Annotated in this window: 61 protein-coding genes, 1 pseudogene and 2 riboswitches (2 of these 64 running past the window's edge); of the genes and pseudogenes, 51 read left to right on the top strand and 11 right to left on the bottom strand. The window is 36.5% G+C overall.

Annotated elements, in window-relative coordinates:
* The 6 genes from comGD to gcvPB all read left to right on the top strand — a co-directional run.
* Positions 1 to 55: the 3' end of a competence type IV pilus minor pilin ComGD gene (comGD, locus tag MUA51_RS05585; protein ID WP_262558264.1), read on the top strand. The gene continues 377 nt to the left of window position 1, outside the view; only the last 55 of its 432 coding nucleotides appear in the window; the start codon falls outside the window, past its left edge; the stop codon is at positions 53 to 55.
* Between the two features lie 282 nt (positions 56 to 337).
* Positions 338 to 736 (top strand): competence type IV pilus minor pilin ComGF, encoded by a 399-nt coding sequence (locus MUA51_RS05580; protein WP_262558263.1) that lies wholly within the window; start codon positions 338 to 340, stop codon positions 734 to 736.
* A 165-nt stretch (positions 737 to 901) separates the two neighbouring features.
* A complete protein-coding gene (locus MUA51_RS05575) occupies positions 902 to 1,426 on the top strand; it encodes a shikimate kinase (RefSeq protein ID WP_262558261.1) in 525 nt (174 codons plus the stop codon).
* A riboswitch (glycine riboswitch) is annotated at positions 1,413 to 1,507 on the top strand. Its footprint overlaps the gene before it by 14 nt.
* A 77-nt stretch (positions 1,508 to 1,584) precedes the next feature.
* Positions 1,585 to 2,676, top strand: coding sequence for a glycine cleavage system aminomethyltransferase GcvT (gene gcvT, locus MUA51_RS05570; RefSeq protein WP_262558260.1), 1,092 nt, complete (start codon positions 1,585 to 1,587; stop codon positions 2,674 to 2,676).
* A gap of 12 nt (positions 2,677 to 2,688) precedes the next feature.
* Complete coding sequence (gcvPA, locus tag MUA51_RS05565) at positions 2,689 to 4,038, top strand: aminomethyl-transferring glycine dehydrogenase subunit GcvPA (RefSeq protein WP_262558259.1); 1,350 nt, start codon at positions 2,689 to 2,691, stop codon at positions 4,036 to 4,038.
* A complete protein-coding gene (gene gcvPB, locus MUA51_RS05560) occupies positions 4,028 to 5,503 on the top strand; it encodes an aminomethyl-transferring glycine dehydrogenase subunit GcvPB (protein WP_262558258.1) in 1,476 nt (491 codons plus the stop codon). Before gcvPA ends, gcvPB begins: the two co-directional genes overlap by 11 nt.
* Before the next feature lie 44 nt (positions 5,504 to 5,547).
* Here the strand turns inward: gcvPB and MUA51_RS05555 are convergent, their stop codons facing one another.
* A complete protein-coding gene (locus MUA51_RS05555) occupies positions 5,548 to 5,880 on the bottom strand; it encodes a rhodanese-like domain-containing protein (RefSeq protein ID WP_481906526.1) in 333 nt (110 codons plus the stop codon).
* Between the two features lie 180 nt (positions 5,881 to 6,060).
* On the opposite strand from MUA51_RS05555, the gene MUA51_RS05550 reads away from it, so the two are divergent.
* On the top strand, positions 6,061 to 6,891 hold the full coding sequence (locus MUA51_RS05550; RefSeq protein ID WP_262558256.1) for a lipoate--protein ligase family protein: 831 nt from the start codon (positions 6,061 to 6,063) through the stop codon (positions 6,889 to 6,891).
* A gap of 42 nt (positions 6,892 to 6,933) precedes the next feature.
* Here the strand turns inward: MUA51_RS05550 and MUA51_RS05545 are convergent, their stop codons facing one another.
* Positions 6,934 to 7,164, bottom strand: coding sequence for an SA1362 family protein (locus tag MUA51_RS05545; protein ID WP_262558254.1), 231 nt, complete (start codon positions 7,162 to 7,164; stop codon positions 6,934 to 6,936).
* Positions 7,165 to 7,181: 17 nt separating this feature from the next.
* Positions 7,182 to 7,784: a hypothetical protein gene (locus tag MUA51_RS05540; protein WP_262558252.1), complete on the bottom strand. Its 603-nt coding sequence runs from the start codon at positions 7,782 to 7,784 to the stop codon at positions 7,182 to 7,184.
* Positions 7,785 to 7,875: 91 nt separating this feature from the next.
* Between MUA51_RS05540 and MUA51_RS05535 the strand changes: the two genes are divergently transcribed.
* The 19 genes and pseudogenes from MUA51_RS05535 to MUA51_RS05450 all read left to right on the top strand — a co-directional run bounded on the left by MUA51_RS05535 (position 7,876) and on the right by MUA51_RS05450 (position 25,814).
* Complete coding sequence (locus MUA51_RS05535) at positions 7,876 to 8,946, top strand: M24 family metallopeptidase (RefSeq protein WP_262558250.1); 1,071 nt, start codon at positions 7,876 to 7,878, stop codon at positions 8,944 to 8,946.
* 18 nt (positions 8,947 to 8,964) lie between these two features.
* Entirely contained in the window at positions 8,965 to 9,522 is a 558-nt protein-coding gene (efp, locus tag MUA51_RS05530; protein ID WP_095116835.1) for an elongation factor P, read from the top strand.
* A gap of 148 nt (positions 9,523 to 9,670) precedes the next feature.
* The gene (accB, locus tag MUA51_RS05525; RefSeq protein WP_262558247.1) at positions 9,671 to 10,120 is read left to right on the top strand and encodes an acetyl-CoA carboxylase biotin carboxyl carrier protein; all 450 of its coding nucleotides are present in this window, start codon (positions 9,671 to 9,673) and stop codon (positions 10,118 to 10,120) included.
* A 1-nt stretch (position 10,121) separates the two neighbouring features.
* Positions 10,122 to 11,474, top strand: a complete 1,353-nt coding sequence (accC, locus tag MUA51_RS05520) for an acetyl-CoA carboxylase biotin carboxylase subunit (protein WP_262558245.1) — start codon at positions 10,122 to 10,124, stop codon at positions 11,472 to 11,474.
* A gap of 23 nt (positions 11,475 to 11,497) precedes the next feature.
* Positions 11,498 to 11,869: an Asp23/Gls24 family envelope stress response protein gene (locus tag MUA51_RS05515; RefSeq protein WP_262558243.1), complete on the top strand. Its 372-nt coding sequence runs from the start codon at positions 11,498 to 11,500 to the stop codon at positions 11,867 to 11,869.
* Positions 11,870 to 11,892: 23 nt separating this feature from the next.
* A complete protein-coding gene (gene nusB, locus MUA51_RS05510; RefSeq protein ID WP_262558236.1) occupies positions 11,893 to 12,279 on the top strand; it encodes a transcription antitermination factor NusB in 387 nt (128 codons plus the stop codon).
* Positions 12,280 to 12,293: 14 nt separating this feature from the next.
* On the top strand, positions 12,294 to 13,637 hold the full coding sequence (gene xseA, locus MUA51_RS05505; RefSeq protein WP_262558235.1) for an exodeoxyribonuclease VII large subunit: 1,344 nt from the start codon (positions 12,294 to 12,296) through the stop codon (positions 13,635 to 13,637).
* Entirely contained in the window at positions 13,624 to 13,848 is a 225-nt protein-coding gene (locus MUA51_RS05500; RefSeq protein WP_262558233.1) for an exodeoxyribonuclease VII small subunit, read from the top strand. Before xseA ends, MUA51_RS05500 begins: the two co-directional genes overlap by 14 nt.
* A complete protein-coding gene (locus MUA51_RS05495; RefSeq protein WP_262558232.1) occupies positions 13,829 to 14,710 on the top strand; it encodes a polyprenyl synthetase family protein in 882 nt (293 codons plus the stop codon). Before MUA51_RS05500 ends, MUA51_RS05495 begins: the two co-directional genes overlap by 20 nt.
* A 69-nt stretch (positions 14,711 to 14,779) precedes the next feature.
* Positions 14,780 to 16,651, top strand: coding sequence for a 1-deoxy-D-xylulose-5-phosphate synthase (dxs, locus tag MUA51_RS05490; protein WP_262558231.1), 1,872 nt, complete (start codon positions 14,780 to 14,782; stop codon positions 16,649 to 16,651).
* Between the two features lie 446 nt (positions 16,652 to 17,097).
* Complete coding sequence (gene ahrC / locus MUA51_RS05485) at positions 17,098 to 17,550, top strand: transcriptional regulator AhrC/ArgR (RefSeq protein ID WP_262558230.1); 453 nt, start codon at positions 17,098 to 17,100, stop codon at positions 17,548 to 17,550.
* A 13-nt stretch (positions 17,551 to 17,563) separates the two neighbouring features.
* Positions 17,564 to 19,240, top strand: coding sequence for a DNA repair protein RecN (recN, locus tag MUA51_RS05480; protein WP_262558229.1), 1,677 nt, complete (start codon positions 17,564 to 17,566; stop codon positions 19,238 to 19,240).
* Positions 19,241 to 19,632: 392 nt separating this feature from the next.
* Positions 19,633 to 21,051: a dihydrolipoyl dehydrogenase gene (gene lpdA / locus MUA51_RS05475; protein WP_262558228.1), complete on the top strand. Its 1,419-nt coding sequence runs from the start codon at positions 19,633 to 19,635 to the stop codon at positions 21,049 to 21,051.
* 19 nt (positions 21,052 to 21,070) lie between these two features.
* Entirely contained in the window at positions 21,071 to 22,069 is a 999-nt protein-coding gene (locus tag MUA51_RS05470; RefSeq protein WP_262558227.1) for a thiamine pyrophosphate-dependent dehydrogenase E1 component subunit alpha, read from the top strand.
* Positions 22,062 to 23,045 (top strand): alpha-ketoacid dehydrogenase subunit beta, encoded by a 984-nt coding sequence (locus tag MUA51_RS05465; protein ID WP_262558226.1) that lies wholly within the window; start codon positions 22,062 to 22,064, stop codon positions 23,043 to 23,045. The genes MUA51_RS05470 and MUA51_RS05465 overlap by 8 nt, the downstream gene beginning before the upstream one ends.
* 14 nt (positions 23,046 to 23,059) lie before the next feature.
* Positions 23,060 to 23,513, top strand: a pseudogene (locus tag MUA51_RS10875) (biotin/lipoyl-containing protein); the annotation flags it as partial.
* Complete coding sequence (locus MUA51_RS10870) at positions 23,504 to 24,292, top strand: dihydrolipoamide acetyltransferase family protein (protein ID WP_481906525.1); 789 nt, start codon at positions 23,504 to 23,506, stop codon at positions 24,290 to 24,292. The pseudogene MUA51_RS10875 and the gene MUA51_RS10870, both read left to right, overlap by 10 nt.
* 91 nt (positions 24,293 to 24,383) lie before the next feature.
* On the top strand, positions 24,384 to 24,821 hold the full coding sequence (gene brxB, locus MUA51_RS05455) for a bacilliredoxin BrxB (protein ID WP_095116875.1): 438 nt from the start codon (positions 24,384 to 24,386) through the stop codon (positions 24,819 to 24,821).
* Positions 24,822 to 24,833: 12 nt separating this feature from the next.
* Entirely contained in the window at positions 24,834 to 25,814 is a 981-nt protein-coding gene (locus tag MUA51_RS05450; protein WP_262558224.1) for an aromatic acid exporter family protein, read from the top strand.
* Between the two features lie 65 nt (positions 25,815 to 25,879).
* Here MUA51_RS05450 and prli42 read toward each other — a convergent pair whose 3' ends face one another.
* The gene (gene prli42 / locus MUA51_RS05445) at positions 25,880 to 25,981 is read right to left on the bottom strand and encodes a stressosome-associated protein Prli42 (protein WP_157728689.1); all 102 of its coding nucleotides are present in this window, start codon (positions 25,979 to 25,981) and stop codon (positions 25,880 to 25,882) included.
* A gap of 163 nt (positions 25,982 to 26,144) precedes the next feature.
* On the opposite strand from prli42, the gene MUA51_RS05440 reads away from it, so the two are divergent.
* Positions 26,145 to 27,254 (top strand): M20/M25/M40 family metallo-hydrolase, encoded by a 1,110-nt coding sequence (locus MUA51_RS05440; protein ID WP_262558216.1) that lies wholly within the window; start codon positions 26,145 to 26,147, stop codon positions 27,252 to 27,254.
* An 80-nt stretch (positions 27,255 to 27,334) separates the two neighbouring features.
* Positions 27,335 to 28,738, top strand: coding sequence for an NADP-dependent phosphogluconate dehydrogenase (gene gndA, locus MUA51_RS05435; RefSeq protein WP_262558215.1), 1,404 nt, complete (start codon positions 27,335 to 27,337; stop codon positions 28,736 to 28,738).
* 55 nt (positions 28,739 to 28,793) lie between these two features.
* Here the strand turns inward: gndA and MUA51_RS05430 are convergent, their stop codons facing one another.
* Together MUA51_RS05430 and zwf are read right to left on the bottom strand one after the other, a co-directional pair.
* Positions 28,794 to 29,651: an AraC family transcriptional regulator gene (locus tag MUA51_RS05430; RefSeq protein ID WP_262558213.1), complete on the bottom strand. Its 858-nt coding sequence runs from the start codon at positions 29,649 to 29,651 to the stop codon at positions 28,794 to 28,796.
* A 315-nt stretch (positions 29,652 to 29,966) separates the two neighbouring features.
* A complete protein-coding gene (gene zwf, locus MUA51_RS05425) occupies positions 29,967 to 31,451 on the bottom strand; it encodes a glucose-6-phosphate dehydrogenase (RefSeq protein ID WP_262558212.1) in 1,485 nt (494 codons plus the stop codon).
* 155 nt (positions 31,452 to 31,606) lie between these two features.
* Between zwf and rnz the strand changes: the two genes are divergently transcribed.
* On the top strand, positions 31,607 to 32,524 hold the full coding sequence (gene rnz / locus MUA51_RS05420; RefSeq protein ID WP_262558211.1) for a ribonuclease Z: 918 nt from the start codon (positions 31,607 to 31,609) through the stop codon (positions 32,522 to 32,524).
* 46 nt (positions 32,525 to 32,570) lie between these two features.
* On the opposite strand, the gene proC is transcribed toward rnz, so the two are convergent.
* The gene (gene proC, locus MUA51_RS05415; RefSeq protein WP_262558210.1) at positions 32,571 to 33,392 is read right to left on the bottom strand and encodes a pyrroline-5-carboxylate reductase; all 822 of its coding nucleotides are present in this window, start codon (positions 33,390 to 33,392) and stop codon (positions 32,571 to 32,573) included.
* A gap of 78 nt (positions 33,393 to 33,470) precedes the next feature.
* Between proC and MUA51_RS05410 the strand changes: the two genes are divergently transcribed.
* Positions 33,471 to 34,238 (top strand): SDR family NAD(P)-dependent oxidoreductase, encoded by a 768-nt coding sequence (locus tag MUA51_RS05410; protein ID WP_262558209.1) that lies wholly within the window; start codon positions 33,471 to 33,473, stop codon positions 34,236 to 34,238.
* Positions 34,239 to 34,313: 75 nt separating this feature from the next.
* Here MUA51_RS05410 and MUA51_RS05405 read toward each other — a convergent pair whose 3' ends face one another.
* Entirely contained in the window at positions 34,314 to 35,222 is a 909-nt protein-coding gene (locus tag MUA51_RS05405; protein WP_262558208.1) for an aldo/keto reductase, read from the bottom strand.
* Between the two features lie 76 nt (positions 35,223 to 35,298).
* On the opposite strand from MUA51_RS05405, the gene MUA51_RS05400 reads away from it, so the two are divergent.
* The 3 genes from MUA51_RS05400 (at position 35,299) to xerD (ending at position 37,310) form a co-directional block, all read left to right on the top strand.
* A complete protein-coding gene (locus tag MUA51_RS05400) occupies positions 35,299 to 35,841 on the top strand; it encodes an NUDIX domain-containing protein (protein ID WP_262558207.1) in 543 nt (180 codons plus the stop codon).
* Positions 35,842 to 35,937: 96 nt separating this feature from the next.
* The gene (fur, locus tag MUA51_RS05395; RefSeq protein ID WP_262558206.1) at positions 35,938 to 36,396 is read left to right on the top strand and encodes a ferric iron uptake transcriptional regulator; all 459 of its coding nucleotides are present in this window, start codon (positions 35,938 to 35,940) and stop codon (positions 36,394 to 36,396) included.
* A gap of 26 nt (positions 36,397 to 36,422) precedes the next feature.
* A complete protein-coding gene (xerD, locus tag MUA51_RS05390) occupies positions 36,423 to 37,310 on the top strand; it encodes a site-specific tyrosine recombinase XerD (RefSeq protein WP_262558205.1) in 888 nt (295 codons plus the stop codon).
* 61 nt (positions 37,311 to 37,371) lie between these two features.
* On the opposite strand, the gene MUA51_RS05385 is transcribed toward xerD, so the two are convergent.
* On the bottom strand, positions 37,372 to 37,896 hold the full coding sequence (locus MUA51_RS05385) for a DUF309 domain-containing protein (RefSeq protein WP_262558204.1): 525 nt from the start codon (positions 37,894 to 37,896) through the stop codon (positions 37,372 to 37,374).
* Between the two features lie 94 nt (positions 37,897 to 37,990).
* Here MUA51_RS05385 and MUA51_RS05380 point away from each other — a divergent pair, with 94 nt between their 5' ends.
* The 6 genes from MUA51_RS05380 (at position 37,991) to MUA51_RS05355 (ending at position 43,573) form a co-directional block, all read left to right on the top strand.
* A complete protein-coding gene (locus MUA51_RS05380) occupies positions 37,991 to 38,725 on the top strand; it encodes a segregation and condensation protein A (protein WP_262558203.1) in 735 nt (244 codons plus the stop codon).
* A complete protein-coding gene (scpB, locus tag MUA51_RS05375; protein ID WP_262558202.1) occupies positions 38,709 to 39,257 on the top strand; it encodes an SMC-Scp complex subunit ScpB in 549 nt (182 codons plus the stop codon). The genes MUA51_RS05380 and scpB overlap by 17 nt, the downstream gene beginning before the upstream one ends.
* The gene (locus MUA51_RS05370) at positions 39,254 to 39,994 is read left to right on the top strand and encodes a pseudouridine synthase (RefSeq protein ID WP_262558201.1); all 741 of its coding nucleotides are present in this window, start codon (positions 39,254 to 39,256) and stop codon (positions 39,992 to 39,994) included. The genes scpB and MUA51_RS05370 overlap by 4 nt, the downstream gene beginning before the upstream one ends.
* Positions 39,995 to 40,208: 214 nt before the next feature.
* On the top strand, positions 40,209 to 40,934 hold the full coding sequence (locus tag MUA51_RS05365; RefSeq protein ID WP_262558200.1) for a response regulator: 726 nt from the start codon (positions 40,209 to 40,211) through the stop codon (positions 40,932 to 40,934).
* Positions 40,918 to 42,663 carry an ATP-binding protein gene (locus MUA51_RS05360; protein WP_262558199.1) on the top strand — a complete coding sequence of 582 codons (1,746 nt, stop codon included), beginning with the start codon at positions 40,918 to 40,920 and terminating at the stop codon, positions 42,661 to 42,663. Before MUA51_RS05365 ends, MUA51_RS05360 begins: the two co-directional genes overlap by 17 nt.
* Positions 42,664 to 42,819: 156 nt before the next feature.
* A riboswitch (FMN riboswitch) is annotated at positions 42,820 to 42,952 on the top strand.
* A gap of 69 nt (positions 42,953 to 43,021) precedes the next feature.
* The gene (locus MUA51_RS05355) at positions 43,022 to 43,573 is read left to right on the top strand and encodes an ECF transporter S component (protein ID WP_262558198.1); all 552 of its coding nucleotides are present in this window, start codon (positions 43,022 to 43,024) and stop codon (positions 43,571 to 43,573) included.
* A gap of 97 nt (positions 43,574 to 43,670) precedes the next feature.
* On the opposite strand, the gene MUA51_RS05350 is transcribed toward MUA51_RS05355, so the two are convergent.
* Positions 43,671 to 43,919 carry a ferredoxin gene (locus tag MUA51_RS05350; protein ID WP_044358884.1) on the bottom strand — a complete coding sequence of 83 codons (249 nt, stop codon included), beginning with the start codon at positions 43,917 to 43,919 and terminating at the stop codon, positions 43,671 to 43,673.
* A gap of 105 nt (positions 43,920 to 44,024) precedes the next feature.
* Between MUA51_RS05350 and MUA51_RS05345 the strand changes: the two genes are divergently transcribed.
* The 4 genes from MUA51_RS05345 (at position 44,025) to MUA51_RS05330 (ending at position 49,295) form a co-directional block, all read left to right on the top strand.
* Entirely contained in the window at positions 44,025 to 44,972 is a 948-nt protein-coding gene (locus MUA51_RS05345; protein ID WP_262558191.1) for a helix-turn-helix domain-containing protein, read from the top strand.
* Positions 44,965 to 46,338: a RecQ family ATP-dependent DNA helicase gene (locus tag MUA51_RS05340; RefSeq protein WP_262558189.1), complete on the top strand. Its 1,374-nt coding sequence runs from the start codon at positions 44,965 to 44,967 to the stop codon at positions 46,336 to 46,338. Before MUA51_RS05345 ends, MUA51_RS05340 begins: the two co-directional genes overlap by 8 nt.
* Positions 46,339 to 46,490: 152 nt before the next feature.
* Positions 46,491 to 48,059 carry a LysM peptidoglycan-binding domain-containing protein gene (locus tag MUA51_RS05335; protein ID WP_262558188.1) on the top strand — a complete coding sequence of 523 codons (1,569 nt, stop codon included), beginning with the start codon at positions 46,491 to 46,493 and terminating at the stop codon, positions 48,057 to 48,059.
* A 249-nt stretch (positions 48,060 to 48,308) separates the two neighbouring features.
* Entirely contained in the window at positions 48,309 to 49,295 is a 987-nt protein-coding gene (locus tag MUA51_RS05330; RefSeq protein ID WP_262560873.1) for a YpdA family putative bacillithiol disulfide reductase, read from the top strand.
* A 259-nt stretch (positions 49,296 to 49,554) separates the two neighbouring features.
* Here the strand turns inward: MUA51_RS05330 and MUA51_RS05325 are convergent, their stop codons facing one another.
* The gene (locus tag MUA51_RS05325; protein ID WP_262558187.1) at positions 49,555 to 50,517 is read right to left on the bottom strand and encodes an asparaginase; all 963 of its coding nucleotides are present in this window, start codon (positions 50,515 to 50,517) and stop codon (positions 49,555 to 49,557) included.
* A 76-nt stretch (positions 50,518 to 50,593) separates the two neighbouring features.
* Between MUA51_RS05325 and cmk the strand changes: the two genes are divergently transcribed.
* The 8 genes from cmk to MUA51_RS05285 all read left to right on the top strand — a co-directional run.
* Positions 50,594 to 51,262, top strand: coding sequence for a (d)CMP kinase (cmk, locus tag MUA51_RS05320; RefSeq protein WP_262558186.1), 669 nt, complete (start codon positions 50,594 to 50,596; stop codon positions 51,260 to 51,262).
* An 82-nt stretch (positions 51,263 to 51,344) separates the two neighbouring features.
* A complete protein-coding gene (gene rpsA, locus MUA51_RS05315) occupies positions 51,345 to 52,526 on the top strand; it encodes a 30S ribosomal protein S1 (protein ID WP_262558185.1) in 1,182 nt (393 codons plus the stop codon).
* A 335-nt stretch (positions 52,527 to 52,861) separates the two neighbouring features.
* Positions 52,862 to 54,172, top strand: a complete 1,311-nt coding sequence (der, locus tag MUA51_RS05310) for a ribosome biogenesis GTPase Der (RefSeq protein ID WP_262558183.1) — start codon at positions 52,862 to 52,864, stop codon at positions 54,170 to 54,172.
* 21 nt (positions 54,173 to 54,193) lie between these two features.
* Positions 54,194 to 55,192, top strand: coding sequence for an NAD(P)H-dependent glycerol-3-phosphate dehydrogenase (locus tag MUA51_RS05305; protein WP_262558181.1), 999 nt, complete (start codon positions 54,194 to 54,196; stop codon positions 55,190 to 55,192).
* A gap of 176 nt (positions 55,193 to 55,368) precedes the next feature.
* Positions 55,369 to 55,641 carry an HU family DNA-binding protein gene (locus MUA51_RS05300; RefSeq protein ID WP_095118132.1) on the top strand — a complete coding sequence of 91 codons (273 nt, stop codon included), beginning with the start codon at positions 55,369 to 55,371 and terminating at the stop codon, positions 55,639 to 55,641.
* A 144-nt stretch (positions 55,642 to 55,785) separates the two neighbouring features.
* Positions 55,786 to 56,352 (top strand): heptaprenyl diphosphate synthase component 1, encoded by a 567-nt coding sequence (locus MUA51_RS05295; RefSeq protein ID WP_262558180.1) that lies wholly within the window; start codon positions 55,786 to 55,788, stop codon positions 56,350 to 56,352.
* A gap of 13 nt (positions 56,353 to 56,365) precedes the next feature.
* A complete protein-coding gene (locus tag MUA51_RS05290; RefSeq protein ID WP_262558178.1) occupies positions 56,366 to 57,082 on the top strand; it encodes a demethylmenaquinone methyltransferase in 717 nt (238 codons plus the stop codon).
* A gap of 12 nt (positions 57,083 to 57,094) precedes the next feature.
* Positions 57,095 to 57,671 carry the 5' portion of a polyprenyl synthetase family protein gene (locus tag MUA51_RS05285; protein WP_262560834.1) on the top strand. It continues 380 nt past the right edge of the window, so only the first 577 of its 957 coding nucleotides appear in the window; the start codon lies at positions 57,095 to 57,097; its stop codon lies off the right edge, out of view.

The raw sequence follows: 57,671 nt of genomic DNA, 5'->3' as shown, positions 1-57,671 counted from the left end.
TTTTTCTATTGTTTTCCATATCGAACAAGGGAGGTATCGCGTCATCAAAGCATGAATCGTTATGGTTATACACTTATCGAAGCACTTTTTGCATTTTTCCTATTTTCAATCATCTGCTTGTCTCTCATTCCACTCTTACACCAATTAGAAAACAAATACGTAGAAGTACAGCAAACGCTCGAACTACAACGGACATTATATTTCTATCTCAAAGAAAACCCTCTAGAAAGGCAAAAAGAATATGGACACTTCAATATTGTTACAACACATGAAAGAGTATGTATTACACACATGCAAACAAAAGCGACTTATTGTTACAAGTTCAAAAGGATTCACAATGATTGAGTCGCTTTTTTCGCTATTTGTACAAATGCTAATTGTCGTTTTACTTCCTGCTTTAGTCTTAGCACTTATCAACTTTAGAACAAGCTTTATAGATGATACATCATTTTTACAAGAATTGATGGCTAAGGAAATTGCATACCACTTACATGAGCCACAGGCAAAGATCATTGGTACGAATCATCAAGTTTTAAAAATTAAAAGTGGTTTAACAACGTATCGTTATTACATTCAAAACCACAAGTTAATCAAACAAGTAGATTCAAAAGGGAACATAACAGTTCTCAATGGTGTAAAGCATATTAAATTTATTCGAATCAGCACGAAAAATCTTAAAATCATTATCACATTTTTAGAAGGGAATTCCTGGATTGAAAAAACATTTATTATCTAATGATGCTTTTACGCTCCCGTTATTATGCTTATTATTTAGTGCGTATATCCTATTTATTTCTTTTATTATTGTCATCTATACATTAAAATTAAATGCATTAGATGCATTGTCTGATTATTATAAAAACGAAATCAATCATACCTTAAAAACTAAAGAGGTGAAAATATGAGCTTACTGAAACGTCCAATTATTTTGATTGGCTTTATGGGCGCAGGAAAAACATCTGTTGCTCAAGCACTAGCTCAAAATTATCAATGTCGTTTTGTCGACTTAGATGAACATATCGCTTCGTCTGAAAATATGTCAATTCCTGAAATATTCAATCAATATGGTGAAGATACTTTTCGTGCCCTTGAACACCAATACTTACAACAAGTAATTGATGAGTATGAGATTGTCTCAACAGGTGGAGGTATTATATCCTCAGATGAAACATTTGAATTTTTAAAAACGGTAAATGCCGATATCATTTGGTTAGATGCGCCATTCTCCGTATTATACACAAGAATTAAGGATGATCAGAATCGACCAAAAGCAAAGAACACCCCGAAGGAAACACTAAAAAACTTGTACTCGTCACGTGTTTCACGATATAATGAAATCGCATTCATGAAGGTGTCAACGAATAGCACTTTCAATGAAACAATTGCTACAATCGAAAAAAATATTTCTGCGAATGATCAGTATTAGAGAGAATGGCTTTTGCCATCGCCGAAGGAGCAAATGATGAGGCATCATGAAACTCTCAGGCAAAAGGATAATATTGTGACGCATTCCTGAAGATATTTCAACAGGGCGTATTTTCTTCTTAAATACGTCCTGTTTTATTTATTATAGGAGGGTATGTTATGGCACAAGAGTTGAAACAAACACCGCTGTATCAAGAATATGTTGCTGCGGGGGCAAAAATTGTAGAGTTTGGTGGCTGGGCGATGCCTGTTCAATTTTCTAGTATCAAAGAGGAACATAATGCAGTCCGCTCAAAAGTCGGCTTGTTTGATGTCAGCCACATGGGAGAGATTTTAGTCGAGGGAGAACAAGCACTTGATTTAGTGCAATATGTCCTCTCAAATGATACAGATTTATTAACAGAACAGAAAGCACAGTACACATGTTTATGTAATGAACGTGGTGGTGTCATCGATGACCTCGTTGTATATAAATTAAATAATCAAAAATTATTACTTGTTGTTAACGCAGCAAACACTGAAAAAGACTACAACTGGATTGTAGAGCATACTAGCCAATTTAACGCTAAAGTCACAAATGTGTCAGATGACTATGGACAACTTGCTATTCAAGGACCAGAAGCACGACAACTGGTACAAGATAATACAGATGTGGATGTCAGTGAACTCGGTATGTTCGAATTTTATCAAAATGCTGCATTCTTCGGTAAAAACGTCATATTATCACAATCTGGTTACACAGGTGAGGATGGCTTTGAAGTTTACTGTTCAAGTGAAGATGTCGTTGATCTTTGGAAATCTTTACTTGATAAAGGTGTTACACCATGTGGTCTAGGCGCACGTGATACATTGCGATTAGAGGCTGGTCTTCCACTACACGGGCAAGACTTATCTGAAGAGATCACACCTTATGAAGGCGGTGTTGCTTTCGCTGCAAAACCATTAATTGAAGCAGACTTCATTGGTAAAGCAGCACTTAAAGAACATAAAGAGAATGGCGCACCAAGACGTACAATTGGTATTCAAATGATTGAAAAAGGTATTCCTCGTACAGGCTATGAGATTCTAGATTTAGATGGCAATGAAATCGGCGTTGTAACTTCTGGTACTCAATCACCATCAACAGGTCATTCGATTGGTTTAGGTCTGATTCAACGAGATGCTTTTGAAATGGGTAAAGAAATTGTAATTCAAGTAAGAAAACGACAAGTTAGAGCAAAAATCGTTAAGAAAAATCAAATTGAAAAATAAGGGGTGAAGGCATTGAGTCATCGTTATATTCCATTAACTGAAAAAGATGAAAGACAAATGCTAGATACAATTGGTGTTAATTCAATTCAAGATTTATTTGGTGATGTACCTGAAAATGTTTTATTAGACAGAAATTTAGACATTGCAGATGCAGAATCTGAAACGCAACTCTTAAAAAGATTAAATCGTGTCGCAAGTAAAAATATTACCAAAGAAACACACACAAGTTTCTTAGGTGCTGGGGTTTATGATCACTATGCACCTTCTGTTGTTGATGCGATGATTTCTCGCTCAGAGTTTTATACAGCTTACACACCATACCAACCTGAAATTTCTCAAGGTGAATTACAAGCAATTTTCGAATTCCAAACAATGATTTGTGAATTAACAGGCATGGATGTTGCAAACTCATCAATGTATGATGGTATGACAAGTTTTGCTGAAGCTTGCTTATTAGCATGGGGCAAAACTAAGAAAACAAAATTAGTCGTGTCAAAAGGTTTACACTATCAAGCTTTACAAGTATTACACACATACTCAAATATCAGAGATCAATATGAAGTTGTAGAAGTTGATTTGGATGGTACAATTACTGACCTAGAAAAGTTACAAGCAGCAATTGATGATGATACAGCTGCTGTTGCAGTACAATATCCAAACTTCTATGGTTCAATTGAAGACCTAGAAAAAATCAAATCATTTGTCGAAGGTACAAAAGCTTTATTTATAGTTTATGCGAATCCATTAGCACTTGGTTTATTAACGCCACCGGGAGAATTTGGTGCAGATATCGTTGTCGGTGATACACAAGTATTTGGTATCCCATCACAATTCGGTGGTCCTCATTGTGGTTACTTTGCAACTACGAAGAAATTAATGAGAAAAGTTCCGGGTCGTCTTGTTGGACAAACACAAGATGATGAAGGTAATCGTGGTTTTGTATTAACATTACAAGCACGTGAACAACATATTCGTCGTGAAACAGCTACTTCTAACATTTGTTCAAACCAAGCATTAAATGCACTTGCTTCTTCTATTGCCATGTCAGCTTTAGGTAAGCAAGGTCTACAAAATATTGCTGAACAAAATATGGAAAATGCCAATTATGCAAAAGATGCATTTAAAGAAAAAGGATTCGATGTATTAGAAGGTATCTCATATAACGAGTTCGTAGTGAAGTTTAATCATCCAATATCAGAGATCAATAAACAATTATTAGAATACGATATCATTGGCGGCTTTGATTTAAGTGTTGTGGATACATCATTTGAAAATCATATGCTTGTAGCTGTAACAGAACTGCGCACAAAAGCCGAAATTGATTATTTTGTAGAGAAAGCTGGTGAGCTCAATGACAAGTAAATCAAGTCCATTAATTTTCGAACGTTCTAAAGAAGGTCGTTATGCGTATTCATTACCACCAAAAGAAATTGATAACGGTGTAGCAAAAAAATTACTCGATGATAAATTTATTCGTAAAAATAAAGCAGAGTTTCCAGAAGTATCAGAATTAGATCTTATTAGACATTATACTGAGCTTTCTAATAAAAACTTCGGTGTTGATTCAGGCTTTTATCCATTAGGCTCTTGTACAATGAAGTATAACCCTAAAATTAATGAAAAAGTTGCACGTATTCCAGGATTTACAGAATCGCATCCATTACAAGAAGTTGACCAAGCACAGGGGTCATTAGAGATTATCTATTCATTACAAGAAGAATTGAAAGAGATTACTGGTATGGATGAAATCTCATTGCAACCTGCTGCTGGTGCGCATGGTGAGTGGACAGCATTAATGATTTTCAAAGCGTATCATATCAAAAATGGTGATACACAACGTGATGAAGTCATTGTACCTGACTCTGCACATGGCACAAACCCAGCTTCTGCTGTATTTGCCGGTTTCAATGTGGTCACAGTTAAGTCCAATGAAAAAGGCGAAGTTGACATCGATCACTTGAAAGAATTAGTGAGTGAGAAAACAGCTGCTATTATGTTAACAAACCCAAATACACTTGGAATCTTTGAAACAAATATTATGGAAATCCGCGATATCGTACATGAAGCAGGCGGGTTATTATACTACGATGGTGCAAACCTGAATGCCATTATGGACAAAGTACGTCCTGGTGATATGGGCTTTGATGCGGTTCACTTGAACTTACACAAAACATTCACAGGCCCACACGGTGGTGGTGGCCCTGGTTCAGGTCCAATCGGTGTTAAAAAAGCATTGCGTGAATTTTTACCAAAACCACTTGTCATCAAAAACAATGATAAGTTTGAATTCGACAACTCAATGGAACATTCTATCGGTCGAGTAAAACCATTCTACGGTAACTTTGGCATTTATCTTCGTGCTTATACGTATATCCGCACAATGGGTTATCAAGGTCTGAAAGAAGTTTCTGAAGTAGCAGTTCTAAATGCCAACTATATGAAAGCACGCTTAAAAGATGCTTTTGTTATTCCGTTTGATCAATACTGCAAGCATGAGTTTGTATTAAGTGGAACAAAACAAAAGAAATTAGGTGTACGAACTCTTGATATGGCGAAACGTCTCCTAGACTTCGGTGTACATCCACCAACAGTTTACTTCCCATTAATTGTGGAAGAGGGCATGATGATTGAGCCAACTGAAACAGAGTCTAAAGAGACACTTGATCATTTCTGTGATGTATTAATTCAAATTGCAAAAGAAGCTGAAGAGAATCCAGATATCGTTCTTGAAGCACCACATACAACTGTGATTGACCGATTAGATGAAACAACAGCAGCGAGAAAACCAATTTTAAAATTTGAAGGATTAAAAGCTGAAAAAGAATAACATAAAAAAACTAGGGACGAGTCAGTGACTCATCCCTAGTTTTTCTATTTTTTGGACTTGACTTTGCCTGTCCATTTTTTATAGCCACCTTTTAACATGTAAAGCTCTTGATAGCCTTTTCTTTTAAGGGTTCTTGCTGCTCTATAACTCCCAATGCCATTAGCATCGACTAGATAGATTGGTTGATCTTTTCTCAGCCCTTGATAGCGTTGACGAAAAATAGTCATTGGAATATTTCTAGCACCGACAATATGTCCATAATCATAATCTGCTTTTTCACGCAAATCAATCACTTGTGCCTTACGTAATCCTTGTTGAAATTCTTCTTGATTCAATTCTTCAACAGCTCTTTTATTCAATAGATATTGAATAACCATCCAAATAATAAGAGCAGCTAAAATAATTAATAAAGTCACAGCTGTGTTACTCATCTTGCATCCTCCCTCAAATACCGATATTATTATTATAAGACTGATAGGATAAATTATCAAAATTTTTATGTTAAGATATCAAATGAAAAAATAAACATTACAACATAGCAAATGGAGGCATTTATTGTGACAGAAACTTGGCATTTTATCAATACTGGTAGCCATGATCCATACTATAATATGGCATTAGACGAAGCCTTACTCAATTTTGTTTCTCGTGGCGAAATTGATCCGGTGGTTCGTTTTTATACATGGTCTCCTCCAACATTATCAATTGGCTATTTCCAGCGTTTAGAAAAAGAGATTGATATTAATAAAGTTCAAGAAAAAGGTTATGGACTTGTTCGTCGTCAAACAGGTGGACGTGGCGTGTTACACGACAAAGAGTTAACATATAGTGTCATCGTTCCGGAGTCTCATCCTGACATGCCTAAAACAGTCACTGAAGCATATCGTGTGATTTCAACTGGATTATTAGAAGGGTTTAAGTTACTCGGTTTTGATGCATACTTTTCAATTCCACGTTCCAAAGAAGAGCGAGAAAAACTTAAACAGCCTAGAAGTTCGGTTTGTTTCGATGCACCTAGTTGGTATGAACTCGTTGTTGAAGGTAAAAAAATTGCTGGTAGTGCTCAAACAAGACAAAAAGGGGTTATCTTACAACATGGTTCCATTTTACAAGATGTCGATATTGACGACTTGTTTGATATGTTCATTTTCAAAAATGACCGTTTAAAAAATAAAATGAAAGAGGCATTTGTTGAAAAGGCGATTGCAATCAACGACTTGTCTGAAACACATATCACTTTAGACGAAATGGAAATAGCTTTTAAAGAAGGATTCCAAAAAGGATTAGGCATTACATTTAAGCCATTGACACTAACACCTTCACAATTAGAGGAAGTAAAGTCACTTGAAGAAAAATATCGTTCTGCTGAATTTTTATTTCGCAAATAGTCAAAGGGCAACTGTCACGAATTATGACAAGTTGCCCTTAATTTATTTACGTCTACGGCGCTTCCATTTGTTTTTCCAAATGATTTTTTTGATTTCTCGCTGATCTTTTGTAAGGAAAAAGAAATAATACAAAAGATATATCACAACTATGATAACTAGTAATGTGATAAGGGTATTTGTAATACTAAGTAAGAAGTCATCTAGATTTGTAATTAATCCAATGAACGCCACAATTACGATTAAGCCAAATAGTATTTTTTGTAATATTTGCATCTACATCGCCTCCCTTATTACTGCTTATCGTCTGATGTATCTACTTTTATACTCGTAAGTGCTTGACGACCCTGTTGAATTATTTTTTCGTCTTTTTTAACGTAACCTTTACGAATTTGTCTAAATGCATCCGTTACATCTTTCTGTATCGCAAGGACATTTTTATGTTGTGCTTTCACTTCATCATCCTTTTTCACAACGTCGAGCTCGCCAGCATCTACTTCATAACGATCCACAGCAAGTTCATGATCATCAATGACCGCTTCTAATTGTTCAATGACCTTTTCTTTCTTTTTGTTCTCTAACACATCTTTATCAAGATTTTGATAGGCATAAATAATATCAGTAACATCACCATAATATTTTGATGATACTTCATAATACTTTGCAGTTTGATGATTTTGTTTTGCTTTTTTCGTATCTTTTGTATCCTTTTCTAAAGCTGTTAGTTGTTTTTCTTTAGCTGAGATATCATTTTTTATTGATTGATTTTCTAATTTTAGTTCATGATTTGCATCTCGTAGTTCTGTACTTTGTTCTTCTAAAGGCAGTAGATTTTGATTCCCACAACCACTTAATAAAACAAATGTGCTAAAACTTAAAAAAATAATTTTCTTCATTTTTTACTCCTGTTTTGGTGTTTTACGCTATACATCACTCTATTTTAAGGTATCATATAAATAAGTACAAATATTCTAGGAGGGGATTTGTTTGAAACATCGTATTGAAAGGGCAAAACGCATATTAAAACATCAAGATTTAGATGCATTACTTGTATTGACAGACTATAATCGACGCTATCTATCAGGTTTCACTGGAACAAGTGGTGCACTGATCATTACGCGTTCCGAACAATTTTTGTTTACAGATTTTCGCTATACGGAGCAAGCAACTAAACAAGCCACTGAATATGCCATTGTTGAACAACAAGGGGATCTTATTTCAACATTGCAAAAACATATTAAAGAAAATAATTATCAAAATATTGGGTTTGAAGGACATATCGTTTCATACGACACATATGTAAAACTGAATGAAGGCGCTCATCAGCTGATGACAATAGGAGAAGCGATTGAACATATCCGAATGGTCAAAGATGAAGCTGAGATTGCTAATATTAAAAAAGCAGCAGAAATTGTCGACAAAGCTTATGAATATATCTTAACAGTTGCAAAAGCAGGTATGACAGAAAAAGAACTTAAAGCACTTTTAGAGAGTAAAATGCTGCATTTGGGTGCTGATGACACGTCATTCGATACAATCGTTGCTTCTGGTTACCGTGGTGCATTACCACATGGTGTAGCATCAGATAAAGTCATTGAATCAGGCGATATGGTTACATTAGACTTTGGTGCTTATTACAATGGGTACGTATCAGACATTACACGAACATTTGCAATCGGACAACCTTCAGATGAAATGATTAAAATTTATAACATCGTATTAAAAGCACAAAAAACGGCTGTATCTCAAATTAAAGCAGGCATGACTGGCATAGAAATTGATAAAATTGCTCGTGATATTATTACAGATGCTGGATACGGTGAAAACTTTGGCCACTCACTCGGACACGGTATCGGTTTAGAGATTCATGAGAGACCGATGTTATCGCAAAAAGCGGACAATATTTTAGAACCAAACCACTGCGTCACAATTGAGCCTGGTATTTATGTGAATGGATTAGGCGGTGTGCGCATTGAAGATGATATATTAATTCAAGAAAATGGCGGTCAATGCTTTACTAATTCAACAAAAGACCTTATTATTTTAAAAGAAGAGTGATTCTGAGGAGGAAACATTATGATTTCTGTAAATGATTTTAAAACAGGACTTACCATTTCAGTTGATAATGGTATTTGGAAAGTATTAGAATTCCAACACGTTAAACCAGGTAAAGGGGCCGCATTCGTAAGATCAAAATTACGTAACCTACGTACTGGTGCTATCCAAGAAAAAACATTCCGTGGCGGCGAAAAAGTTGAGCCTGCTATGATTGAAAATCGTCGTATGCAATACTTATATGCGGATGGCGATACTCATATCTTTATGGACAACGAAACTTTCGAACAAACTGAACTTTCTACATCATACTTAGAGCATGAGTTAAAGTTCTTGAAAGCAAACATGGATGTTCATATTCAAACATATGAAGGCGAAACAATTGGTGTTGAATTACCAAAAACAGTTGAACTTGAAGTAACAGAAACTGAACCTGGTATTAAAGGTGACACTGCAACAGGTGCAACAAAATCAGCAACAGTTGAAACAGGCTATTCATTAAACGTACCACTATTCGTAAACCAAGGGGACGTTTTAGTGATTAACACTTCTGACGGAAGCTACGTTTCACGTTCATAATCAAGCAACTGGGAAAATCAAATTTTCATTTGACTTTCCCAGTTTTTTCGACATTGGTTAACACCTATCAATTATGACTTTGCTTGAATTGGCCTACTCCCTCAAGTAAAATGATAAGATACAAATCATTATTGAGGGAGTAACCAATATGAACTTTAATGAGATAAAAGAATTAATCGAAATGCTTGATCAGTCGAATTTGACTGAAATCAAAATTGAAAATAAAGATTCAAAGATCAGTTTGAAAAAAGAAAAAATCACGCAACAAATAACAGCTGCATCTGTGCCAAGTGTTGCACAAGTCAGTCCAGAACCTTCACCACTAGAACAAATACCAACAGTACACCAAGAAGTTGCTGATTCATTGAAAACGATCAGTGCACCAATGGTTGGTACATTTTATAAAGCACCTTCACCTGAAGAAAGCCCATACGTACAAGTCGGAGATCAGGTCAACCCAGAAACCACTGTCTGCATCCTTGAAGCGATGAAGTTATTCAATGAGATCCAAGCAGAAGTGAGTGGGGAAATTGTAGAAATACTTGTGGAAGACGGACAAATGGTTGAGTATGGCCAAGCGTTATTCAAGGTGAAATAGTATGAAAAAAGTTTTAGTAGCAAACCGTGGCGAGATTGCAGTACGTATTATTCGTGCATGCCGCGAGTTAGGGATTCAAACAGTAGCGATCTATTCTGAAGGCGATAAAGATGCATTACATACTCAACTAGCTGATGAAGCCTACTGTGTTGGACCTAAGCAATCAAAAGATTCTTATTTAAACATTCCTAATATCTTATCTATTGCAACGACTACGGGATGTGATGGCATCCATCCAGGATATGGCTTTTTAGCAGAAAATAGTGACTTCGCTGAATTATGTGAAGCAGTGCAACTTAAGTTTATCGGACCGAGCTACCAAGCGATTCAAAAGATGGGCATCAAAGACGTAGCAAAAGAAGAGATGAAACGCGCAAATGTCCCGGTTGTTCCCGGTAGCGAAGGGCTTGTAACAACAATAGAGCACGCAATCGAAACAGCAAACAAAATTGGTTACCCCGTCATCATTAAAGCGACTGCCGGTGGTGGTGGGAAAGGTATTCGTATCGCACATGATGAAGAATCGCTCATAAATGGTTATAAGATGACCCAACAAGAAGCAGAAACGGCGTTCGGTAATGGGGGATTATACCTGGAAAAGTTCATCGAAAATTTCCGTCATATTGAGATTCAAATTATCGCCGATGAACATGGTAACGTCATCCATTTAGGAGAAAGAGATTGTACGATCCAAAGACGTATGCAAAAGCTCGTTGAGGAGGCCCCCTCACCAATTCTTTCAGCATCTAAGCGCCAAGAAATGGGCGAAGCAGCTGTGCGTGCTGCAAAAGCTGTTGGATATACCAATGCAGGGACAATAGAGTTCATCTACGACCTAGATGACGATGCGTTCTACTTTATGGAGATGAATACACGTATACAAGTTGAGCACCCGGTTACTGAAGTTGTCACTGGTATCGATTTATTGAAGCTACAACTTAAAGTTGCGATGGGAGACGTGTTACCATATAAGCAGGAAGATGTTTGCATTAATGGACATGCGATGGAATTTCGTATAAATGCGGAGAATCCTTACAAAAATTTTATGCCATCTCCCGGTACGATCACACAATACTTAACACCCGGTGGTTACGGCGTGAGAATTGACTCGGCTTGTTATATGAATTATGCAATTCCACCGTATTATGACTCAATGGTAGCCAAACTAATTATTCATGCAGAGACGCGAGAAGAAGTGATTCAGACTAGTATACGTGCGCTTAATGAGTTTGTCATTATGGGTATTGATACAACGGTTCCATTTCATATTCGTCTGCTACAACATCCTGTATTCCAAAGCGGTGTATATAATACTAAATTTTTAGACATTCATGATGTGATGAAGGAAGATTAATAATGAAAGCGGAGGTTTTAGCAATGACAAAATCTATAGAAAATTACAATCCAAATCTTGGTAACGTAGAAATTGTACCAGAAGTCATCTCAGTAATCGCAAGCATTGCGGCATCTGAAGTTAAAGGTGTACAAGGTATGTTTTCAGATAAGAAAAACTCAACTTTAGAACGACTCGGACGTAAAAATTTAAGCAAAGGCGTAAAAATAGAAACATCAGATAATGAAATTATAATTAATGTTTATTGTTCATTAAAATATGGTGTTAAAATTTCTGATACTGCCCTTAAAGTTCAAGAATCAATTCATAACGCAATTAAAACAATGACTGCATTAACACCTAAACAAGTCAATGTACACATTACGCACATTGATATGGGAAAACCTAAAAGCTAATATCGACAGAATGGAGCATTAACATGAGTAGAAAACAAGCGAGAAGCCAGGCATTCCAAACTTTATTTCAACTAGAAATGAAAAATTCTGATTTAACCATTGAAGAAGCAATCAGCTTTATCAAAGATGACTATCCAGATCTCGATTTCGATTTTATTCAATGGCTTGTTTCTGGCGTGAAAGATCATGAGCCTGTCTTAGATGATAAAATTTCACCACATCTTAATGGCTGGACAATTCCGCGCTTACTTAAATCTGATCGTATTATTTTAAGAATGGCTACTTTTGAGTTGCTTCACAGTGAGACACCACCAAAAGTGATTATCAATGAAGCAGTAGAACTCACAAAGCAATTCTCTGATGACGATCATCATAAATTTGTCAATGGTGTACTAAGTAATATTAACTAAGTTAGAGTGATATCATGGAAAAATATTTAACGGTCTCAGCATTAACCAAATATATAAAATATAAGTTTGATCAGGATCCTCATCTGCAATCCGTGTTGATAAAAGGAGAACTTTCTAACTTCAAACGCCATAGCAGTGGGCATCTTTATTTTGCTTTGAAAGATGAGAATAGCGTCATTAGCGCAATGATGTTTAAAGCTGTTGCAAATCAACTTGACTTTGACCCAAAAGAAGGAGACCAAGTCATCGTTGAGGCACGTGTTTCAGTGTATGAACGTCGAGGTAGTTATCAAATTTATGTAAATAAGATGCAATTGGATGGCGTTGGAAATCTGTATCAAAAGTATGAACAGTTGAGAAAACAATTAGCCAAAGAAGGCTATTTTGACACAGCACATAAAAAACCGATACCACAATACCCAAAAAAGATTGCAATTATTACAGCTAGTACTGGTGCAGCGATACGAGATATTTTAAATACATTACAAAATCGATATCCACTTGTTGAGCCAGTCAAAATTAGCGCGCTTGTTCAGGGTACGCAAGCATCCCAAGATATCGTAGACAAATTGAAGTATGCAGATACTTTAGATGTCGACACTATTATTGTCGGCCGTGGTGGTGGGTCTATTGAAGACTTATGGAGTTTTAATGAAGAAATCGTCGTAAAAGCTATATACGATTGTAAAACGCCCGTCATTTCTGCAGTTGGACATGAAACAGATACGACACTTAGCGACTATGTTGCGGATGTTCGTGCGGCTACACCAACTCAAGCGGCGATGATTGCAACACCGGATCAACAAGAGCTCTATCAATTACTAGAAAAAAGTCAAAATTATTTACAACGTTATATTAACCAATATTTAAAACATGCGAGACAGTCATTAGCACGATATCAAGATTATTACAAATTCAAACAACCAACACTGCTATATGAACAACATATTCAAAAACGAGATGATTTGGAACGTACGCTTCATCATGCAATGGACAATATCATTCAGAAGCAACAACAACGTCTAAAGCTTATAGAACAACGGTTTTATGTACGTCATTTACAAGATGCAATTAAACGCGAACAACAAACAGTGAGTCAAGCGCAAGAAAAGCTTCATCGTGAGTTGAAAAAGTTAATTACTCAAAAGCGACAATTGCTCGTTCAACAAATCACTTCTCTTGATAACTTAAGTCCTACTCGAACGATGTTACGTGGTTACGCGATCATCAAAAAAGAGGATGACGTCGTAACAAGTAGTCATGATTTGACAACAGGAGATCAAATTGAAATTACAATGAAGGATGGCCAGGTGGATGCCATTATTGAAAAGGTAAGGTGTGAAGATGACAACAGATAACCAATCTTTTGAAACAATGATGCATGAATTAGAAAATATCGTAAAACAATTGGATAATGATACGGTTTCTTTAGAAGAATCACTTGCTCTCTACCAAAAGGGCATGACATTATCAAAAGCATGTGAAAAAACTTTAAAAGAAGCTGAGAATAAAGTGTCAAAATTAATTGAAGATGAGGCTGATGAGGGAAATGAATCAAAGTCTGAATAAATTATTAGCAACTTTTAATGACACACTGATGACAAGTATCAAAACATCAAAATTGAATACAGATCTCGAACAGAGTATGCTCTATTCATTAGAAGCTGGTGGGAAACGTGTACGTCCTCTTTTGCTTTTGGCAACGTTAAATATGCTTCAACCGAATCAATATGAAAAAGGGATGCAAACAGCGGTCGCACTTGAAATGATTCATACTTATTCATTAATTCATGACGATTTGCCTGCAATGGATAACGACGATCTTCGTCGAGGTAAACCAACCAATCATAAAGTATACGGAGAATGGTTGGCCATCCTTGCTGGAGATGCACTGTTGACGAAAGCATTTGAATGTGTGAGTAACGATCACTCACTAACAGCGGAAACACGTGTTGCACTCATCTCATCGTTAAGTGATGCAAGTGGACATCTTGGTATGGTTGGTGGGCAAACTTTAGATATGCAAAGTGAGTCCCTAGACATTCCACTCTCAACTCTTGAACAAATTCATCTGCATAAAACAGGTGCACTTATCCGTTTTGCGGTTCATGCTGCAACAATCATTGCAAACACGAATGAAAACGAACAACAACAATTGCTTCAATTTGCTAATCACTTAGGTATTATTTTTCAAATCAAGGATGATCTTCTTGATCAATATGGAACAACTGAAGCATTAGGGAAACAAACAGGCAGTGATGATGCAAATAATAAATCAACGTATGTGACATTGTTAGGTCGTGCTGAAGCGGAAACAATTCTTGCACGTCATGTTGCTGACGCAGAGGAAATATTAGCTGTCCTGTCTCAAAAATATAACACAACTGACCTTGATTATTTATTAAAACTTTTTTATCAACGTCAAAATTAATTTGTTTCTATCTCGACAGAACAATGGGTGTTATAATCGAAAGAGACAAAGATAAAGGGTGATATAAATATGGATATACGAACGATTAAGGATCCGTCATTCTTAAAAAGTCTTTCTGTACAAGAACTTGAAACACTGAGCCATGATATACGTCAATTTCTCATAGAGACTTGCTCTGTAACTGGTGGGCATATCGGAGCAAATCTCGGTGTTGTAGAATTAACAATAGCATTACATAAACACTACCAAAGTCCGATTGATAAAATCATTTGGGATGTTGGTCACCAAAGCTACATCCATAAAATATTGACAGGGCGCGCAAATCAATTTGATACATTAAGACAATATAAAGGATTATGCGGTTTTCCAAAATTAAGAGAGTCAGAGCACGATGTATGGGAAGCAGGTCATAGTTCTACATCGCTCTCTGCAGCAATGGGGATGGCAAAAGCAAGAGATATTTTAGGACATTCTAATCATATCGTACCAATTATAGGTGATGGGGCACTTACTGGTGGGATGGCATTAGAAGCATTAAACAGTATCGGTCATGATCGTACAAATATGACAATCATTTTAAATGATAACGAAATGAGTATTGCACCGAATGTTGGTGCTATGCATAATATGTTAGGTCGAATTCGAATGAACCAAGGCTATAACCGTTTGAAAGTTGATGCTGAGACTGTTCTCAGTCGATTACCTGGGGGGAGTCGACTACGTGAATCAGCAGATAGACTGAAAGATAGTTTGAAATATCTTGTTGTAGATGGTGCATTTTTTGAAGAATTAGGTATCCGATATATCGGACCTGTTGACGGTCATAACTATGAAGAGTTGGAGCATGCACTTAAGACTGCTGACTCAATTGACAAGCCAGTGCTGATTCATGTTGTAACAAAAAAAGGAAAAGGGTATCATCCTGCAGAAAATGATAAGATTGGGACATGGCATGGTCTCGGACCTTATAAACTTGACACAGGCGAACAGATTAAAGGTCAACCCAAAGGGCCTTCTTGGAGCCAGCTTATGTCAGATGAAATCTTATCATATGCACGTGAAGACAAACACGTTGTTGCAATAACACCTGCGATGCCAGTTGGCTCAAAACTCACAAAATTCCAATCTGAGCTACCAGAACAATTTTTTGATGTCGGCATTGCGGAACAACATGCGGTAACTATGGCTGCCGGATTAGCCATAGAAGGTATGCGTCCGTATGTTGCGATTTACTCTACATTCTTACAGCGTGCATACGACCAAGTATTGCATGACGTCGATCGTCAAAAGTTAAATGTCATATTTGGTATCGACCGATCAGGTTTAGTAGGTGCTGATGGAGAAACACATCAAGGTGTCTTTGATATTGGCTTTTTAACACAATTTCCAAATATGGTTGTAATGATGCCAAAAGATGAAAATGAAGCGAAGGATATGGTTTTTACAGCGATGGAATATAAAGATGGTCCTATCGCAATTAGATATCCACGTGGAAATGGTCTGGGTGTTGAAATTAATGATAAAAGAGAGTTATTACCAGTTGGAAAATGGGAAACGCTAACTGAAGGAACTGATATTGCCTTAATTGCATACGGTCCAACAGTTGAAACCATTAAACAAGTAGCGGATTCACTAAAAGAACAAAATATTCATGCGACAGTCATTAATGCACGCTACATTAAACCGATGGACATCGATTTACTACATCAACTTGGTAAATCAAATATTCCAATTCTTACAGTTGAAGAAAATATGTTAAATGGTGGTCTCGGTAGCCTAATCAGTAACTTTATAACAGATCATGCGTATCCGAACAAGCTCAAACGTCTTGGTATCGATGACATTTACATTGAACATGGTGATGTTGAACGAATTCTTCAAGATATCGGATTAGATGCTGCTTCAATTGAACAAACCGTAAAAACACTTTTAAACAATTAAAAAGCTTTTAAAATACATGACAATTAGAACCCTTTAGATGGCCACTCAATATAACGTGGCCATCTAAAGGGTTATTTTAGAATTCCATTTTTTGTGGTGGTCTTATCACAAAAACTAACTAATTTTATATTTAATATATCGTTACACATTGGCGTATGATGTCTATACTCAATTTTTTGTTAAAGAACTTAAAATTAAAGAGACATGAGCTCTTTTTGTAATTTGAATAAATATATTAATCAGAACGCTTTATGCTTGTATAAAAGGTATTTCTTTTAGACATTGAATATCTCTCTGTGGAGGTGAGACATAATAAATTTGTGCTCTGGAAGTCTGATAGACGATGTCCCAACCTGTTTCTTAACGTAAAGCGAATAGAACAAGTATGATATTGAGTCACTTTATGCTAAAATCGTTGTATAAATATTCATTATGGGGTGCATATAATGCCTAAAAAATCAGTAAGACATATAAAAATAAGAGAAATTATTTCAAATGAACAAATAGAGACGCAAGATGAACTTGTAAAACGATTAAATGATTTTGATATGAATGTAACACAAGCAACTGTTTCACGAGATATCAAAGAACTCCAACTTATTAAAGTGCCAACGCCGACTGGAGAGTATATTTATAGTTTGCCAAATGATCGTCGTTACCATCCACTTGAAAAGTTAGGTCGCTATTTGATGGATTCATTTGTAAAAATTGATGGTACAGATAACTTACTCGTATTGAAAACTTTACCTGGAAACGCGCAATCAATCGGTGCAATTTTAGACCAAATTGATTGGGAAGAAGTACTCGGCACGATTTGTGGCGATGATACATGTTTAATTATATGTCGCAGTAAACAAGATGCTGAAACAATAAAAAATCAAATTTTTAATATGTTATAAGGATGAGATACACATGTTACAAAGTCTATCAATTAAACAATTTGCAATTATTGATGAACTTGAAATTCAGTTTTCTGATGGCTTAACGGTATTGAGTGGTGAGACTGGTGCAGGTAAGTCGATTATTATCGATGCAATCGGACAACTTATCGGTATGCGTGCATCTTCAGATTTTGTACGTCACGGCGAGAAGAAAGCAATTATTGAAGGATTATTTGATATTGATAATGCAAAAGAAGCCGTTCATATGTTAAGTGAATTAGGCATTGATATTAATGAAGATTTTTTAATCGTGAAACGCGAAATATTTAATTCTGGGAAAAGTATCTGCCGAATCAATAATCAAACGGTAACATTACATGATTTACGACAAGTGATGCAACAGTTGCTTGATATACATGGACAGCATGAAACCCAAGCGTTACTTAAGCAAAAATATCATGTAGAACTACTTGATAAGTATGCGGATGGCGCTTATTCTGATGCGCTGACTACTTATCAAAATACGTTTGAAACACACCGTCAAAAATTGGTAGAGTTGTCAGAATTAGAATCTGCAGATCAAGCACTCTTACAGCGTTTAGACTTGATGAAGTTTCAATATGACGAATTGAAAGAAGCCAAACTGCAAGAGGATGAAGTTAAGCAATTAGAAGTCGACATTAAACGCATTCAAAATTCAGAACAATTGAGCCTTGCATTGAATAATGCCTATGTCACATTAACCGATGAACATGCCATCACAGATCGTTTATATGAACTCAGTACACAATTACAAAATATTGATCAAATTTTGCCAGATACGTATGCAACACTTAAAGAACAAGTTGATCAATTCTACTACCTATTAGAAGATACGAAACATCAACTCTATGATGAAATGAACCAGAATGAGTTTGATGAACAGATGTTGAACGAACTTGAATCACGTATGAATTTATTAAATAATTTAAAACGTAAATATGGCAAAGATATTCCTGAGTTAATCACGTATCAGTCAAAGTTAGAAGATGAAATTGATAAAATAGAGAATTATGAAGAGTCAACCGCACAATTACGTGCAGATATTCAACAATTATCAGAAAAACTCATGACTGACGGTAAAAATTTATCACATGAGCGACGTCAAGTTGCACGAACATTGCGTGACCATATTGTTCGAGAAATTCAAAACTTACAAATGAAAGATGCTAACTTAGAGATTTCTTTCAAGCCATATGAAAAACCACAAAAAGACGGCATTGAACATATTGAATTTTTAATTAGTCCTAACAAAGGGGAGCCACTTAAAAGTTTGAATAAGATTGCGAGTGGCGGTGAACTGTCACGTATTATGTTGGCATTAAAAAGTATTTTCGTTCGATCTCGTGGGCAAACAGCTATTCTTTTCGATGAAGTAGATTCAGGCGTTTCAGGTCAAGCTGCACAAAAAATGGCTGAAAAAATGAAACAGATTGCATCAGCCATACAAGTGATCTGTATTTCTCATCTGCCACAAGTTGCTTCGATGAGTGACCATCACCTATACATTTCCAAACGTGAAAAAGACGATAGAACGACAACATCAGTTCAAGAACTGACAGGCGATGATCGCATAGAAGAAGTTGCACGCATGATTTCTGGTGCAGCAGTGACTGATTTAACCAAACAAAGTGCCAAAGAAATGATAGAACAAAACCATTCCATTTAAATATAGTCAGATACGGTTAAGACAAAAGTGCTTATGATTTATTGGAATATCGATACTTCCTAAATCACTAACTGAAAATGTCCGAACCGCATCTGATTTTTTTATGTTCATCTTTTAATCAATATCATGGTCCTTAAACTTATATTCAATAAATGTATAAAGTTAATCCCTATCAACTATCTAGGATATTTCTTGTAAATTTATTTTAATAGAAGTATACTGAATCAATCGAGTTGCTTATTACAAGTATATTTGAAAAGAACCAATACTTCAAAGTATCACAATCAAATTGAACGAGCACTTGACTCTAAATAATCAAAGGGACTGGCGTATTGAATGATCAAACGATTACTCTCAATACTACCATGACCTATCGTTAGGGGAGACACAGAATGACACACGATAAATACGATTTAGTCGTACTTGGTGGTGGTATTAGTGGCTATTCAGCAGCCATCCGAGCCACCCAGCTAGGAAAGAAAGTTGCAATTGTAGAAAAATCTTGTCTAGGCGGTACATGTTTACATAAAGGCTGTATCCCAACGAAATCCTTCTTGAAATCAGCTGATACCTATCAACTAATCCAACACGCCGAACACTACGGCATTTCCGCTTCTAAACCTACCTTTGATTTTCCAAAAGTACAATTACGAAAACAACGCATTGTAGACACGATGTATCAAGGTTTACAATCGCTCATCAAACAGAAAAATATTGATATATTCTATGGAGAAGGACGACTGCTCGGTCCGTCTATTTTTTCACCGCAAAGCGGGACCGTCGCTGTAACTTATGAAGATGGACAATCGGACTTAATCCCAAATGATTACGTATTAATCGCAACGGGATCATCACCGATTACATTGCCATTTTTGCCAATTGACCATGAACGTATCGTTGTGAGTGATGATATTTTATCAATGACAACATTACCAAATTCAATTGCGATTATTGGCGCAGGAATTATTGGTCTTGAATTTGCTTCATTTTTTAGTCGCATTGGTGTACAAGTTCATATCATCGAATCAGAAGATGACATTGTCATCAATGATAGCAAAGCCGTCACTGAACAACTCATCACATCTCTTACAAAAAATGGTGTCGTCTTTCATAAAGGCATCGCCTTAAATGATCAAAATACAAAGGTAACAGAAACAGGGGTCATATTTGAATTAGATGAATCTTTTACAACCGAAATGGCACTTGTTGCAATTGGACGACGTGCGAATATTGAACATATCGGCTTGAATAATACAGAAGTTGAAACGACTGAACAGCATACGATTAAAACAAATGCATACATGCAGACGAAAGCATCACACATTTATGCTTCAGGTGATGTCATCGGACAGCTACAACTGGCTCATGTAGGTGCAAAAGAAGGTGTAATTGCTGTTGAACATATGTTTCAACAAGACCCATTACCGATCGATTATTCAAACATGCCAAAATGTATTTATAGTCATCCAGAAATTGCTTCAATCGGATTAACAGTAAAATCTGCAAAAGAAAAAGGATACCAAGTTAAATCAGTTAAAGCTGCATTTAATACAAATGGCAAAGCACTCATAATGTCACCTGAAGTACCTGATGGTTTTGCTGAGCTTATTATTGACCGTTCAGACGGCTCCATTCTAGGTGCTCAACTAGTCGGTCTAAATGTAACCGAACAGATTAATGAGCTTAGCGTTTTACAATTTTTAAATGGTTCTGCACTCGAACTCGGCATGACAACTCATGCACACCCTTCAATGTCAGAATTATTAATGGAAATCGGTCTAAAATACGAAGGGCAATCCATTCACCTATAAAATAATAGGAGGAAACATTATGTTGGACTATAAACATACACGATTAAATAAAAATGACTTACTGGAAATTTATAAAGCAATGGATTTAGGTCGCAAAATTGATGAACGAATGTGGTTATTAAACCGAGCAGGTAAAATTCCTTTCGTGATCAGTTGTCAAGGGCAAGAAGCAACACAAGTAGGTGCTGCCTATGCGTTAGAAAAAGGGGATATTACAGCTCCTTATTATCGTGATCTCGCCCTTGTTACATATTTAGGGATGACACCTTTAGAAACAATGTATTCTGTGTTTGGTAAGCGAGAGGATATTAGTTCGGGTGGTAAACAAATGCCATCTCATTTCAGCAAAAAAGAAATTGGCATTATGTCACAAGGTTCATCGGTTGCAACACAAATATTACATGCCATTGGTGCGGCACTCACTTTTAAAATGGATAAAAAACAACAAGTTGCATTAGCTACTCTTGGTGAGGGGAGTTCCAATCAAGGAGACTTTCATGAAGGACTCAATTTTGTTGGCGTACACAAACTGCCATTTATATGCATTATTGAAAACAATCAATATGCCATATCCGTTTCGAAAGATTTGCAATATGGTGCAGAAAAATTATCTGATCGTGCAAAAGGATATGGCATGTTCGGTGTAACAGTGGATGGTAATGATCCTATTGCAGTGTATACTGCGGTTCATGAAGCGCGTAAACGTGCCTTGAATGGAGAAGGGGGCACATTGATCGAAGCGATGTGCACACGCCTAACCCCTCATTCGTCAGATGATGATGATCGCTATCGAGATGAAAAGATAAAACAGTTGGATAAGGAAGCTGATTGTAATAAAACATTTAAACAATACCTTCTTGATCATCATATTGCTGATACCTCATGGTTTGACGAAATCGAACAGTCGCATAAATCAATTGTGAACGAAGCAACGAAAAATGCAGAACAAGCACCTTATCCTGAAGTAAGTGAAACATATACACATGTCTATGAAGAAGGAGGTCCTTTCAATGCCTAAAATATCATATCTTGAAGCGATAAAAGATGCCTTATCAATCGCTTTAGAACAAGACCCACAGACTTTTATCTTGGGTGAAGATGTCGGCAAAAAAGGTGGCGTTTTTGGTGTAACTGCTGGACTACAAGACAAGTTTGGTCTTTATCGTGTTTTAGATACACCATTGGCAGAGTCGAATATCGTGGGATCGGCTATTGGTGCGGCCATGATGGGTAAGCGGCCAATTGCTGAAATTCAATTCGCTGAATATATCTTGCCTGCAACTAATCAAATTATGAGTGAAGCGGCCAAAATGCGTTACCGCTCGAATAATGATTGGCAAGTACCACTCACGATTCGTGCGCCATTTGGTGGAGGAATTCACGGTGCCCTGTATCATTCACAAAGTATAGAAAGTGTATTCGCTTCAACTCCTGGATTAACAGTGGTAATACCATCCAATCCATACGATGCAAAGGGACTATTGTTAGCTGCAATTTCATCTAACGATCCTGTTCTATTTTTTGAACATAAAAAAGCATATCGTTTATTAAAAGCAGACGTACCAAATGACTTTTATACCGTGCCATTAGGTAAGGCAGATGTTAAACGAACTGGGACTGATATCACAGTATTTACTTACGGTCTTGCCGTGCATTATTGTATAGAAGCCGCAAACGAGTTAGAATCATCTCAAATCAGTGTTGAAGTCGTCGATTTACGCACCGTGTATCCATTAGATAAACAAACAATTATCGAACGAGCAAGACAAACTGGCAAATGTTTGCTTGTTACTGAAGATAATTTGGAAGGCAGTGTCATGTCAGAAGTGGCAGCTATTATTGCTGAAAATTGCTTATTTGATCTTGATGCACCGATTATGCGCTTAGCTGGTCCAGATGTTCCTGCTATGCCATTCTCACCACCGTTAGAAGATGAATTCATGATTAACACAGAAAAAATTAAAAATAAAATGCGCGAACTCGCTGAGTATTAAAAGGGGGCAAATCAATGGAAATTAAAATGCCAAAACTAGGTGAAAGTGTGCATGAAGGCACAATTGAGCAATGGCTTGTTAGTGTTGGAGATCGTGTAGAAGAATATGATCCACTCTGTGAAATCATCACGGATAAAGTGACTGCTGAAGTGCCTTCTTCTTATGCTGGTGTTGTGACAGCACTTCACGTCGAACCAGGAGATATTGTCTCAATCGGCACAGTGATTTGTTCAATAGAAGTCGAAAATAGGTCACAATACGAAGATAATCATGCGTTAGCTAATTCATCTTCACCAGCATCTGAAACAACTGAATCTTCAACATTGGACAGTAAGTCATTTACTGAGAAAAACAATGGTCGCTATTCACCCGTGGTGTTCAAACTTGCATCAACACATGAAATAGATTTGAATCAAGTACCAGGTACAGGTTTTAATGGCCGTGTCACTAAAAAAGATATGCTCCATTATATTGAAACTAACAAACAAGCCCAAAACAAAACGTTAGAGCAAAAACCTAAGACCATAGATGATTCAAATGATACTCAAGCAGATAAAACAATACCCGTTAATGGGGTACGCAGACAAATTGCAAATAAAATGGCACAAAGTGTGCAAGAGATACCACATGCTTGGATGCAAATTGAAGTCGATGCCACTGAATTAGTAAAAACACGTGAACATTATAAAGGATCATTTAAAGAACAAGAAGGATACAATCTAACCTATTTTGCATTTTTTATTAAAGCAGTCGCTGAAACTTTAAAAAAATACCCGATGTTAAACAGTTCTTGGCAAAATGATGAGATAGTCATTCACGATGATATCCATCTTTCCATTGCCGTTGCACATAATGACCAATTATATGTGCCAGTTATTCACCATGCCGATGAAAAATCAATCAAAGGTATAGCGAAAGAGATTCACACATTAGCTAAAAAAGTACGTAATAATCAATTAACGACATCAGACATGACAGGTGGCACATTCACAGTAAACAATACCGGAACGTTTGGATCAGTAAGTTCTATGGGCATTATTAACCATCCACAGGCCGCCATCTTACAAGTGGAGTCAATTGTTAAAAGACCTGTGATTATCAACGATATGATTGCTATTCGTCATATGGTGAATTTGTGTCTTTCAATCGATCATCGCATATTAGACGGCCTTCAAGCTGGTATGTTTTTAAACGATGTAAAACAACAAATCGAACACATAACATTGGATCAAACTTCGATTTATTAAGTGGTAATTTATGCATCTAAAGTATTCAGAAATTGAATTGATATGAAACCTTTAGTAAAATGAAAATATATCAACAACGGAGGTAGATACAATGGACTTAAGTTTCGATTTATATATGAACAATGTTGTTCAACAAGCACGTGAAGATTTGGTAAAAGCTGGATACGAAGAATTAACAACTGAAGAAGAAGTAGATAACGTATTCAAACAAGATGGAACAACACTTGTGATGATTAACTCAGTTTGTGGCTGTGCCGGTGGTATGGCGCGACCAGCAGCACAACATGCTTTACACTATGATGTTTTACCTGACCGCTTAGTTACAGTCTTTGCAGGTCAAGATAAGGAAGCAACACAACGTGCACGTGATTACTTTGAAGGTTATGCACCATCAAGCCCTTCATTTGCTTTGATGAAAGATGGTAAAATCACTGAAATGATTGAACGCCATCAAATCGAAGGCCATGACACAATGGATGTTATTACGCAATTACAACGTTTATTTGATAAATATTGTGTAGCAGAGTAAGGAGTGGACCGTATGTTACGTTTGAATCCATATCGAATTGGGTGGCGAACGATTAAAACTGCGGTCGGTATGGCACTAGGTGTAATTATCGCCAAGCTAATGGGATTAGATAATTATGCATCTAGTGCCATTTTAGTTGTCCTATGTATAAAGGACACTAAAATGAACTCCGTTAAAGCCATTTGGTCTCGTCTCGTTTCCTGTATGATTGCTATGGGATTCGGTGCCACCATTTTCCCATTACTTGGGCAACATGCCTGGGTATTAGGTCTTATCGTGTTGTTTTTTATCCCACTCACAGTCATGTTTAATACGCAAGAAGGTGTCGTGACAAGCATCGTTATCTTATTGCACTTTTTCAATGCTACAACCATTGATATGAGCTTAATTTTGAATGAAATGATGCTCTTGTTAATAGGTCTTTCCATCGCTTTTATCATGAATACATTTATGCCAAGTTTTGACAAAGAATTGACAAGTTATCAAAATGATATCGAAGCACAAATACGTCATATATTTTATACATACAGCACGATGTGCTCAAAAGATACAAAGACATGTGACTTGTCATTTGATCAGTTGTTATTAACGATTCGAAAAGCAAAATCAATTGCCTTTCGTGACGTTAAAAATCACTTTGTCAGAAACGAAAATAGTTTTTATCACTATTTTGATATGCGACAAGATCAAGTTGACATCCTCCAACGGATTCATTTTAACTTGAATCATATGACAGTGGATGATGTTTTACTTCCTAAAGTAGCACAATTGTTTAAAGAAATGGCAGACAATGTGAATGAAAATAATTATACAGCGATGCGCTTACACATGTTGTATGACATCAGGTTACAAATAGACGAATTACCATTGCCAGATTCTCATGATGCACTTCACACACGCGCAAGTATTATTCAAATTTTATACGATACAGAAGCTTACCTAAATATTAAGTCAAACTTTGGGTCACTCAAGCTATATCATGAAGTCGGCTAATGTTTAAGAAGTGTAAAAAAAGGATGCCCATTCAATTGTTTGGGCATCCTTCTATATTTAAGTCATTACATGCTTAATAATGGCGCAACACCTGTTAATATTAATGACACGATAATTGCTAACAACATCACAATAAGCAATACTTTTCTAAACTTCTTGTTTTGCACGTTAAATTGCCTCCATTTACCTTATATGTTGATTCATGTTTAGTATTAACACAAATTATAACATCTTTAAAATATATTTCTCAAGTCACATTGAAACATATACATTTTGCAAAATGATCAAATTTCGATACACTTATAATGACGTAAAAAGGGGGAATTAGGCATGATTAATCAAGAACGTTTATTAAATACTTTTTTAGAGTTAGTTCAAATTGACTCGGAAACTGGTCATGAGGAAACGATTCTACCGATCTTAAAAAATAAGTTTGAACAACTTGGATTGATTGTAAAAGAAGATGATGCAAAAGCAAAAACAGGATTTGGTGCAAATAATTTAATTTGTACATTACCTGCAACTGATGACAGTAGAGAAAAAATCTATTTTACGAGTCACATGGACACAGTAGTGCCTGGTAAAGGGGTAAAACCCATAATTGAAGATGGTATGATTAAGTCTGACGGAACAACGATATTAGGTGCAGATGACAAAGCAGGACTGGCAACTATTTTGGAAGTTCTTCAAATCATTCAAGAGAATAACTTGCCACATGGACAAATCCAGTTTGTCATTACTGTAGGTGAAGAATCAGGTTTAGTCGGTGCAAAAGCATTGAATCCTGATGATTTAGATGCAGCATACGGTTTTGCAATTGACTCTGCCGTACCAGTTGGTAACTTTACAATCGGTGCACCTTATCAAATGCAAATCAAAGCAACGGTTCATGGGAAAACAGCACATGCAAGCACGCCTGACAAAGGGATCAGTGCAATCAATATTGCTGCCAAAGCAATCAGTCAAATGAAACTTGGAAAAATCGACCATGAAACGACTGCAAATATTGGTAAGTTTGAAGGTGGAGGTCCAACGAATATTGTGACTGATCTTGTAAATATTTGGGCAGAAGCACGCTCTCATTCAGAAGAAAAAATTATCGCTCAATCTGAACATATGCGTGAAACATTTAAAAACACAGCAAAATCATTCGGATGTGACGCAGAAGTTTCGGCAGAGCTCGCATACCCAGGATTTCTAGTAAATGAAGATGAAGTTGTCTATCAAAAAGCACAAGCTGCAGCAAAATCTATCGGTCTAATTGGCGAACCAATGATTGGTGGCGGTGGATCAGACGGTAATATTATCAGTCAATTTGGTATTCCAACTGTTATTCTTGGCGTTGGCTATGAAGCGATTCACACTACTAATGAAACGATTGCAATTCAATCTTTAGAAAATCTTGTAAAATATGTATTGAAACTAATAGAGATTGCCTAATTTTGCACAGTATAAGTGTTTGAAATCATATAATGTGATACAATTAACCCGTAATTTATAATAAGAGAGGTAAGTAGAATATGACACAACAAATTGGTGTAATCGGCTTAGCGGTTATGGGAAAAAATTTGGCATGGAATATTGAGTCACGCGGATACAGTGTATCTGTATACAATCGTTCAGCGGACAAAACAGATCTCATGGTCAAAGAATCAGCAGGCAAAAACATCGTTCCAACTTATTCCATTGAAGAATTTGTTCAATCACTCGAAAAACCACGTAAAATTTTATTGATGGTTAAAGCAGGAGAAGCAACAGATAAAACAATCGAAACATTATTACCATTACTCGATAAGGATGATATTTTAATCGATGGTGGTAACACAAACTATCAAGATACAATCCGACGCAACAAAGCACTTGCTGAAAGTGGTATTAACTTCATTGGTACAGGTGTGTCAGGTGGCGAAGTAGGTGCACTTACTGGTCCTTCAATGATGCCAGGTGGTCAAAAAGAAGCTTACGAAAAAGTAGCAGATATTTTGGCGTCTATCTCTGCAAAAGCAGCAGACGGCACGCCTTGTGTCACATATATTGGACCGAACGGTGCAGGTCACTATGTAAAAATGGTTCATAACGGTATTGAATATGCAGACATGCAGTTAATTGCTGAAAGTTATAACATGATGAAAAACTTACTCGGAATGGATCACGAAGAAATTTCAGCAACATTTAAAGAATGGAATACTGGTGAATTAGAAAGCTACCTTATCGAAATTACAGGTGATATTTTCACAAAACTTGATGAAAATGGCGAACCACTTGTTGAAAAAATTATGGATAAAGCAGGTCAAAAGGGAACAGGTAAATGGACGTCTATTAATGCATTAGAACTCGGTGCACCACTGACAATTATTACAGAATCTGTATTTGCACGCTTTATCTCTTCATTGAAAGCACAACGTGTACATGCATCATCATTATTAAATGGTCCGAAAGCAGCATTTGATGGCGATAAATCAGCATTTTTAGAGAAAATTCGTCGTGCTCTATACATGAGTAAAATTTGCTCATATGCACAAGGATTCGATCAAATGAAATCTGCAAGTGAAGAAAATGAATGGGATTTACAACTAGGAGAATTAGCAATGATTTGGCGTGAAGGTTGTATTATCCGTGCACAATTTTTACAAAAAATTAAAGATGCATATGATAAAGATGCAAACTTACAAAATCTTCTACTTGATGACTACTTCAAAGAGATCGTCACTGACTATCAACAAGCACTTCGTGATGTGGTTGCAATGGGCGTTCAAAACGGTGTTGCAATCCCTGGATTTGCGGCAAGTATTAACTACTATGATAGTTACAGAAGTGCAGACTTACCAGCAAACTTAATCCAAGCACAGCGTGACTACTTCGGTGCACACACGTATGAGCGAAAAGATAAAGAAGGTACATTCCATACTCAATGGACAAACTAACATTTAAAAAAGCTGTACGTTATCAAAACATAAGATAACGTACAGCTTTTTCTTTTTATCCGTTTTCGATGTTCACAGGCACACAGAGTTGAATCTTTGTAAATGCATCATCAAAAGAAAGTTCGAGTGGATATATTTCTAAATACAATCTGTTTCTTTCATATGGTAGCGTTAATTGTAAGCTTGTTTCGATGTAGTGCCACGCTTCACTTGTTGCATAGTCAATCTCACCTTGCAAATTAAAAACCGCAAATTGTTGCTCTGATAAATAACGGTCTTCTAGATGTGCAGGGAACCGCTCACTCGCAACACCGACAAATATTTCAAGTCCATGATCAAGTGGACAACTCACCACGAATAATTCATGAGGACTTCGGTCATTATATCGGATGATATCCTTTAAACGACCGTCTGTTTGTAAGTCTTCTAAAAAGTCGGGAATAATGAAATGATCATCTAATTGTTCAGTTGGTATAAATCGAGAATGTCCGACTAGTGATAAATCACCAATGTTTTCTAATCGATATGGGTAGGGAGAATTCGATGTTGTTGTTAGTTTTAAGTAGAGTCGGTCTTGAATCTTGAGTTGATCTTGCTTCGCCTTAGCTTGTAAAGGTGATACACCGTGATAATCACTAAAATCATGTGCAAAAGTATTTGCATCTGGGTAGCGATATCGCTTGGCCAAATCTATCAAGCGATTTGCACCATGAATAAGATCATGTGCTGCCAATGTCAAACGTCTTGCACGACAGTATTGAAAAGGGGTGACACCTACAATCATTGTGAAAGATTGTTCCAAATGATAAGGAGAAATCCCAACGTAATCACTTAATGTTTGAAAATCAAATGATTCTAATAGGTGATCTTCAATATATACAATGGCTTGTTGTACATGTTTGATAACGTCCAAAATGGTCACTCCTTAAATAAAAAATTTTACATTGTTCGTATATCATTATATTAAAAATTATGTGCATCAATGGCAATGAAAATAATTTGATAAGCATTTACGTAGTCATATGAAGAGAAGGATATAGCGGTGTTGAAAAATATCTTATTAATCCACTGTTTCATGTTTGAAAAGTTTGTGCTTCATTCAAAGGTCTGTGCCATTCATGGATGTCTCAGTCCTATATAAGTTATTATAAATGAAAAAAGACTAAGTTACACGGATAATTATGTAACTTAGCCTATTTTATAAATTGTACATAGAAAAGCCATGCAATTATTGAATATCTTCCCACCATTTAAAGCCATCTCGACTCAAAAGTAAATGACTGTCTAATGGACCGTTTGTACCAGATGTATAGTTTGGAAACTCTGGTTCAAATTTGTTCCATGCCTCTTGGATTGCATCAACAAATTTCCATGTTGACTTTAATTCTTCCCAGTGTGTAAAGTTTGTTGCATCACCTTTTAAGCAATCATACAACAAGTTCTCATAAGCATCTACCGTATTCATTTTGTCTTGTGCACTCATTGAATATGAGAGTTGAACAGGTTCTGTTTCGATACCTTGCACATATTTTTTACCATTTAAATGAATAGACACGCCTTCGTTCGGTTGAATGTTGATAACTAGAAGATTAGAATCTAAATGCTGATCTTTATCATAGTATAAGTTCATTGGGACTTCTTTGAATTCAACAACAACTTGAATACATTTTCGCTTCATTCGTTTACCCGTACGAATATAAAAAGGGACACCTGCCCATCTGAAATTATTAATCATGACTTTACCTGCTACAAAGGTAGGTGTTACAGAGTCTTCAGCCACCTTATCTTCATCTCTATAAGCCACAACTGATTCACCATCAATCTCACCCGCGGCGTATTGACCACGAACAAAGTTATGACGTACTTCTTCAGGCTCGAGAATATTCAATGACTTCAACACTTTAACTTTTTCAGAACGAATGTCATCACTATGCAAACTGATAGGGGGTTCCATTGCTAATAAGGCAACCATTTGTAACATGTGGTTTTGAACCATATCTTTCAACGCACCACTTGATTCATAGTAACCGCCACGATCTTCAACACCTAAAACTTCTGATGAGGTTACTTGAATATTAGAGATATATTTATTATTCCATAACGGCTCAAACATTGCATTGCTGAATCGTAAAACTTCAATATTTTGAACCATATCTTTTCCGAGATAATGATCGATACGGAAAATCTCTTTTTCTTTAAATGAACGTCTAATCTGTTTATTGAGTGCTTCTGCAGATTTTAAATCTGTACCAAATGGTTTTTCAATTACAAGACGTTTGAAACCAGATGTTTTCGTTAAACCAGATGATTTTAAATAATCTGTGACAATACCAAAAAATTGTGGTGCCATTGCTAAATAAAACAATCGATTGCCTTCGAGTGAAAATTGTCGATCCAAGTCATTACTCAAAGCTAACAATTCTTCATAACTTTTTTCGTTATTAACATCTAATTGTTGATAAAAAACATGCTGCATAAATTGGTCTAAATGCTTCGTGTCATGAACATGTGCTTGAATTGATGCTTTGACTTGTGCTCTAAAATCATCAACTGTTAAATCACGGCGACCAATTCCGACAATCGCAATTCTATCGTCTAGATTATCTTGTTGAAATAAATGAAATAACGATGGAAATAACTTACGGTGGCTTAAATCACCAGTAGCGCCAAAGATTGTAATAAGCGCAGGAATATGATTATGTGTCTTATTCAAGATTCAAAACCTCAATTCTTCGTAGTGTAATACGTTCTCATTATAAAACATGAGTACCGCATCGGTCATATATTCTGCTTTATTATATCATGCTATATTTTTAAGCACGGTTCAACTATAATCTATGGTAGGATAAACGCTAAGGAGGCGTAACGATGGAAATCATTTTTTTCGGAACAAGCGCAGGGTTACCAACTAAAGAGAGACATACGCAATCTATCGCACTAAAACTAGAACCCTACGCAACTGATATTTGGCTATTTGATGTCGGAGAAGCAACACAACATCAAATCTTACATCATTCGATTAAGTTAGGAAGGGTAAGCCATATCTTCATTACACATATGCACGGCGATCATGTTTATGGATTACCAGGTGTTTTGACTAGCCGATCATTTCAAGGTGGGGAAGGGAAGCCGCTAACAATCGTCGGCCCCAAAGGTATAAAAGCCTATGTTGAAGCAACTTTAACTTTCACTCATGTTCATCTCAATTATCCTTTACATATTATCGAGATAGATCAACAACTCGACTTAACAATCGATCAATTTGAAGTGCAGGCTCGTATGCTCAATCATGGTGTACCTTGTTTTGGTTATCGTGTACAAGCACCAAGCACACCTGGCACACTAGATGTTGCTAAATTGAAAGCAATTGGTATGGAACCGGGGCCACAATATCAACAGGTCAAAAAATATGACACTTTTGAATTTGAAGGTAAGACCTATGATGCACATCAATTTAAAGCACCTAACAAAAAGGGGCCAATTGTTGCAGTTTTTGGTGACACAAAACCTTGCGACAATGAATACATATTGGCTCAAAATGCAGATGTTATCGTTCACGAAGCAACATACATTGAAGGTGACAAGCAACTCGCCAATGATTATCATCATAGTCATATTGATGATGTACTCGAATTAATCGTACATAGTAACGTGAAACACGCCTTGTTGACACATCTGAGCAATCGCTATACTAAAGATGACGTTAAGGTTATCGATCAACAATTGAAAGCGTCACAAACCGCTTCATTTCAATTCGTACATGATTTTGATGCATACCAATTTTAAAAAAATAAGACGGTAAAATGATTTGTGTTCATTTTACCGTCTTATATTATGATTCATTTTCTTCTTGTTCTGAAAGTTCCACACTACGCTCAACTGCTGCATTCAAACAATCTTCAAATATTCCTTCTATATCATAGTTGGACAATGCATTCAAACCTGCTTGCGTTGTCCCACCTTTAGATGTGATATTTTTTCGCAATTGTTCCATACTAAGATCAGAACGTTCAATCATCTTACTCGTTCCGATAATCAGCTCACGAATGGACTCTTCAACTTGTGATTTATCAAGTCCTAACTTAGTACCGGCATCCACATATTTTTCAAAGACATGGTACAAAAATGCTGGGCCACTTCCTGTGATCGCTGTGACTTGGTGCAGATGATCTTCCTTCACTTCAATTGCTGAACCAAAAGCATTAATGACTTCTAACACCTCATCTTTAGACTTCGGGCCAAAGTTTCTTGAAAAACTTAGTCCTGTAACAGAATGACCAACGTGTGCATTCGTATTCGGCATAATACGTGCAATAGGATTTGATACATCAAGTGCCTCGCGGATATATGAAATTGGTAGTCCCGCCATAATTGAAATAAACTTATTCTTTGGATCGATATGTGCATGCATACGTTCCGCAAGTTCATTAAAATCATGTGGTTTTGAACCTAAGAATACATAATCTGCATCTTTTAATAACTCTGAATCATCATAGCTATAATGAATCCCTAATTCTGACTGATATTGTTGTAATGCCGCTTCGTTTGAGCGATTTGTTAAATATATGTTTTCTGCTGGTAATACATGAGAGTTAATAATGCCTGTGAAGATAGCGTGTGCCATATTGCCTGCCCCATAAAAAACAATTTTCATTTACTTTTCACTTCCTCATCTCTTTTCTATCTTTTATACTAACATAAATAAGATTTTGGACAAAAAAGGAGTTTTATTATGAATGGGACACACTATCTTGTGACCGGTGGAACGAGTGGTATTGGTTATGAAGTTGTAAAACAACTGCATTGCAAAGGTGTCAATCTGACTTTACTTGTTAGAAACGAAGCGAAAGCACATCATGTATTCCCACGAAAAAGCTTCCCAAATATTAACATTTTAGTATGCGACTTAAATGATCGCACAACAGTAGAATCATTGTCATCCTATTTTCTACAAAATGATGTGCAGTACGATGGTCTCATATATAGCGCAGGATTGGGCTTCTTCAAATCATTAGAATCACATACGTCCGATGAAATCTTGACGACTTATCAACTGAATACCATTCACTTTTCCATATTATTAAATATTTTAAAACCTTACTTAATCGAAAATCCAAAAATTGTCGTTTTGAGCAGTATGTCAGGACTTGCGACACAACCTTATGCAGCACATTATGCAGCTAGTAAGGCAGCGTTAATACAAATCCTAAATGCTCTGCGCATCGAAGAACCATCTTATCACGTTTTAAATGTGATATTAGGTCCCGTGAAGACACCTTTTCATGATCACGCCGATCCTCTTGGAACATTCAAGCGTAAAACAGCAGTATTTATGTTAAAACCAGAGCGTGTTTCAAAGATTATAATCGTTGCCATGGAGAAAGGGCGCCAAGAACTACGTGCACCGAAATGGATGTCGATCATGCTAAGATTTTACTCATTGGCTCCGAGAACAATTGAGAAAATAGCAAAACCATTTTTTATGAGTAAAATGCAATAAAAATAAGCCAAAAATGTGATCTTGGGCTCCCCTTTAACAGAGAAGTTCCAACAACATTTCTGGCTTTAATCTTTGTTATTTTAAGTGTTGTGTATAGTTTAAATCTTTAACAATTGCTCTTGCTTTCTCGACGATTTCCGGATCAATTGTTTGATTATACTGTGTAACATTTTGTCTTAATTGTTCAGATGAACTAGCACCCACGATGATAGCACCCAATGCATCAAATGATTTTAAATAACTAAATGTAAGTGCCGTTAATTCAGGCTCTATATCGTATAGTTGAGAAACTGTCTTTTCAAGTGTGGCAACATCATAGTCAAAAATACCATCTTTGAATTTCTGAGTACATGCTTTGCTATAATTTTGCGTGAGTAATCCTTTAAATACTGGCCCACGTGCCAATACTTTTACACCTTTTTCATGTACTTCATCCATCAGCATTTCAGGGCGGTTATCAATTAGGTTGAATTGTGACATTAGTACTTCTATATCACTATTTGCTAAATAATACCGAATAACGTTAGGGCGAATAGAAGACAGACCATACGCTTTAACCAGACCTTCATTTTTAAGTTCTTCAAACGCACTGATCGTCTCATCGAGTGGGTCTTCAATCGTACCACCATGTAACATATATAAGTCTAGATGTTCTAATCTGAGACGTCGTAATGACTGTTTAATGTTCTCTTTAATATATTTCTTTGAAGGGTTCCATACCATATCCCCATTCGGCTTGAATTGGTTCCCAACCTTCGTACCAATCACGATATCGTCTCGTTGTTGATACTGACTTAAAATATTCCCAACAATTTTTTCGTTTTCACCCTTATCATAAATGTCTGCTGTATCGAAATAAGTAATACCTGATTCGAGTGCTGTTTCTATAATTTCTTGAGCTTGTTTTTCATTCGTTCCGAGACTCATGCATCCTAAACCTAACTCGGATAGTGCGAGACCACTTTTCAATATATTTTTTTGCATGATGATTCTCCTTCCGATAAACTTTATATGTATTATCATATCAAAGAGTTTACGTAAAATAAAAGGAGTGGCATTTATGAATTTTGAAGAAAAGACCATTGAAAAGGAATCCATATATCAAGGACGAATTATTGATGTGGAAAAACATCTTGTTTCATTACCAAATGGGGAAACAGCTTTACGTGAAGTGGTAAAACATAATGGTGCCGTTGCAGTATGTGCAGTTACACCAGAAGGAAAAGTAATACTTGTTAAGCAATTCCGTAAACCATTGGAACAAACACTATTAGAAATACCTGCTGGAAAGCTAGAACCCGGTGAAGATCGATTATCTGCGGCTATGCGTGAACTAGAAGAAGAGACGGGATATCGTGCATATACACTTCAACATATTGGTGACGTGTATGGTACACCAGGCTTTTCAAATGAATTAATATCTATCTATTTTACAGATGATATTGTAAAAGGAGAAATGAATTTAGATGATGATGAATTTGTTGAGACAATTCTTTATTCATTATCAGATATAGAAAATGCTGTAAAAAACCGTGAAATCAATGATGCGAAGACTTTAATTGCTTTCCAACACGTATTATCAGTTTATAATCATTCTAAATAATAACGATGAAATGATTGCTTTTTTTCTCATTTACTGGTATTTTATAGTCATATAAACAATACTAATTTTAATTATCAGTAGAGGAGTGAAGCTGCCGTGGAAGAACGACTTAATCGCGTGAAGCAGCAATTGCAGCAATCATCGTATAAGTTGACACCCCAACGTGAAGCAACCGTACGTGTACTTATCGAGAATGAGGCAGACCACCTCAGTGCAGAAGATGTGTATTTGAAAGTAAAAGAAAAAGCCCCTGAAATTGGACTTGCGACTGTATATAGAACTTTAGAACTATTAGCGGATATTAAAGTTGTTGACAAGGTAAGCTTCGGTGACGGCGTGTCTCGTTTCGACTTGCGCAAAGAAGGTTCTAAACACTTCCATCATCATCTCGTTTGTATGGAATGCGGTCGTGTGGATGAAATTGACGAAGATTTATTGCCTCAAGTTGAAGAACGTGTGGAAAATGAATTTGACTTTAAAATTTTAGACCACCGATTGACTTTTCATGGCATTTGTAAGACATGTCAACAAGCAGGTAAAGGCGCAGACGCATAGGAAACTATGAGAATCGAGGTCATAGTATGGAAGAAGTCCGAGATGAATATTTAAGATTTATACAGCTTGAAAAGGGCTTATCTGCAAATACGATTGCTGCATATCGCCGTGACTTAAACCAATATATCGAATTTTTAAAATCACAAAAAGTGGGGCAGTTAGATTTTGTAACACGGGATATCATACAACAATGCTTTGCTGAGCGTCATGATGAAGGCCATTCGGCTAAGTCAATTGCACGTTTCACTTCCACCATAAGAAGCTTTCATCAATTCGCATTACGAGAACGATACACTTCTCAAGATCCAACTGTACTGATTACGACACCAAAATATGAACGAAAGTTACCAGATGTGTTATCTATCGATGAGGTTGATAAATTATTATCTTCTTTCGATTTAAGTAAAACAAATGATTATCGCAACCGTACCATGCTCGAGTTACTTTATGCGACAGGTATGCGTGTATCCGAATTAATCTTTGTTGAAATACAAGATATCAACTTAGTGATGGGCTTTGTCAAAGTGTTTGGTAAGGGGAATAAAGAACGAATTATCCCACTTGGAGAAACAGTTATTCAATATTTGACACACTACCTTGAAGAAGTGCGCCCACAACTACTTAAAAAAACAGTCACCGATGTGTTATTTCTCAATCTACACGGTAAACCATTATCACGACAAGGCGTCTGGAAAATGATCAAACAAGTAGGTGTTAAAGCTGGTTTAACGAAACGCTTAACTCCGCACACATTGCGTCACTCATTTGCGACACATCTGTTAGAAAATGGGGCTGACTTGCGTGCAGTACAAGAAATGCTTGGACATTCCGACATTTCAACAACACAGCTATATACTCACGTCTCCAGTACACAGATTCGTAAAATATATCAATCATATCATCCGAGAGCGTAGGTTAACGCTATAAAACTCAAAGACTAGTAAACAAAAAGTTTGCGACGGCACTTTTCGTTTACTAGTCTTTGTTGTTATCATCGTCCACATGACGTAATCTTAACGCATCATGACGGGCTTCAATTACAGGTGTTCGATCTCGAAGCCGATGATGATGCACAATGTCTGGTGTATCGACAATGGTCGTATTTACCATGTAATCGGTATAGGTGTCCTTTAAAGATTGCTTTATCTCTTCTAACAATGGCAACACAATCGGTCTAAAGGGTGTGTGTTGCTCAATGTCGATGCATAACTGTTGTATTTGTGTTCGAAGTGCATTCGGTTGTAAACCAAATGATGCAATGATTGAATCTTCATATTGATTGATAATTTTTTCAGACTTTTTGTAGGTACGTAACGCACCTTGTAAGTTGTGACGGCGATAATGATAAGATGCTGTCGCAAATAATATTAAACTAACAACAAAGTCATCTTTTGCATAGTGATTTTGTTGTTTCCATGCATCTTCTAAAATATCATGACATAAAAAATAGTGTTGCTTTGTGTGAAACTGATAATAAAATGCTAATAGTGCGTCTTGCACAACAATCACTCCAAAAATTTATTCTCACTCATAAACATGCTATAATAATTTTTGGTAAGATGCACTTAACATGCAAAATTAGAGAGGCTTTAATATGTATGAAGTAAAATTAGACGCCTTTAATGGCCCTTTGGATTTATTACTCCATTTAATTCAACAATTTGAAATCGATATTTATGATATTCCGATGAATGCATTGACTGAACAATATATGCAGTATGTTCATGCAATGAAACAATTAGATATTAACGTTGCAAGTGAATATTTAGTGATGGCCTCTGAACTGCTTATGATCAAAAGTCAGCTTTTACTTCCAGATCATTCAACTGATGAACTGATTGATGAAGACCCACGTGAAGCATTAGTAGGCAAATTATTAGAGTATCAAAATTATAAAGAATATGCAGAGATGTTGAATGATAAGAGAGAAGCACGTACGCATTACTATACGAAAACAGCAACGGACCTATCTAAATACGAATTGACAGAAAGAATTCCTGAAGGGACACACATTGATCTGACAAAGTTAATCGTTGCTTATCAAAAAATGAAGCATCGAATTGCACTTAAAAAGCCAAAAAGTGTTGATATTCAAAAGGAAACATTTACGATTCAACAATCAACAGATCACATCTATCAACAACTTGATCAACGAGAAACGGTTACATTTTTTGATTTATTCACATTTAATGAATCAATAGAACATGTTGTCACATACTTTTTAGCATTGTTAGAGATGGCAAAAACCGGCATGATACAACTACAACAAATTGAAGCATTTCACAATATTCAAATCACTAAAGGAGTCAACTATGGAACACAATCTTAATGCAGCAATTACTGCTTTGCTTTATACAGTTGGAGAAGATGGCATTGAAGCGGAGCAGTTAATCAGCTCGTTAAACATTGATGAAGCGACTTTAGAAGAAGCAATGTCAGGACTAACATTGCCGGGTCTTACAGTCCAAAAGTATGGCAATACGTATGTAATGACAACCGAGAAAGAGATGGAACCTTATATTGAATCACTCATTCTGAATAAAGTCTCTACCAAGTTATCACAAGCTTCGATGGAGGTGCTGGCGATTATAGCATATAACCAGCCAGTCACACGAAGTGATATAGAGCTCATACGAGGCATTGCTTCTGATGGTCCTGTGAAAACACTCATAGCCAAAGGATTGGTCGAACCGAAACAACAACCCGATGTCAGAGGGCAGCAGTTATACACGACTGATTTGTTTTTAAATGTTTTTGGCTTAAATCATCTCGATGACTTACCAACAACTGACGAAGAAACCGAAGAAATCGAATCATTTTTTAGTAATCTTGTTAACCAGAAAGGACAAAACAACATATGAGTAAAGAGTTAGAACGTTTACAAAAACGCATTGCAAATAGTGGTTACACGTCACGCCGTAAAGCTGAGACTTTAATACAAGAAGGTAAAGTACAGGTGAATGGTAAGACAGTTACAGAGTTAGGAACAAAGGTACGTCCTTCAGATGAAGTGTCAGTTGAAGGTGTGCCATTAGAACTAGAAGATAAGTTGTATATTTTATTCTATAAACCAACACAAGTCATCACAAGTGTTTCTGACGATCGTGGACGAAAAGTCGTCACAGATTACTTTGATGATTTAGAAACGCGCATTTATCCTGTTGGACGTCTTGATTATGACACGTCAGGCTTATTACTTTTAACCAATGATGGAGAATTTACAAATTTGATGACTCATCCAAAATATAAAATTCCTAAAACATATATTGCGAAGATTGAAGGATATATTTTGCGAGAACAAGTGAAGGAACTCGAAAAAGGAATTGTGTTAGAAGATGGAAAAACACAACCAGCACAAGTGAAAGTTAAAAAACAAAACAAAGAGAAAAATACATCGCTCGTTGAGATAACTATAACAGAAGGACGTAATCGTCAAGTCCGTCGTATGTTTGAACATTTTGGCTTTAAAGTGAACAAACTTTCTCGCATAACATTCGGTCCATTGACTTTAAAAGCACTTGGTGCAGGTGAAGGGCGTGTCCTTTCTCCGCATGAAGTGAAAACTTTACGTCAACTGGCGCAAAGTAGCGTACAATAATCATTATTATTCAGTATCTCACATACTACAATCGTATGTTGAGATACTTTTTTTTATACCCAAAAGATGTCACCAATCTATCGGTATGCAAGATTAATAAAATATCAATTTAAAAGCGTGTAGACTATTAATTTTATTATCAAGTGTCAATCACAATATGATATAATAGGCATTGAATTGAGTTTAAATTAAACATAAGTGGGAGGTATGTCTTGTGACTAAGGAAATATTAGTCGTTGATGACGAAGACCGTATCAGAAAGTTATTAAGGCTATTTCTTGAGAGAGAAGGATATGAAGTGGCTGAGGCGAGCGATGGTCGTGAAGCCTTTGAACTAGCAACAAAATATGATTATGCGTGTATCTTGTTAGACTTAATGTTGCCAGAAATGGATGGCCTAGAAGTCGCAACGCGTCTTCGTGAGACAAAAGATACGCCAATCATTATGTTGACAGCAAAAGGTGAAGAGAACAACCGTGTTGAAGGGTTTGAATCTGGGGCAGATGATTACATTGTCAAACCATTCTCACCACGTGAAGTTGTTCTGCGTCTAAAAGCATTACTTCGTCGTACACAATCTGCAACTGCAGAACAGAACGAACCACACGCTCGTGATATGATTGAGTTTGAGCATCTGACAATTGATAATGATGCGCATAAGGTTTTAGCAGATGGCACACCTGTTAACCTTACACCAAAGGAATATGAGTTGTTGATATTCCTTGCAAAAACACCAAATAAAGTGTTTGATCGAGAACAGCTATTGAAAGAAGTATGGCACTACGAATTCTATGGTGATTTACGTACGGTCGATACACATGTTAAGCGTTTGCGTGAAAAATTAAATCGTGTTTCAACTGAAGCTGCATCTATGATTCAAACTGTTTGGGGCGTAGGTTATAAATTTGAGGTTACACAACCGGATGAAACGACTAAATAGCGTCGTAATAAAACTGTGGTTAACTATTATATTAATAGTAACGACAGTTTTAATTTTATTAAGTGCAGCACTGATTACATTTATTCAATATTACTTCACGCAAAATACAGAACAATCTTTATACAATAACGCAGAAAGTATTAGTGCCATCATAGAAAAAAGTGAGAATCGTCAAATGGCGATTAACCATAGTGAGATGCTGTTAGAAGGTAGTAAGGGCGTCATCATCTTACCAGAGAAAAACAATGCCATATCGAAGCATCCAGAGAAAAAAGAGATGCTAAAGTTTATTAACAAAGATGTAGATCTCAATAATATAAAACTCACGCAAAAAAAGGTCATAAAACATGTAACGATCAAGCTTGATGGACAAAAGAAATCATATTTACTGCTTGGCTATCCAACGTTAGATAAAGAAGGTCATAAGTCTGTCATCTATATATACGAGGATTTGAGAAGTATTTCCGATACGAATAACGTGATTGCAATTATTATTTTAATCACTGCAGTCATCTTCTTAATTATTACGACCATTTTCGCATTCTTTTTATCGACTCGGATCACAAATCCACTGCGTCAATTTAAAGAACAAGCACTGGAAGTTGCAAAAGGGCGGTACGACAAACAAGTACATGTCCAAACAAAAGATGAGATTGGTGAACTTGCGAGTGCATTTAACCAGATGAGTCACAATATCCAAAATCATATTGATGACATTACCAGTTCTAAAAATATTAGAGATACATTGATTAACTCTATGGCACAAGGTGTTTTAGGCATTAATCATAAACGACATATTATCTTATCGAATCATTTGGCACACAAAATGATGCTCGATATGAATCTAGATCACAAAGTATTATTTGATACGCAAATAAACGATACCTTTGAAAGCAAAACAACAGAATATCGTGAATATGAAATTAATCAAAAACATTACGCTGTGGTCATGAGTTATATCGATCAAATTCAATCTAATAAAGAAAGCGGCCTTGTTGTTATTATTAGAGATATGACACGAGAGCATCACATGGAGCAAATGAAGAAAGATTTCATAGCTAGTGTTTCTCATGAACTACGTACACCGATTTCACTATTACAAGGGTATACTGAATCCATTGTAGACGGAATCGTGACAGAACCAGAAGACATTCATGAATTTCTACTCATTGTTCTAGATGAAACGAAACGCTTAAGTCGATTGGTCAATGAGCTACTAGACGTTGCAAAGATTGATGCAGACGGTATTAACATCACAAAAGAAGTACGTCCGATGTCGGAATTAATCCATAAAATGTCGATGAAATATCGCCAACAAGCCAATGAACTGGCATTGACATTAGACTTCCAAACAGATGGCATCATGAATGATCTATGGGATTATGATTTTGATCGTATGGAACAAGTACTGACAAATCTTGTGGATAATGCATCTCGTTATACGAGACCAGGAGATACTATTTCAATTCAAGCTGAAGAAACTGACACTCATCAAATTTTAACTGTCAAAGATACGGGTGTAGGTATTTCTCCTGAACACTTAGAAAAGGTGTTTGAGCGTTTCTATAAAGTAGATGCTGCTCGTAAAAGAGGGAAAGAAGGAACAGGTCTTGGCCTCTTTATTACACGAATGATTATGGAAGCTCATCACGGTAAAATCACTGTGACAAGTGAAGTAGATAAAGGCACAACCTTTACCATTCAACTACCTAAGCATATAAATGAATAATTCAAAACAGAACGTTCTTCTTATTTCGTTTTCGAACAACGATAAGAAGAGCGTTTTTTGTCACTTGCTACCTTTTTAGTGACGACTTAGCCAAACATCTATATTGTATTTATTGATGTGATTCGTTAAACTTATGATAAATAAAATAATTGATTATTTCATCTTCGGGGTTGGGTGCAATTCCCTACCGGCAGTAATTTTTAAGCCTGCGACCCATAAATTTTTATTTATGGCTGATCTAGTGGAAGTCTAGAGCCGACAGTAACAGTCTGGATGGGAGAAGATGGAGGTTTCTTTGTGTTGCGCAAATGCCTCCTATTCGTGAAAGATGAAAGTCAGAAAAGGAGACATTTTAATCATGCAACAATCGAAACAAACAAGACAATTGATTATTGTCGGTATTTTAAGTGGGATTTCGGTGATCCTTATGTTCATCAAATTTCCATTACCTTTTTTACCACCTTATTTAACACTTGACTTTAGTGATGTTCCAGCGTTACTTGCAACATTTACATTAGGACCTATTGCAGGAATACTCGTTGAATTCATTAAAAACTTATTGAACTTCTTTTTCTATCTTGCTGATCCAGTTGGACCGGTTGCGAACTTTATTGCTGGTAGTAGTTTGCTACTCACTGCTTATGGTATTTATCGCTACAAGCCATCTACACGTGGCATGCTGATAGGTCTGGCAGCAGGTACGTTGATCATGACAATCGTACTTAGTATTATGAATTATTTTGTACTCTTGCCTTTGTATGGCATGATTATGAATTTAGCAGATATTGCGACAAATCTAAAAATCATTATCACAGCAGGTATCATACCTTTTAATATTATAAAAGGGTTTGTCGTCTCATTGTTATTCATCTTATTATATAAAAGACTAAAACACGTCCTTAAAATATAAAATAAGCAAACAAAAAGCGGTGTGATTGTGCACCGCTTTTTGTTTGCTTATCTATTTAAATTTAGCGCAATGTAGTGTACAATACGCATAAATTATATTATTCGAATTTTAATGCATCGCCATCAAAAGTTTCTTCTTCAACTTTGATAGAGTCAGTAGGGCAGCCTTCAAAAGCGTCCTCTAAATCTTCATACAGTTCTTCTGGTACCGGCGTTGTGCCTTGGTTATCATCTAAAATAACATAAGCGATTCCTTCATCATCATAGTCATAGATATCCGGGGCAGCTGCACCACAAGCACCGCATGCGATACAAGTATCCATATCAACAATCGTATACTTAGCCAAAATTTTCGCCTCCCTTTTCAAAGTGCCAGACTAACATTATAATTTCATTGTAGTTTGGATTTCTTAAATTTTCAATATATACGTTTTATTATTGAGGTGTTCAACATGAAATCAATCATTGCTTATATATATCAACACGCAAGCCCCAACAAAAATCAAAAAAGCATATATAATATTATCATAGGTAAAAAGACGCATCAAACCTTTTTTGATGCGACATCTCTAAATCTAATGAGTCTTTATGGGTGTGTCCCTAACTTATCATTTGATGATTATGAGAATATTGTAACGGCATCTACGAACGAAGAAATCACGCTACCTATCTCATCAACTGCAACATACTTTATGTTACAACATTCTTTTGTTACATTGCAACTTCTGATTCAAACATTGTCACATGCACAACACGGTAATATGAAGTTTGCACCACTAACATCTCATACTGAAACGCATCAACGAGTACGTGGTATTTATACAATGATTCAAAATCAACAACTTAACACACATGTAAAACAAGAAATATTCATGCTGTTCAAAACATTGAATGCCGAACATTCAGGAAGTATCGCACATTATTTTTTAACCGGGTATGACGAAACAATGTATACAATGAAGCAAGTTGGACAGCTCCATCAGATGGATGATGATCAATTGTTTATCACGCATTACATAGATTTGTTGACTATTTATCAGTTGCTTTCTGAAAAGGAAACCTATCCAATACTGCATCAATGTCTAGCAACTGAGCAACTGAGTTACACGTTATTCCGGACAAAGTCTCTTTTACTTCAAGGGTTATCTGTTTCTGAAGTCGCACAGCAAACACAGCTTACTGAAAATACAATCCATGATCATATTCTAGACCTATTTATGCGACATCATTTGACGAATTATCATGATTATTTAACGCAAGATTTTCACAGTTTTTTAGCTTTTTACGCACAACAACCTTTTCAAAAACTCCGATTTTATAAAGCACATTTTGAATATCTTAGTTATTTTGAAATCAAGTTGGCGATTATTGGTTTTGCGAAAGGAGTATTACATGCTTAAAACAGCGTTACAGCAGTACTTTGGTTTCTCACAGTTCAGGCAAGGGCAGGAAGAGTTGATTCAAAGTGTTCTAAATGGGGAAAATACTTTAGGTATTCTACCAACCGGAAGTGGTAAAAGCTTATGTTATCAGTTGCCCACATACATTAAACAACAACCTACACTTATTATTTCTCCACTTATTTCACTGATGGATGATCAAGTTATGCAGATGAAAATGAATGGCGAACGACGGGTTGTCTCCATTCACTCTGGCATGTCACAAAGTGAACGCCAACTGGCATTTCAACAGCTGGACAGTGCACTTTTTATATTTGTAAGTCCAGAATTCATCTTACAACCACATCATTTGAATCGTATAAGAAACTTGACATTAGGGCTAATCGTTCTTGATGAAGTACACTGTTTATCTGAATGGGGGTTTGATTTTCGACCGCATTATGCGTTAATTAATCAAGTTACAGACTTATACCAACATATTCCTGTATTAGGTTTAACCGCTACTGCAACAAGCCATTTGAAGTCAGATATTGAATTTGTTACAAAACGAACGTTTACATTATTACAATCTGATATGGATCGTACGAATATTTCTTTATCGGTAGAGCACATGACGTCATATCAAGACAAAATCGAATGGATTTTAGAAACAATCGCGACTTCTGGACCGACGATTATATATGTTTCATCTAAAAAAGTATGTTTGGACATTGCAGAGCAAATCTATGCTGCGGGTTATCTTACGGGGATTTACCATGCGGATTTAAGTTATGAAGAACGGTACACTGTTCAGCAGCAGTTTTTAAAAAATGATATCCGTATTATTGTCGCAACGAGTGCCTTTGGTATGGGCGTGAATAAGCCAGATATCCGTACAATCATCCATTTCCACTTATCCAATAGTCCTTCGAGTTATTTGCAAGAGATTGGTCGAGCTGGACGAGATGGCAAACAAAGTCAAGCTATCGCACTATATCAAGAAGATGACCAATACTTATTAGAATTGCTTGCAACAGCGCACCAGATTATTGAAGAAGATATTCATTTATTTGAACAGGGAACATTGATTGATCAAGAGAAACATGACATTTTATCTGTATTATCACAACGCTATTCAGTCGAGAAGCTCCAAAAAATATTTCGTCAAAATCATCAACAAAAAGTGAGAGCACTCCAACATATGCTGCAATATGCCAATATACAAACATGTCGACGTCAACAACTCATGCGCTATTTCAATATGTCTGTAAAAACGAATGGAAACTGCTGTGACATATGTGGAATATCCCACCAAATACATGAAAAAAACAGAAAAAAGGTATATCGAAAAATATCCTATGAAGAAAAATTAGAAACTTTGTTCTAATAAATCTCTCAATGCTTTACACCGTAATTTTAAACAGGCTATAATCTAATTAAGAAGTGTATTGAAAAAGTAATAATGGAGATGCGCACACGTTTTATTTTAGAAGTTGATTTAATATTTCTATTTGTAGCGTAAAAGAAAGGATGAAGAAAGTGTCAAAAGATAATTTCAAGGATGAATTTGAACGCAATCGCCAAGAAATCAATCCGACTAAAGAAGACCTATCAACAGCTGATGACACATCGAGCAAAGAAACAGATGCATCAGACAACAATAGCATGCAACATTTTCCACCACGAAATACACAGAGAAGACATCGAAAACGTGACCGCAATCAGCATAACGTAAAAGAGCATACTGATTCAGTTGAAGCAGAAAAATCTACACAATCTGAACAACATTCAAAACCAGTTAAAACGCCTGAAACAGACAAACAAGAAACGAGCAAAAAACAATCAGAGCAAGAGACGAAACAAACAGATCATGATACGAAAAAACAAGTCGCTGGTGCTGGTGTCGTAGCTGGTGCAAGTGCTGTCACTTCTAAGCAGCAAGACAAAGCAACGAAAGATTCAACGAACAATGATGATAAAAAGCACACAACAAATAACTTAGGGGTTGCGGGTGGTGTAGCCGCTTCGAAACCACACAACACAAAAAACAAATCTGATGATCAGCCATCATCAAATAAAGACAATAAAAAGAAGGCGGCCACGGCTGGTGTTGCTGCCGGTGCTGCCTTAGCTACTTCTTCTAAAAAACAAAGTAACAAAGCACATTCTGATACAAAGTCACCATCTAACAAGGATGATAAGAACAATGTGGCAACTGCGGGTGCAGGTGCGGCTGCTACTTCTAAAGGACAAGCTACTAGCACCAATACTAATTCTACATCAGAGGCGAACAACAGCAGTAAAAAGAAAGCTGCGGCTGCAGGTGTAGCAACCGGTGCAGGTGCGACTGCTACTTCTAAAGGACAAGCTACTAGCGCCAATACTAATTCTACATCAGAGGCGAACAATGGCAGTAAAAAGAAGGCTGCGGCTGCTGCGAGTGCCGCAACTTTGGGAGCGGGTGTAACAAAAGCTTCAGCAAAAAATAATGAAACACCTAATACATCTGTATCAAATGGTGCAGGTGGCGGTGGATTCTTAATGAGAATTCTCCCAATTATCGCAGCAATTTTAATTCTTGGAACAGTTGCGATTTTTGGTGGTATGTATTTATTCAATCAAGATCAAGGTTCAAGTCAAAACGATACTCAGCTTACACAACAATCTGATAAAAATGACAAAGAACAAGCGAAAAAAGATCAAGAAGCTAAAGAGAAAGCTGCAAAAGAGAAAGCAGCGAAAGAGCAGGAAGCGAAAGAAAAAGCTGAAAAACAAAGAATTGCGAAAGAAAAAGCCGAAAAACAAAGAATTGCGAAAGAAAAAGCCGAAAAAGAGAAAGCTGCAAAAGAACAAGAAGCACAAAATGCAGCAAACAATCAAAATGCGAATAATCAATATGCAAATCAAAATGGAAACCAACAAAATGCACAGCAACAGCAACAAAATGCAGGTAATCAGTCACATACGGTAGGTGGCAGCGAAAACTTATACCGTATTGCGATTCAATACTATGGTAGTGGATCACCTGAAAATGTTGAAAAGATTAGACAAGCGAATGGCATTAGTGGTAACAACATTAGTAATGGACAACAATTGATTATTCCATGATATTTAACGAGAAGAAGTATTCCATGTTTACTTGACGGTAAAAGGAATACTTCTTTTTGCGATTGTAACAGCAACTTGCATTGTCAAAACTTATTCATTTTGTTTGCTTTAAAAAGTTGCTATAATATTCGGGGATTAGATAGATTAATGTACGTAAATACCATGCTAGTATGCGAATAGGAGGCAACACTAATTCTAAAGTAGCATAATATGACAAAGCGTTTCATATTTTTAGTTTTAGTAGTAAAGATGAAAACAATTGAAAGTATTATTATCGGTGGCGGACCATGTGGTCTAAGTGCTGCGATCGAACAGCAAAAGAAAGGCATTGAAACATTAATTATTGAAAAAGGGAATGTCGTTGAAGCCCTTTATCATTATCCAACACACCAAACTTTCTTTTCTTCAAGTGACAAACTCAGTATCGGTGATGTGCCATTTATTGTTGAAGACTTAAAACCACGCCGTAATCAAGCACTCGTTTATTATCGAGAAGTGGTAAAACACCATCAATTAAAGATCAATACTTTTGAAGAAGTGTTAACCGTTCGTAAAATGAACAATCACTTTACGATTACCACAACAAAAGATGTGTATCAATGCCGATTCTTGACAATCGCAACAGGTTATTATGGGCAACCAAATACATTAGACGTTGATGGCGCTACTTTACCTAAAGTAATGCATTATTTTAAAGAAGCACATCCATACTTCAATCAAAATGTTGTTATTATTGGTGGTAAAAACTCAGCAGTTGATGCTGCTATTGAGTTAGAAAAAGCCAATGCTAAAGTGACGGTTATTTATCGTGGGTCAGAGTATTCACCATCTGTTAAACCTTGGATATTACCAAACTTCGATTCACTTGTTCGTCGTGGAAATATCGATATGTATTTCGATAGTCATGTAACAGAAATTACCGAATCAACGGTTACTTTTGAGACGAATGGTGAGACAAAAACAATCGACAATGACTTTGTCTTTGCAATGATTGGCTATCACCCAGATTATGACTTCTTAACATCAGTTGGTATCGATATCAATACGACAAGTTATGGAACAGCACCTGTCTATAATAAAGATACGTATGAGACAAATGTTGAAAACTGCTATATTGCAGGGGTTATCGCTGCAGGAACAGATGCAAATAGTATCTTTATAGAAAATGGCAAATATCACGGTGTATCTATCGCACAAGATATCTTAACCAAAAAGCAGTCACCATTAGAATCATAATGTCATTTAAAAAGTGAGTAGGAGACCTAAATAGGGTTTCCTGCTCACTTTTTTATGCTTAATCTATAATCTAGCCAAAGACGCTCAATGACCAAAGCTTACTAAAACATGAATATAATGCGTCCTTTCTTCAATAAGTTAGGGGATATTTTCCATTCAGAAGATAGCATGAACATATATGACCTAACTCAACTCTGATCATGGGACAGAAAACATCTACGTCACGAAGCTTGAATATATTCACACTTTCACTTTTTAATCAATCATTAAAATAGTGACGAATTTGATCATGATTGTAATGATTGCTTAATGCGACTAATAGTTTTAAACGTGCCTTCTGCCCATTTAAACCATTTGAGAAGATGACACCTTTATTTTGAAGTTGGTGTCCACCACCTGCATAGCTATAAACAGCACTCACAATACCATTAAACGATCTTGATACGAGAACTATCGGAATTTGGGATGCGAGACATTTGTCTAATCCCTCTAATGCGGTAGGCGGCAAGTTACCTTGTCCTAAAGCTTCAATTACGATACCGTCAACGTGCTGATCAGCATAAAATGCCAGTACTTCACTCCCCATATCCATGTGCGCCTTAATTAACGGTACATTCAGATGTGTATCAATTTCCGACAAAGTTGTCTTCTCATAAGGTCGATGGTGGAAATAAATACCTGACTTCGTGATCACACCTAGTGGTCCATGATTCGGACTTTGAAACGTATTCGTATTGGATGTGTGCGTTTTCGTCACATTACGTGCTGTATGTATTTCATCATTAAATACGACCATAACCCCTTTATGATGAGATGCATCTGCTACCGCGACCCGAATGGATGCGATAAAGTTGTATAAGCCATCCGAACCAATTTCGTTGGATGAGCGCATTGCACCCGTGATAACGACTGGTTTTGTAATTGAAAGTGTCAAATCGAGAAGAAAAGCTGTTTCTTCTAATGTATCTGTACCATGAGTGATAACAAAACCATCATATTCATCACAGTGTGACATAATAAGTTGTCTAATTTCTTTGACATGACGGATTGAAATATGTGGAGAAGGAACAGTAAAAGGCATCACTTCTTTAATATCTGCATATGTTTGTATAAGTTCTTGATGATTTGCAATAGGATTATCGCCATTTGTGTTGACTGTATTCGATTCATCTTGAGACATGCTGATTGTCCCACCAGTATGAATCACTAATAATTTTTTCATTTGATTTCCTCCTGTTAAATAACTCCCTTATTATGATAAAATATTGTCATACAAACAACAACAAGGAAGGTTTATGATGACTGCTATTAATATTGCGATTGATGGACCAGCGGCGGCTGGGAAAAGCACCATTGCGAAACGCGTTGCAACAAAACTAAATATGATCTATGTCGATACTGGTGCGATGTACCGTGCGATTACTTATTTTTATTTGAACAACCAACAACAGTTTAACGACTTTGACGCTATGATGGCTCATGTCGACTTAAATTTAGTATACGATGAAGTGAAAGGACAGCGCGTTATTTTAAATGATGACGACGTAACAGAATACTTACGCAGCAATGAAGTGACAGAGAACGTGTCATTCGTTGCTTCTAAAGATGCTGTGCGCAAATATTTAGTAAAGGCACAACAAGCACTTGCTGAAAATAAAGGGATTGTGATGGATGGTCGTGATATCGGCACAACTGTTCTTCCAAATGCAGAAGTAAAGGTATATATGATCGCTTCTGTTGAAGAACGTGCGCATCGTCGGTTGAAAGATAATGACGAACGTGGTATACCATCGACACTCGAACAACTGAAAAAAGATATTGCCGATCGAGATGCCTATGATATGAACCGTGAAATCTCACCACTTGTCAAAGCAGAAGATGCTGTTGAAATCAATACAACCGGGATGACTATTGAAGCGGTTACAGAACGTATTCTACAACTTGCCAAAGATGCAAAAGCAAAATAAGTTAGAAATATGGAAATTTCTTGACAATTTGTGTCATTTGTAAGATGTTATTAATATGTAGTAATACAAGGAGGCATATAAGATGACAGAAGAATTCAATGAATCAATGATTACAGACATTAAAGAAGGCGACAAGGTTACAGGTGAAGTACAACAAATCAATGACAAGCATGTTGTTGTACATGTAAACGGCGCAAAATTCAATGGGATTATCCCAATCAGCCAACTCACAACACATCATGTAGAAGATGCACATGAAGTTGTTAAAGTCGGCGATGAAATTGGAGCATACGTAACAAAAATCGAAATTGACGAAGAAAACGAATCCGGTAGCTATATCTTATCTAAACGTCAATTAGAAGAAGAAAAATCGTATGAATTCTTACAAGAGAAACTTGATAACAATGAAACGATTGAAGCAACTGTTACAGAAGTTGTTAAAGGTGGATTAGTTGTAAATGTAGGTCAACGTGGTTTTATTCCTGCATCACTCATTTCAACTGATTACATTGAAGATTTCTCTGATTATGAAGGGGAAACACTTGAACTTAAAGTTGAAGAGTTAGACCCTTCAAATAATCGTGTCATCCTTAGCCGTAAAGCCGTTGAAGCAGAAGAAAATGCTAAGAAAAAAGAAGTGCTTTTAAGTACTATTAAAGAGGGCGACGTTGTAGAAGGTAAAGTTGCCCGTCTTGCTAACTTTGGTGCTTTTATCGATCTTGGCGGCGTTGACGGCTTGGTTCACGTATCTGAGTTATCTCACGAACACGTTTCTTCTCCTGACGAAGTTGTCGCTGTTGGTGATACGGTAAAAGTCAAAGTACGTTCTGTTGAACCAGGTTCTGAACGTGTCTCTTTATCTATCAAAGACACATTACCGAGTCCATTTGAAACAATTCAATCAAAATTTAACGAAGGTGATGTTGTAGAAGGTAAAGTTATGCGCCTTGCAAGTTTTGGTGCTTTCGTTGAGATTGGCCCTGGCTTACAAGGTCTTGTTCACATCTCTGAAATCAGCAACAAACATATCGGTTCTCCAAATGAAGTATTAGAACCAGGTCAAACAGTAGATGTTAAAATTTTAGGTATTAATCCTGCTGAAGAACGTATCTCACTTTCTATCAAAGCAGCAGCACCAGCTGAAGAGACGAACGAAGCATCAGCGGAAACCACGGAACAATACACACTTTCAACAGATGATGACAGCAACAACCCAACTTTAGGGGATGTATTCGCTGATAAGTTTAAAAACCTTAACCTCTAATTCATTAATGTCTAAATGTAGACTGATAAGTTACACTGAGTAGCTTATCAGTCTATTCTTTTGTAGAGACAGATGCACTTTGCCTTTATTGTATGTGCCTTTAAACGAATCACTGATTACAATACCGTTTTCCTTATCGTAAAAGAGCATGCTATAATACAAATAATGAAAAATTCAAAGATGAGGGTATTGAGATAGAGAAGCTGTCCTACTCCCGATAAACAAAACACAACTAGCATTGTAAAAAGATGTAGACATGAAATTTTTTGAAAAACGACATTTCTATGATGGATATGCTAGAATAATAAAGATATTGATAGAGAGGAAGAACATTTATGACGAAACCAGTAGTGGCGATTGTAGGTCGCCCAAACGTTGGGAAATCAACGATATTTAACCGTATCGTTGGTGAACGTGTCTCTATTGTAGAAGATACACCAGGGATTACACGAGATCGAATTTATGCGAGTGGAGATTGGCTCACACATGATTTTAATATTATTGATACAGGCGGTATTGAAATAGGAGATGCACCGTTTCAAACGCAAATTCGGGCACAAGCTGAAATTGCGATTGATGAAGCGGATGTCATCATCTTTATGACGAATGTTCGTGAGGGTGTTACACAAAGTGACGAGATGGTTGCTCAAATGCTCTACAAGTCTAAAAAGCCGGTTGTCCTTGCAGTAAACAAAGTAGATAATCCTGAAATGCGTAATGATATATATGATTTCTATACATTAGGATTTGGTGAACCATACCCACTTTCAGGGTCACATGGTCTTGGACTAGGTGACTTGTTAGAAGCAGTCGCAAAACATTTCAAACCTGAAGAAGAAGATCCTTATGATGATTCGGTTATTAGACTATCCTTGATTGGTCGCCCAAATGTTGGTAAGTCTAGTCTAGTGAATGCAATATTAGGTGAAGAACGTGTTATCGTTTCAAATATTGCAGGAACAACGCGTGATGCGATTGATACAGAATATAGTTATGATGGACAAGATTATGTCCTTATCGATACAGCAGGGATGCGTAAAAAAGGGAAAGTGTATGAAACAACAGAAAAATATTCTGTATTACGTGCACTCAAGGCGATTGAACGTTCTAATGTTGTACTCATCGTCTTAGATGCAGAAACAGGTATCATCGAACAAGATAAGCGTGTTGCGGGCTATGCTCATGAAGAAGGTAAAGCCATCGTCATCGTTGTCAACAAATGGGATACATTAGAAAAAGACAGTAAAACAATGAAACGCTTTACGGATGATATTCGTAATAACTTTCAATTTTTAGATTATGCACAAATCGCATTCGTTTCAGCTAAAGAAGGAACACGTCTACGCACGTTATTCCCGCTCATTAACGAAGCTAGCGAAAATCATAAAAAACGTGTTCAAAGTTCTACATTGAATGAAGTCATTACTGATGCCATTTCTATGAACCCAACACCGACAGATAAAGGGCGTCGCTTAAATATTTTCTATACAACACAAGTCGCAATTGAACCACCGACATTTGTTGTATTTGTTAATGATGTAGAGCTCATGCACTTTTCTTATAAGCGTTATTTAGAAAATCAAATACGAAGTGCCTTTGGTTTTGAAGGTACACCAGTACACATTATCGCTCGTAAGCGAAATTAGTATGATGGAGGGCATATCAATATGACTGCAATTACAGTATTCGGCACTGGAAGTTTTGGTACGGCTTTAGCGAATGTTCTAGCAGATAACGGGCACGACACATTGATGTGGGGGAAAACTGTCAAAACTGTCGAAGAAATTAATACGAAACATTCAAACTCTGCCTATTTGAAAGATGCAACAATGAATGAATCAGTGCGTGCGACGAATGATATTCAAGAAGCTGTCAACCATGCGGATATCTATCTTGTCGCTATTCCAACAAAAGCCATTCGTTCCGTGCTATCTCAAGTAGATGCATTATTAACATCAAAAAAACAGTTTATTCATGTAGCAAAAGGGATTGAGAATCAAACGTTCAAACGTGTTTCAGAAATGATTGAAGATGTGATCTCTCCTGAGCATAACGGTGGTGTCGGTGTCTTGTCTGGTCCGAGTCACGCCGAAGAAGTTGTCATTCAGCAACCTACTACGGTAGCAGCTGCATCAAGCTGTCCAGAATTATGTCAAACAATTCAAGACTTGTTTATGACAGATTATTTACGTGTCTACACAAACAAAGATCTCATCGGTGTTGAAATCGGTGGGGCATTGAAGAATATTATTGCGATAGCAAGTGGTGTCCTTGCTGGCTTAGGTTACGGTGATAATGCTAAAGCTGCACTCATTACACGTGGTTTAGCTGAAATTACACGACTTGGTGTCAAATTAGGTGCAGACCCACTGACATTCCAAGGGTTAGGTGGCATTGGTGATCTAATTGTGACATGTACATCAACACATTCACGAAACTACTCATTAGGCTTTGCACTTGGAAGTGGAAAAACATTGCAAGAAATACTCGATGAAATGAACATGGTTACTGAAGGTGTTTATACAACAGAATCTGTATATCACTTAGCAAAACAAATGGATGTCGATATGCCAATAACGAATGCACTTTATCACGTGTTATTCGAGTCACAACCTGTCGAAGAAGCACTCAAAGATTTAATGGGTAGAACAAAAAAATCAGAGTAATTTAATCCATTTTATTAAATTTGGGATATTCCAAAGCTAAAAAATCACTAAAAATGCGATGAAACCGCCGTTTTTCGTATATAAATGATTGCAGATATACCTAATATTGTGTTAAAGTCATACCATAATGATAAATGAGTTATCATTACATAACCTTTAAGGAGGCGAACTTGGAAATGAACAAAACAGACTTAATCAACGCGGTTGCTGAACAAGCAGACTTAACTAAAAAAGATGCGAGCTTAGCAGTTGATGCCGTTTTCGAATCAATTCAAAACTCACTAGCTAAAGGTGACAAAGTACAATTAATCGGTTTCGGAAACTTCGAAGTACGTGAACGTGCTGCTCGTAAAGGACGCAACCCACAAACAGGTAAAGAAATCGACATCCCTGCAAGCAAAGTACCAGCTTTCAAAGCAGGTAAAGCTTTAAAAGACGCAGTTAAATAATTCTTTTATCTACAAAAAAGCCCTCATCACGATGTGGGTTTTTTTGTTTGCCGTTATATTTAATAGGTCATTCCGATAATTCGCATTTTAATTTTTAGGGGTTAGTGTTAATATAGATAGTGACTAAATTGAGAGGTGACGCACATGTCAAATACGTATCAGTTACTCGAACAGCAAATTAATCAACGTCTAGACAGAATAGAAAAACCGCAAGTTATACATATCAATCATGCGTTGAGTCATGTGCTTGACTCGATACATGTGCCAACCCAAGCAAAACTTGCATGTCTCTCAATTGACACTTCACTGAAACACCTCGATGAAGTCAGCTATCAAGGGATAGAGCGTGATGGCATTCTCATTGGGGATTTATTAAGTGCACATTACTACACGTTGCTGTCAGAACTTAACAATGCAGAATTTCAATTAAAAATGAGTCAGGCAATCATTAAAATCAATGAACTAAAGTCATCATTACAACATCAATCTGATCATCTCCCACAATCACAAGTTGTCGAAATCATCTATCAGATAGAAACATTGTTGTTGCAACAAGTGTTAGATGTGTATCAACCTGATAAAATGACAGGTGCAGTTACTGCGACACTGATCGAAAAATTACAAGTAACAGATCTCAGCTATCTCACAATATTTGATAGTGAGACATCGGATATGTTATTTCGCCAGTTACAAGAAAAATATACAAACTAATGAGGGTTAAACTATGAGTAAAAATAAAGCAAATAAAGAACAAGTACATGAAGTCTTCCAAAATATTTCCGGAAAATACGATCGATTAAACAATATTATCAGTTTTGAACAACATAAAAGTTGGCGCAAAAAAGTGATGAAAGAAATGAATGTACAACCTGGTTCAATCGCTCTAGACGTTTGTTGTGGTACAGCAGATTGGACAATTGCGTTAAGTCATGCAGTGGGTCCAGACGGCGAAGTGACAGGTCTTGATTTTAGTGAAAATATGTTAAAAGTTGGCGAAGAAAAAACAAGCGCAATGGACAACATTCGTCTCGTTCAAGGTGACGCAATGGCGCTACCTTTTGAAGATAATACTTTTGATTATGTGACAATTGGATTTGGATTACGAAATATTCCGGATTATAAGGTCGCATTAGCAGAGATGTATCGTGTACTTAAACCAGGTGGCATGGCTGTATGTTTAGAAACAAGCCAACCGACAATACCAGTTTTCAAACAAGCTTATCAGCTTTACTTTAAATTTATTATGCCATTGTTTGGTAAATTATTCGCTAAGTCTAAGTCAGAATATGAATGGTTACAACAATCAGCTTTTGACTTCCCAGATCGAGAAACATTAAAGAAATTGTTTGAAAGTGTCCATTTCCAAAACGTTAAAGTTAAAAGCTTTACGGGTGGTGTTGCAGCGATGCACCTCGCTTATAAACCGAACACGAATGATTAAAAGGTGAGTAGCATGTCGAAAATTAATTTAAATCAAGAAATAAAGACAATTGAAAAAAGGCTTCAGTCGTTAATTAAAAGCGATGATCCAATATTGGAATCTGCTGCGAATCATTTATTAAAATCAGGGGGCAAGCGTGTAAGGCCTTTGTTTGTCATTTTGAGTAGCTATGCTGGTTCTGATCAAGCGAATGAATCTGCGTATCGTGTAGCAACCGCTCTTGAACTCATTCATATGGCAACGCTTGTACATGATGATGTGATTGATTATAGTGACAAACGTCGTGGAAAAAAAACGATTGAAAAACAATGGGATAAACCAACTGCCATTTTGACAGGGAATTTCTTGCTCGCACGTGCATTAGAATATCTATCCTATATCGAGGATCCTCGCATCCATCGTACTTTATCAGCGGCAATCACAGAAGTTTGTCGTGGAGAACTTTTTCAATTTCAAGATCAATTCCGATCTGATCAATCTATGACGAATTATTTGCGTAGAATCAATCGTAAAACGGCTCTGCTCATCCAATTATCAACTGAAGTCGGTGCGATGACTTCTGGTGCCGATGCACAGACAGTTCGTACAA

It is taken from the genome of Staphylococcus sp. IVB6214, from assembly GCF_025558585.1.
In the GTDB taxonomy this organism is placed as follows: Bacteria; Bacillota; Bacilli; order Staphylococcales; family Staphylococcaceae; genus Staphylococcus.
The sequence above is the reverse complement of the archived record's forward strand: the minus strand, read 5'-3'. Positions and strand labels throughout refer to the sequence as shown.

Bases quoted from the DNA above. Each gene is read 5' to 3' on its own strand.
- MUA51_RS05580 (WP_262558263.1), top strand. From the start codon at position 338: ATGATTGAGTCGCTTTTTTCGCTATTTGTACAAATGCTAATTGTCGTT.
- MUA51_RS05575 (WP_262558261.1), top strand. From the start codon at position 902: ATGAGCTTACTGAAACGTCCAATTATTTTGATTGGCTTTATGGGCGCA.
- gcvT (WP_262558260.1), top strand. From the start codon at position 1,585: ATGGCACAAGAGTTGAAACAAACACCGCTGTATCAAGAATATGTTGCT.
- gcvPB (WP_262558258.1), top strand. From the start codon at position 4,028: ATGACAAGTAAATCAAGTCCATTAATTTTCGAACGTTCTAAAGAAGGT.
- MUA51_RS05555 (WP_481906526.1), bottom strand. From the start codon at position 5,880: ATGGTTATTCAATATCTATTGAATAAAAGAGCTGTTGAAGAATTGAAT.
- MUA51_RS05545 (WP_262558254.1), bottom strand. From the start codon at position 7,164: ATGCAAATATTACAAAAAATACTATTTGGCTTAATCGTAATTGTGGCG.
- MUA51_RS05540 (WP_262558252.1), bottom strand. From the start codon at position 7,784: ATGAAGAAAATTATTTTTTTAAGTTTTAGCACATTTGTTTTATTAAGT.
- efp (WP_095116835.1), top strand. From the start codon at position 8,965: ATGATTTCTGTAAATGATTTTAAAACAGGACTTACCATTTCAGTTGAT.
- accB (WP_262558247.1), top strand. From the start codon at position 9,671: ATGAACTTTAATGAGATAAAAGAATTAATCGAAATGCTTGATCAGTCG.
- accC (WP_262558245.1), top strand. From the start codon at position 10,122: ATGAAAAAAGTTTTAGTAGCAAACCGTGGCGAGATTGCAGTACGTATT.
- MUA51_RS05515 (WP_262558243.1), top strand. From the start codon at position 11,498: ATGACAAAATCTATAGAAAATTACAATCCAAATCTTGGTAACGTAGAA.
- nusB (WP_262558236.1), top strand. From the start codon at position 11,893: ATGAGTAGAAAACAAGCGAGAAGCCAGGCATTCCAAACTTTATTTCAA.
- xseA (WP_262558235.1), top strand. From the start codon at position 12,294: ATGGAAAAATATTTAACGGTCTCAGCATTAACCAAATATATAAAATAT.
- MUA51_RS05500 (WP_262558233.1), top strand. From the start codon at position 13,624: ATGACAACAGATAACCAATCTTTTGAAACAATGATGCATGAATTAGAA.
- MUA51_RS05495 (WP_262558232.1), top strand. From the start codon at position 13,829: ATGAATCAAAGTCTGAATAAATTATTAGCAACTTTTAATGACACACTG.
- dxs (WP_262558231.1), top strand. From the start codon at position 14,780: ATGGATATACGAACGATTAAGGATCCGTCATTCTTAAAAAGTCTTTCT.
- ahrC (WP_262558230.1), top strand. From the start codon at position 17,098: ATGCCTAAAAAATCAGTAAGACATATAAAAATAAGAGAAATTATTTCA.
- recN (WP_262558229.1), top strand. From the start codon at position 17,564: ATGTTACAAAGTCTATCAATTAAACAATTTGCAATTATTGATGAACTT.
- lpdA (WP_262558228.1), top strand. From the start codon at position 19,633: ATGACACACGATAAATACGATTTAGTCGTACTTGGTGGTGGTATTAGT.
- MUA51_RS05470 (WP_262558227.1), top strand. From the start codon at position 21,071: ATGTTGGACTATAAACATACACGATTAAATAAAAATGACTTACTGGAA.
- MUA51_RS05465 (WP_262558226.1), top strand. From the start codon at position 22,062: ATGCCTAAAATATCATATCTTGAAGCGATAAAAGATGCCTTATCAATC.
- MUA51_RS10870 (WP_481906525.1), top strand. From the start codon at position 23,504: ATGCTCCATTATATTGAAACTAACAAACAAGCCCAAAACAAAACGTTA.
- brxB (WP_095116875.1), top strand. From the start codon at position 24,384: ATGGACTTAAGTTTCGATTTATATATGAACAATGTTGTTCAACAAGCA.
- MUA51_RS05450 (WP_262558224.1), top strand. From the start codon at position 24,834: ATGTTACGTTTGAATCCATATCGAATTGGGTGGCGAACGATTAAAACT.
- MUA51_RS05440 (WP_262558216.1), top strand. From the start codon at position 26,145: ATGATTAATCAAGAACGTTTATTAAATACTTTTTTAGAGTTAGTTCAA.
- gndA (WP_262558215.1), top strand. From the start codon at position 27,335: ATGACACAACAAATTGGTGTAATCGGCTTAGCGGTTATGGGAAAAAAT.
- rnz (WP_262558211.1), top strand. From the start codon at position 31,607: ATGGAAATCATTTTTTTCGGAACAAGCGCAGGGTTACCAACTAAAGAG.
- proC (WP_262558210.1), bottom strand. From the start codon at position 33,392: ATGAAAATTGTTTTTTATGGGGCAGGCAATATGGCACACGCTATCTTC.
- MUA51_RS05410 (WP_262558209.1), top strand. From the start codon at position 33,471: ATGAATGGGACACACTATCTTGTGACCGGTGGAACGAGTGGTATTGGT.
- MUA51_RS05405 (WP_262558208.1), bottom strand. From the start codon at position 35,222: ATGCAAAAAAATATATTGAAAAGTGGTCTCGCACTATCCGAGTTAGGT.
- MUA51_RS05400 (WP_262558207.1), top strand. From the start codon at position 35,299: ATGAATTTTGAAGAAAAGACCATTGAAAAGGAATCCATATATCAAGGA.
- xerD (WP_262558205.1), top strand. From the start codon at position 36,423: ATGGAAGAAGTCCGAGATGAATATTTAAGATTTATACAGCTTGAAAAG.
- MUA51_RS05380 (WP_262558203.1), top strand. From the start codon at position 37,991: ATGTATGAAGTAAAATTAGACGCCTTTAATGGCCCTTTGGATTTATTA.
- scpB (WP_262558202.1), top strand. From the start codon at position 38,709: ATGGAACACAATCTTAATGCAGCAATTACTGCTTTGCTTTATACAGTT.
- MUA51_RS05370 (WP_262558201.1), top strand. From the start codon at position 39,254: ATGAGTAAAGAGTTAGAACGTTTACAAAAACGCATTGCAAATAGTGGT.
- MUA51_RS05360 (WP_262558199.1), top strand. From the start codon at position 40,918: ATGAAACGACTAAATAGCGTCGTAATAAAACTGTGGTTAACTATTATA.
- MUA51_RS05355 (WP_262558198.1), top strand. From the start codon at position 43,022: ATGCAACAATCGAAACAAACAAGACAATTGATTATTGTCGGTATTTTA.
- MUA51_RS05345 (WP_262558191.1), top strand. From the start codon at position 44,025: ATGAAATCAATCATTGCTTATATATATCAACACGCAAGCCCCAACAAA.
- MUA51_RS05340 (WP_262558189.1), top strand. From the start codon at position 44,965: ATGCTTAAAACAGCGTTACAGCAGTACTTTGGTTTCTCACAGTTCAGG.
- MUA51_RS05330 (WP_262560873.1), top strand. From the start codon at position 48,309: ATGAAAACAATTGAAAGTATTATTATCGGTGGCGGACCATGTGGTCTA.
- MUA51_RS05325 (WP_262558187.1), bottom strand. From the start codon at position 50,517: ATGAAAAAATTATTAGTGATTCATACTGGTGGGACAATCAGCATGTCT.
- cmk (WP_262558186.1), top strand. From the start codon at position 50,594: ATGACTGCTATTAATATTGCGATTGATGGACCAGCGGCGGCTGGGAAA.
- rpsA (WP_262558185.1), top strand. From the start codon at position 51,345: ATGACAGAAGAATTCAATGAATCAATGATTACAGACATTAAAGAAGGC.
- der (WP_262558183.1), top strand. From the start codon at position 52,862: ATGACGAAACCAGTAGTGGCGATTGTAGGTCGCCCAAACGTTGGGAAA.
- MUA51_RS05305 (WP_262558181.1), top strand. From the start codon at position 54,194: ATGACTGCAATTACAGTATTCGGCACTGGAAGTTTTGGTACGGCTTTA.
- MUA51_RS05300 (WP_095118132.1), top strand. From the start codon at position 55,369: ATGAACAAAACAGACTTAATCAACGCGGTTGCTGAACAAGCAGACTTA.
- MUA51_RS05295 (WP_262558180.1), top strand. From the start codon at position 55,786: ATGTCAAATACGTATCAGTTACTCGAACAGCAAATTAATCAACGTCTA.
- MUA51_RS05290 (WP_262558178.1), top strand. From the start codon at position 56,366: ATGAGTAAAAATAAAGCAAATAAAGAACAAGTACATGAAGTCTTCCAA.